Genomic DNA, 56,891 nt, shown 5'->3' on the forward strand with positions numbered 1-56,891 from the left:
AGACGCTTCTTCGGTGATCGTGCCGCTGTCTGACAACACACAAAACGCTTCCATCTGTAAACGGATGTAATCAAAGAATCCGAACGGTTTGAGAAACTGGATTCTCGCGTCCAACCCATCCATGCCCAGAGCCTCGAGACGCTGCCGAGTACGCGGGTGGGTGGAAACGATTACTGGTTTGTCATAGGCTTCAACCAGCGCCTGCAAGGTATTGAGCAGGTCCTGTAGGTTGGCAGGTGTATCAACGTTTTCTTCGCGGTGAGCGCTGACGATGAAGAACTCTTTAGGCTTCAATTCGAGTTTTTGCAAAATCTCGGACTTGGCAATCTTGGGCTTAAAGTACTCAAGCACTTCCTGCATATGGGAACCGGATTTAATAATACGGTCCGGCGGGATTCCCTCGTCCAGCAAGTAACGACGCGCGTGCTCCGTCAGAACAAGGTTGATATCGCTCAGGTGATCCAGGACTTTACGGTTCAGCTCTTCCGGTACACGTTGGTCGAAGCAGCGATTACCGGCTTCCATATGAAATACCGGAATCTTACGACGTTTGGCTGCAATGACCGACAGGCACGAATTAGTGTCACCGTACAACAGTAATGCGTCAGGCTTCTCGGCCTCCATCACTTCATCGGCTTTTTCAATGACGCGGGCAATGGTTTGTGCGGCGTTACTGCCAACCGCACCGAGGAAATAATCAGGCTTGCGAATATCCAGGTCATCAAAAAAAACCTGGTTCAACTCATAGTCAAAATTTTGCCCGGTGTGCACCAGGATGTGTTGAGTATGCTCATCAAACTCCGCAATCACCCGGGACATTTTGATCAACTCAGGACGCGTCCCGACAATGGTCATCACTTTAAGCATTGAGTTGCCCCTGAATGTACGGCAGTTTTAGAAGCAATTGTTTGACACCATCAACATTGAGCTGAACAGTGTTGTGAGACGTGTAGTCTTCGGAACCGGCAATACCCAGTTCACCCTCCACGACGAATTTAGCGTAGTTGAGATCCCGGTTATCGGCCGGAACGCGATAGTACTGGCCCATGTCTTCTGCTTTTGCCAGTTCCTCACGAGACACGAGCGACTCGTAAAGCTTCTCGCCATGACGTGTGCCGATGACGCGAATTTCGTTGGTTTTTTCGAACAGTTCCTTCAACGCTTGGGCAAGCACTTCAATTGTCGATGCCGGCGCCTTTTGAACAAAAATATCACCTTGGCGACCGTGCTCAAATGCGTGTAATACCAGGTCCACGGAATCCTCAAGAGACATCAGGAAACGGGTCATGGTCGGGTCAGTGATGGTAATCGACTTACCTTCTTTCAACTGCTCGATGAAAAGCGGTATCACAGAGCCTCGCGAGGCCATGACGTTGCCGTAGCGAGTGGCGCAGAACACCGTTTCGCCATTGCCCTGCATCCGCGCCTTGGCGACCATGAGTTTTTCCATCATGGCCTTGGAGATACCCATTGCATTGATTGGGTAAACCGCCTTGTCCGTACTCAGTACAATAACTCGGTCGACATTGTTATCAATGGCGGCCTTCATGACGTTTTCCGCACCCAAAACATTGGTGCGTATCGCTTCCATCGGGTAGAACTCGCAAGACGGCACTTGCTTGAGTGCTGCGGCGTGAAAGACATAATCGACGCCTTTCATCGCATCTCGAATGCTGTCGTAATTGCGCACGTCGCCGATATAAAACTTCAGCTTCGGATTATTCAACGCAATTCGCATATCTTCTTGTTTCTTTTCGTCACGACTGAAGATGCGAATTTCCTTCACATCCGTCTTGAGAAAACGATTCAAGACAGCATTACCGAACGAGCCTGTACCACCAGTGATCATCAAAACTTTGTTATCGAACATCGCCAGACACCTGAAATTTAATTGAAATCATGCATATACTTGACCAGCGCCGGCCACTCCGGGGCCACATAGCCTGTCGCCATTCGAAACCTACTCGAGTCCAGCGAGCGATCAATAGACAGCTCATCGGACGGTAGTATTTCGATATCTTTCCCATACACATCAGCAATTAATCCCAACAAGTCATACTTGTTGATCGGCTGAGCAGACACGTGATAGAGGCCGTGCAGCTCAGGATGAGGCAGCACATAGTCATTTATTAGCCTGGCGAGTTCCATCGTGGGCAAGCCGGAAAATATCGCCCGCGTAAAGCCCTTCACTTGACCCTCTTGAGCGAGGAACCACCCAACAAGGCTGCGGTTCCCGGACAACTCTTTACCGATGATCGAGGTGCGCAATGTAATCGCGTGGGGATAATCAACTTCGCCCAACAATTTGGAGCGACCGTACAGGTCATAGGCATCTGGAAAATCTGATTCGAGGTAGCCGCCCTTCGTGCCGGAAAAAACACAGTCAGTGCTCACATGTACCAGACGTGCATCAGTGGCTTTGCACAGGGCGGCCAATCGATGAGGTAGCAGTGTATTGATGGGAACGGCCAAGAGGGGGTCATTGGCATCGGCGAGCTGCTTTACCAAGCCTACACAGTTAACGACAACATCCGGCTGAATACTGCCGAATGCTTTTATAAGTGAATCGTGGCTTTCAACATCAACACCGAATACTAACTTCTCGGCCAACGCGGGCGAAAAGTGATTACGAGCACTTTCGCTACGCGCGGTACCAAAAACATTCAAACCAGGATTATCGGACAGCACGCGGTACACCGCGTTACCCAGCATCCCGGAAACGCCCAAAACCATAACTTTCATTGCTTCAACCTCCACTTCCCTGCTACTACAAAGCCGCTCACTCTCTAACGTGAACAGACACGTCTGTTGAAGCCTTCAAAGGTGTAACAAAAAACATCACTCCTAACGGACAACGCGCGATACACATTGTTCGCGTGACCGCCTGATGTTTTCTGCTCACCCCAAACCGCAAGCTTCGCGAGAGCCGATCCTCAGGCAAGGAGACTCCGAAATCGTCGCTACGACCGCAATCCATAAGGTTTTTTGGCGCTAGGCACCAACCCGCCTATGCTAAAGAAAATCTTACAATAATAAAACTAGAAACAAAAAAGACGAGCACGCCAGCGGCGGCGGAATAGCCTTTAGCCATCACCGCATGCGCCTGACGACTAGATCGGCGGTGCGGTGGGCCTACCTGCTAACTATTACAAAAATAGGCTAAATAAAGCCTCGCCACGGCCGATAACCCCTGAAAGCCTTGCGGATTGAACAACCATGCGTAATAACCAACCCGTTACCCAGCGCGAACGTACCTTCCCCGCTCAGCAACGGTTGATCTCCACCACAGACGCCAAAGGTGTGATCACCTACTGCAACGACGCTTTCGTCGAAATCAGTGGGTTCACCCGCGACGAACTGGTCCGAGCGCCGCACAACCTGGTGCGTCACCCGGATGTTCCGTCGGCTGTGTTCGCGCACATGTGGTCCACGCTCAAACAAGGCTTGCCATGGATGGGCATCGTCAAGAACCGCTGCAAGACCGGCGATCACTACTGGGTTAACGCCTATGTGACGCCAGTCTTCGACGGCAACCAGGTGATCGGCTACGAATCGGTGCGCATCAAGCCCACCGCCGAGCAGATCCGCCGGGCCGAAGCGCTCTATCAACGCATCAACCAGGGCAAGTCCGCCGTGCCGCAGCGCGACAAGTGGCTGCCGGTGTTGCAGGACTGGCTGCCGTTTATCCTGGTCAGCCAGCTGAGCTTTATGATTGGTGCATCGCTCAATTCCCACTGGGGTTTTGCCCTGGCGGCGGGCCTGTCGGTGCCACTGGGCCTGCTGGGCCTGAGCTGGCAGCAGCGCGGCCTCAAGCGTTTGCTGCGTTTGGCCGAGCAGACCACGTCTGACCCGTTGATCGCGCAGATGTACACCGACAGCCGAGGCGCGCAGGCGCGGCTGGAGATGTCGATTCTCAGCCAGGAAGCGCGGCTGAAGACCTGTCTGACACGCTTGCAAGACACGGCTGAACACCTGAACGACCAAGCGGCGCAGTCCAATACCTTGGCGCATAACAGTTCCAGCGGCCTGGAACGCCAGCGTGTAGAGACCGAACAAGTAGCCACGGCGGTCAACCAGATGGCAGCGACCACTCAGGAAGTCGCCAGCCATGTACAGCGCACGGCGGACGCCACTCAGGAAGCCAATCGCCTGACCGGTCGCGGCCGCGACATCGCCGGGGAAACCCGCGAGGCGATCCAGCGTCTGTCGGTGGCCGTGGGCGAGACGGGTGTGACCGTCACCCAACTGGCCAAGGACAGCGATGAAATCGGCGGTGTGGTCGATGTGATCAAAGGCATTGCCGACCAGACCAACCTGCTGGCACTGAACGCAGCCATCGAAGCGGCCCGCGCCGGTGAGATGGGCCGAGGTTTTGCGGTGGTGGCTGACGAAGTTCGCCAACTGGCGCAGCGCACTGCCGAGTCCACCGGACAAATTCATACGCTGATCGCCAAGCTGCAACACACCGCAGCGGCGGCCGTGCAAACCATGGACGCCGGGCATCGCCAGGCCGAAGAAGGTGTGGCGCGGGTGATGGAGGCGGATCAGGCGCTGGTGGGCATCAGTGAGGCGGTGGCCAATATCACTGACATGACCACGCAGATTGCCGCAGCTACCGAAGAGCAAAGCGCAGTAGCCGAAGAGATCAGCCGTAACATCAGCACGATTGCGCTGTTGGCGGATCAGACCTCGGAGCAGGCGATGAACTCGGCGCAATTGAGTGAGGAGCTGACGCATACGGCCAATACCCAGTATTCGCTGGTAGAGCGTTTTAACCGGTAAATCGCTATCGCAGGCAAGCCAGCTCCCACATTTGAAGGTATTCACAATTCAAAATGTGGGAGCTGGCTTGCCTGCGATGGGGCCCTAACAGGCGCCCAAAAACCCAGCAACCTTCACCGCAGCCGCCTCCAAATGCTGCTCATGACCAAACCCCGAAGCCTTCAACGGCTTCAAATCATGATCCCCCGCCACCAGCCACATCACTTCGATGCTCGGCGATAACGCATACCCTTCCACCGCCGCCCGGTTACCCAGCGCATCGCGCTCGCCCTGCACAATCAACGTCGGCGTCTTCAACCCGGCCAGATGTTCGACTCGAGGTTTTTCCGGCTTGCCCACCGCATAAAACGGATAACCCAAACACACCAGCGCGTCAGCCCCCAGCTCATCGGCCAACAAACTGGCCATACGCCCACCCATGGACTTGCCGCCAACCGCCAGCGTCCCAGCGACATGACGTCGCACCTCGGCATACACCTCGCGCCAGCATTCGAGCAGTTTCGGCGCCGGGTTCGGCGGGCGTTTACCGCCGTCCACGCGGCGTTGAGCCATGTACGGGAACTCGAAGCGCAACACGTTCACGCCATGTCCGGCAAGGCGTGCAGCCATGTCGTTCATAAAGGCTGAGTCCATCGGTGCACCGGCGCCGTGGGCCAGGATCAGTGTCGCCGGCGCACGCGCGATAGACCCCGTCGCGGCATTCCACAACCAGCCATGTTCCCGTACACACTGCGCCCATTGATCCCCGTCAATACTGGCCTTGTGCTCTTTGCCCATGCTTGCCTCGCTTTTTAGTCTGCCTATAACTCCAGCCCAAGTGCCGCATTTGCTTGGGTTGAACCGTGGATGGGGAACCATGAACACTACTTTAAGTACCGCCTATAACTACAAGGTGGTCCGCCAATTCGCCATTATGACGGTGGTGTGGGGCATCGTCGGCATGGGGCTCGGGGTTTTTCTCGCCGCCCAATTGGTATGGCCTGCGCTCAACTTCGATTTACCCTGGACCAGCTTCGGCCGTTTGCGCCCGCTGCACACCAACGCGGTGATCTTTGCCTTTGGTGGCTGCGCACTGTTCGCCAGCTCGTTTTACTCGGTGCAACGCACCTGCCAAACCCAGCTGTTCGCGCCGAAAATCGCCGCGTTCTGCTTCTGGGGCTGGCAGCTTGTGATTGTGCTGGCCGCTATCAGCCTGCCACTGGGCTACACCACATCCAAGGAGTACGCCGAGCTGGAATGGCCGATCGCCATTCTTATCGCCGTGGTCTGGGTCGCCTACGGTGTGGTGTTCTTCGGCACGGTGATGAAGCGCAAGACCAAGCACATCTATGTCGGCAACTGGTTCTTCGGTGCGTTTATCATCACCGTGGCCATTCTGCACATCGTCAACCACGCGTCCCTGCCAGTGAGTTGGACCAAGTCCTACTCGGCCTATGGTGGTGCGACGGATGCGATGGTGCAGTGGTGGTACGGGCATAACGCGGTAGGCTTTTTCCTCACCGCAGGCTTCCTGGGGATGATGTACTACTTCGTACCCAAACAGGCCGAGCGTCCGGTGTATTCCTATCGCTTGTCCATCGTGCACTTCTGGGCGCTGATTACCCTGTACATCTGGGCCGGCCCCCACCACTTGCACTACACCGCGCTGCCGGACTGGGCACAGTCGCTGGGCATGGTGATGTCACTGGTACTGCTGGCACCCAGCTGGGGCGGCATGATCAACGGCATGATGACCCTCTCGGGCGCCTGGCATAAGTTGCGCAGCGACCCGATTCTGCGCTTCCTCGTGGTCTCCCTGGCCTTCTACGGCATGTCGACCTTCGAAGGGCCGATGATGGCCATCAAGACGGTCAACGCCCTCTCCCACTACACCGACTGGACCATCGGCCACGTACACGCCGGGGCGCTGGGTTGGGTAGCGATGATTTCCATCGGCGCGCTGTACCACATGATCCCGAAAGTCTTTGGCCGCGAGCAGATGTACAGCCTCGGCCTGATCAACGCGCACTTCTGGCTGGCCACCATCGGCACCGTGCTCTACATCGCTTCGATGTGGGTCAACGGCATCGCCCAGGGCCTGATGTGGCGTGCGGTCAACGAAGACGGCACCTTGACCTACTCCTTCGTCGAAACCCTGGTGGCCAGCCACCCTGGCTTCATCGTGCGGCTGGTGGGCGGTGCGATCTTCCTCAGCGGCATGTTGCTGATGGCCTACAACACCTGGCGCACCGTGCGTTCGGCGCAACCTGTCGAAGCCACTACCACTGCGCAGCTGGCCTGAGGAGTCGATGATGAAACACGAAACGATTGAAAAGAACGTCGGCCTGTTGATGCTGCTCATGGTGCTTGCCGTGAGCATCGGCGGCCTGACCCAGATCGTCCCGCTGTTCTTCCAGGACGTCACCAACAAACCGGTGGAAGGCATGAAGCCCTACACCGCGCTGCAGCTTGAAGGCCGCGACATCTACATCCGCGAAGGCTGTGTGCAGTGCCACTCGCAGATGATCCGCCCGTTCCGCGCCGAAACCGAGCGCTACGGCCACTACTCGGTAGCCGGTGAAAGCGTGTGGGACCACCCGTTCCTGTGGGGTTCCAAGCGCACCGGGCCGGACCTGGCACGCGTCGGCGCACGTTACTCGGACGACTGGCACCGCGCGCACTTGTACAACCCGCGCAACGTGGTGCCGGAGTCGAAAATGCCAGCCTACCCATGGCTGGTCACGGCCCCGGTCGACAGCAGCCACACCGAGACCAAGTTGAAGGTGATGCGCACCCTCGGCGTGCCGTACACCGACGACGACATCAGTGGCGCCGTCGCCAGCCTCAAGGGCAAGACCGAGATGGACGCGCTGGTTTCGTACCTGCAAGTGCTCGGCACTGCCATCAAGAGCAAGAGGTGAGCCATGGGATTTGAATTCGATGCGGGCACCATCCGCGGCCTTGGCACGCTGGTGGTCGCCATCGCCTTTATCGGCCTGTCGCTGTGGGTGTTCAACAACCGGCGCAATGCGGACTTCGAGCAGGCCCGCCTGCTCCCGTTTGCCGATGAACCTTCTCCATCCGACGCTCAAGAAGAGCCTGCAACAAGGAGCACCCGCCCATGACTACCTTCTGGAGTACATGGATCTGCGTACTGACCCTCGGCAGCCTGATCGGCCTGACCTGGCTACTGATCGGCACCCGCAAGGGCGAGACCAAGGGCAGCGTGGACCAGACCATGGGCCACGCCTTCGACGGTATCGAGGAATACGACAACCCGCTGCCCCAGTGGTGGTTCATGCTGTTCGCCGGCACCCTGGTGTTTGCCGTCGGCTACCTGATCCTCTACCCGGGCCTTGGCAACTGGAAAGGCGTGTTGCCGGGCTATGAAGACGGCTGGACCCAGACCAAGGAATGGGACAAGGAAATGGCCAAGGCTGATGCCAAGTTCGGGCCGATCTTCGCCAAATTCTCGGCCATGCCGGTGGAAGAAGTGGCCAAAGACCCGCAGGCGCTGAAAATGGGTGGGCGCCTGTTCGCCTCCAACTGCGCGGTGTGCCACGGCTCGGATGCCAAGGGCGCGTATGGTTTCCCGAATCTGGCGGACAACCTCTGGCGCTGGGGCGGCTCGGCTGAGGCGATTAAGGCCACGATCATGAGCGGGCGCCATGCGGCAATGCCGGCCTGGGGTGAAATCCTCGGTGAGGACGGCGTTAAGAACGTCGCCGCTTATGTGCGGCATGACCTGGCCAAGCTGCCATTGCCGGCTGACAACACGGCCGACCTGGTAGCCGGCCAAGCCGCGTTCAACACCACCTGCGTGGCGTGCCACGGCCCACAAGGCCACGGCATGGAGCCCATGGGCGCGCCGAACCTGACCGAGCCCGCCGGTTTCATCTACGGCACCAGCCTGGCCCAGTTGCAGCAGACCATCCGCCATGGTCGCCAAGGGCAGATGCCGGCGCAGGATGTATTGCAAGGCAATGACAAGGTGCACCTGCTGGCGGCCTATGTGTACAGCTTGTCCCACACCGCTGATGGCGCAACGCCAGAAAGCCAACCTGAGTAACTGCTGAATGCCTCCCCCTGATCAGGGGAGGCCCGCTTAACTGTGGCGAGGGAGCTTGCTCCCGCTGGGCTGCGAAGCGGCCCCAAAATCCTGGGAGCGCTACGCACTCCAGCGCGAGCAAGCTCCCTCGCCACAGGTTCACCTCGCGGCCAAGTGTCGCACCCTTCCCAAGTCCAACTTTCCCCTCCTCACTTTCGGGTCTACGCTTGTTCCCACAGTGGACCAATCCTGGCCTACGCGACGGTATTCGTTGCGCCCCTGAAAATTCCTGTCCACTTGATCAGCTTTCCATTTCCGATTTTGTCCCTACGTAAAACATGGAAAGGGCGCAGAATCTGGCTCGGAACGCATTGATACAGGTCAGTCATTGCGTTGCAATGGCCCCTCGCTTTCTACATACTTGCGGCCGATTTTACCTATAAAAAAACCTAAACCGTGGAACCTTAGAATGAGCACAGCAATCAGTCCGACTGCTTATAACTATAAGGTCGTCCGCCAGTTCGCCATCATGACGGTGGTCTGGGGGATCCTTGGCATGGGGCTCGGGGTGTTTATCGCCTCGCAACTGGTGTGGCCGGAATTGAATTTCGGTTTGCCCTGGACGACCTTCGGCCGCCTGCGCCCGCTGCACACCAACCTGGTGATTTTCGCCTTCGGTGGTTGTGCGTTATTTGCCACTTCCTACTATGTCGTGCAGCGAACCTGCCAGACGCGACTGATCTCCGATGGCCTCGCCGCCTTCACCTTCTGGGGCTGGCAAGCCGTAATCCTCGGCGCCATCATCACCCTGCCGCTGGGCTACACCACCACCAAGGAATACGCCGAGCTGGAATGGCCGATCGCGATTTTGCTCGCCATCGTCTGGGTGACCTACGCCCTGGTGTTCTTCGGCACCATCGTCAAGCGCAAGACCAAGCACATCTATGTCGGTAACTGGTTCTACGGTGCCTTCATCCTGGTGACGGCGATGCTGCACATCGTCAACCACGCTTCCCTGCCCGTGAGCTGGTTCAAGTCCTACTCGGCCTATGCCGGGGCGACCGATGCGATGATTCAGTGGTGGTACGGCCACAACGCCGTGGGGTTCTTCCTCACCACCGGTTTCCTGGGGATGATGTACTACTTCGTGCCCAAGCAGGCCGAACGCCCGATCTACTCGTATCGCCTGTCCATCGTGCACTTCTGGGCGTTGATCACCCTGTACATCTGGGCCGGTCCTCACCACCTGCACTACACCGCGCTGCCGGATTGGGCGCAGTCGCTGGGCATGGCGATGTCGATCATCCTGCTGGCGCCAAGCTGGGGCGGCATGATCAACGGCATGATGACCCTGTCGGGCGCCTGGCATAAGCTGCGCACCGACCCGATCCTGCGTTTTCTGGTGGTGTCGCTGGCGTTCTACGGCATGTCGACCTTCGAAGGGCCGATGATGGCGATCAAGACCGTCAACTCCCTGTCCCACTACACCGACTGGACCATTGGCCATGTACACGCCGGCGCCCTCGGCTGGGTGGCGATGATCTCCATCGGCGCGCTGTACCACATGATCCCCAAACTGTTCGGCCGTGCGCAGATGCACAGTGTCGGGCTGATCAACACCCACTTCTGGCTGGCCACCATCGGCACCGTGCTCTACATCGCCTCGATGTGGGTCAACGGCATCACCCAGGGCCTGATGTGGCGTGCGATCAACGATGACGGCACCCTCACCTACTCCTTCGTCGAAGCGCTGCAAGCCAGCCACCCGGGCTACATCGTCCGCGCCATCGGTGGTGCGTTCTTTGCCAGCGGCATGCTGTTCATGGCCTACAACGTCTGGCGCACCGTGCGTGCTTCCGACCCGGTAGAAGCCGAAGCCGCCACCAAGATCGCCGTTGTGGGAGCTCACTGATGAAGCATGAAGTAGTCGAGAAGAACATCGGCCTGCTGGCCTTCTTCATGGTCATCGCCGTGAGCATCGGCGGCCTGACCCAGATCGTTCCGCTGTTTTTCCAGGACGTGACCAACAAACCCGTAGAAGGCATGAAGCCGCGCCCAGCGCTTGAAGTTGAAGGCCGTGACGTGTTCATCGCCAACGGCTGTGTGGGTTGCCATTCGCAAATGATCCGTCCGTTCCGTGCCGAAACCGAACGCTACGGCCACTACTCGGTTGCCGGGGAAAGCGTCTGGGACCACCCGTTCCTGTGGGGCTCCAAACGGACCGGCCCGGACCTGGCCCGTGTCGGTGGTCGTTACTCCGATGACTGGCAGCGTGCGCACTTGTACAACCCGCGCAACGTGGTGCCTGAGTCGAAAATGCCGGCGTACCCGTTCCTGGTGGAAAACAAGCTCGACGGCAAGGACACCGCCAAGAAACTCGAAGTCTTGCGCACCCTGGGCGTGCCCTACACCGATGAAGACATCGCCGGTGCAGCCGCTGCCGTGAAGGGCAAGACCGAAATGGACGCACTGGTGGCCTACCTGCAAGGCCTTGGCACCATCATCAAAAGCAAACGGTGATCTTCATGGATATCGGGATGATTCGTGGCCTGGGCACCGTTGTGGTGATGGTGGCCTTTGTCGGCCTGGCGCTGTGGGTGTTCAGCCCGCGCCGCAAGTCGGAGTTTGACGACGCGACCATGCTGCCCTTTGCAGATGATCCCGAGGCCATCAAGCACGTCGAGCAAGCTTCTAGGAGTAACAAAGAATGACTACGTTCTGGAGTCTGTACGTCACAGTCCTCAGTCTGGGTACCATTTTCGCCCTGACCTGGCTGCTGCTGTCGACCCGCAAGGGCCAGCGCACCGAGCAGACGGACGAGACCGTCGGCCACTCGTTCGACGGCATCGAGGAGTACGACAACCCGCTGCCCAAATGGTGGTTCATGCTGTTTGTCGGCACCATCATCTTCGCCCTCGGCTACCTGGCGCTGTACCCCGGCCTTGGCAACTGGAAAGGCCTGCTGCCGGGCTATAACTACCTCGACAACGACAAGCAAACCCCTTTCGCCAACGGCCAGACCGGCTGGACCGGCGTGCACGAATGGGAAAAGGAAATGGCCAAATCGGACGCCAAGTTCGGCCCGATCTTCGCCAAATTCGCTGCAATGCCGATTGAAGACGTCGCCAAAGACCCGCAAGCCTTGAAGATGGGTGGCCGCCTGTTCGCCTCCAACTGCTCGGTGTGCCACGGCTCCGACGCCAAGGGCGCCTACGGCTTCCCTAACCTGACCGACGCCGACTGGCGCTGGGGCGGCGAACCAGCCACCATCAAGGAAACCATCATGAAAGGCCGCCATGCGGTGATGCCGGCCTGGGCCGATGTCATTGGCGAACAAGGCGTGGCCGACGTGGCGGGCTTTGTGGTGACTAACCTCGATGGCCGCAAACTGCCGGAAGGCGCCAAGGCCGACGTGGCCAACGGCGCGAAACTGTTCGCCGCCAACTGCGTGGCCTGCCACGGCCCGGCCGGTAAAGGCACGCCAGCAATGGGCGCGCCGGACCTGACCCACCCGGGTGCATTCATCTACGGCTCAAGCTTCGCGCAATTGCAGCAGACCATTCGTTATGGCCGTCAGGGCCAGATGCCGGCGCAGGAGTTGCTGCAAGGCAATGACAAGGTGCACTTGCTGGCAGCGTATGTTTACAGCCTGTCCCATGGGGATAAGCAGGCTGAGGAGCAGTAAGCTCTCGGCAAACGACAAAGCCCCGCAGTGCGGGGCTTTTTTATGCGGGGCTGGTTTTCTGCCGGGCTGGGGCGATTGCAGCGCATGACCATTCGGAACCTTGCACTTGCTGCGCGCCGACGAAAAGTAGTAACGTTACTACATTAAATTTGCCGAAGGGGAATACCCCATGACCATCACTACCATTTCCAGCCGTGAATTCAATCAAGACACAAGTGGTGCCAAAAAAGCCGCCAGTAAAGGTCCGGTTTTTATCACCGATCGCGGCAAGCCTGCCCATGTACTGCTAAGCATTGAGGACTACCAGAAACTGACAGGTTTGAACGTCGACATCGTTGACCTCTTGGTGATGCCGGAAGCGGCCGAAATCGACTTCGAAACCGAACGCGCCGTGATCACCCACCGACCTGTGGACCTCTCTTGATGTATCTACTCGACACCAACGTAATCTCCGAACTTCGCAAACCCCAGGCCGACGCTAGAGTAGTAGCCTGGGCAAAAAGTGTTATCGCTCCGCGCATGTTCATCTCGGCAATTACGCTGAAGGAATTGGAAACCAGTGTACTGCGCATGGAACGCCGAGACCCGGTTCAGGGGAAAGTGTTACGAACATGGCTCAAACTCCACGTGATGCCAGCGTTCGATGCCAGGATACTGCCGGTTGATGCCGCCGTTGCGCTGCGTTGTGCCCATCTGCATGTGCCGGACCAGTCCAACGAGAGTGACGCGTTGATTGCCGCAACGGCTTTGGTGCACGGGCTCACCGTGGTGACGCGCAACGTCAGTGACTTCATGTCCAGCGGTGTGCCTCTGATCAATCCATGGGACGAATGACCTGCCTAGCGGCAAAAACCGGCCATACTTCACAAGTCAATTGATCCAGATCACGTACACCATCAATTGATTTCCCCCAACGCGACCAAAGGTCGCACCTGTTCAGCTGTACTAGAGGCGTATCATTACGCCACTGCAACACCCCCAATTTGACCACGGTTGGCACGTACTGGCCGAGGCAAATCTCCACCGCCGTGGGATGCAATGATGAGCAACCAGATACCGGTACATGACGTTACCCCGCCTGCCAAAAACGCCAGCAGCACTGTCGACCTCTACGCCTCGCGCGAGAAAATCTACACCCGCGCCTTTACCGGCCTGTTCCGCAACTTGCGCATGGTCGGTGGCGCCGCTCTGTTCTTGTTGTACTTCGGCACCGTGTGGCTGAACTGGGGTGGCCACCAGGCCGTCTGGTGGAACCTGCCGGAACGCAAATTCTTCATTTTTGGCGCCACTTTCTGGCCTCAGGATTTCATCCTGCTCTCGGGCATTCTTATTGTGGCGGCCTTTGGCCTGTTCTTTATCACCGTGTACGCCGGGCGCGTGTGGTGCGGTTATACCTGCCCGCAAAGCGTGTGGACATGGATCTTCATGTGGTGCGAGAAGGTCACCGAAGGCGACCGCAACCAGCGCATCAAGCTCGACAAGGCGCCGATGGGCGCGAACAAATTCCTGCGCAAGTTCAGCAAGCACACGCTGTGGCTGCTGATCGGCTTTGTCACCGGCATGACCTTCGTCGGCTACTTCTCGCCCATCCGCGAGCTGGTGTTTGACTTCTTCACCGGCCAGGCCGATGGCTGGTCGTATTTCTGGGTCGGGTTCTTCACCCTGGCCACCTACGGTAACGCCGGCTGGCTGCGTGAGCAGGTGTGCATCTACATGTGCCCCTATGCGCGTTTCCAGAGCGTGATGTTCGACAAAGACACCCTGATTGTTTCCTACGACCCGCGCCGTGGCGAAGTGCGTGGCCCGCGCAAAAAAGGCATCGACTACAAGGCCCAGGGGTTGGGCGATTGCATTGACTGCACGATGTGCGTGCAGGTGTGCCCCACCGGCATCGACATCCGTGACGGCCTGCAAATCGAGTGCATCGGTTGCGCCGCGTGTATCGACGCCTGCGACAACATCATGGACAAAATGGACTACCCGCGCGGCCTGATCAGCTACACCACCGAGCACAACCTGTCCGGGCAGAAAACCCATAAGTTGCGCCCGCGCCTGATCGGTTATGCCTTGGTGCTGCTGGCGATGATCGGCCTGTTGGCCGGCGCATTTTTCATGCGCTCGCTGGTGGGCTTCGACGTCAGCAAAGACCGCGTGCTCTACCGCGAAAACGCCGAAGGCCGCATCGAAAACGTCTACAGCCTGAAAATCATGAACAAGGACCAGCGCGACCACACTTACGTGCTCGATGCCTCGGGCCTGCCGGATCTCAAGCTGCAAGGCCGACGCGAGATCAAGGTCGCCGCCGGGGAGATCTTCACGATGCCGGTAGAGCTGTCCAGCGCCCCTGAGCAACTGCCATCGAGCACCAACGAGGTGAAATTCATCCTCAAGGATGCCGACGACGACAGCGTCCACATTGAAGCCAAGAGCCGATTCATCGGCCCACAAGTCCGCTAATAACAGAGAGCACAACAATGCCCGCAGCTACCGCCGCAAGCCCTTGGTACAAGCACCTCTGGCCCTGGATCATCATTGGGATCCTGGCCTGCTCGGTGACCTTGACCTTGTCCATGGTGACCATTGCGGTGAAGAACCCGGACAACCTGGTCAACGACAACTACTACGAGGCCGGCAAAGGCATCAACCGCTCCCTGGACCGTGAGCGGCTGGCCCAGACCCTGCAACTGCGCGGCAAATTGCACTTGGACGAGTTGACCGGTGAAGTCGAGTTGCAACTGACGGGCTACAGCAACCCGAACACTCTGGAACTGAACCTGATTTCCCCGACCCAGCCGCAGAAGGATCGCAAGATCAACCTGACCCGCAGTGACAGCGAACCCGGCCGCTACATCGGCCAGGTCACCGACAAGGTAGAGGGTCGGCGCTTCGTGGAATTGCTCGGCGTGGAGGGCGACAAGACCTGGCGCCTGTTCGAAGAAGAAGAGGTCAGCCACGACAAGGACTTGCTGCTGGGTGATGAACCGTTGCAGGGTGCCGAAGACCTGAAAAAGTAAAACCCTTGCGCTTCGCGCATCGCGGGCAAGCCCGCTCCCACAGTGGATCGCGGTCTCCTGTGGGAGCCGGGCTTGCCCGCGATGAGGCCCTCCCAGCCGATATAGATTTCACACCATGACCAGCCCAACCCCCTGCTACCACTGCGCCCTGCCCGTCCCACCCGGCAGCCGGTTCACCGCCGAAATCCTCGGCGAGCGCCGCGAACTCTGCTGCCCGGGCTGTCAGGCAGTGGCCGAGGCGATTGTGGCCGGCGGGTTGCAAAGCTATTACCAGCACCGCAGCGAAGCCTCGGCCAACCCCGAGGCGCTGCCGGTGCAACTGGTCGACGAATTGGCGCTGTACGACCGCGCCGACGTGCAAAAACCCTTTGTGCGCCACGAAGACGATCTGGCCGAAACCACCCTGTTGATGGAAGGCATCAGCTGCGCGGCCTGTGGCTGGCTGATCGAAAAACACTTGCGCAGCCTGCCCGCCGTGGCCGAGGCGCGGCTGAACCTGTCCAACCATCGCCTGCACGTGCGCTGGGCCGATGGGCAATTGCCGCTGAGCCAGGTGCTCAGCGAACTGCGCCATATCGGCTACGCCGCCCACCCTTACCAGGCCGATCGCGCCGCCGAGCAATTGGCCAGCGAAAACCGCCGGGCCTTGCGCCAGCTGGGTGTGGCGGGGCTGCTGTGGTTCCAGGCGATGATGGCGACCATGGCGACCTGGCCGGAATTCAATATTGACCTGAGCCCGGAGTTGCACGTGATCCTGCGCTGGGTGGCGATGTTTCTGACTACGCCCATCGTGTTCTACAGCTGTGCGCCGTTCTTCAAAGGCGCCCTGCGCGACCTGCGCACGCGCCACCTGACCATGGATGTGTCGGTGTCCCTGGCGATTGGCGGCGCGTACCTGGCGGGCATCTGGACCGCCATAACTGGCACTGGCGAGTTGTACTTCGACGCGGTGGGCATGTTCGCGCTGTTCCTGCTCGCCGGGCGCTACCTGGAGCGCCGGGCACGTGAGCGTACGGCCGCCGCCACCGCGCAGTTGGTCAACCTGCTGCCGGCGTCATGCTTACGCCTCAAAAGTGATGGTCAGAGCGAGCGCATCCTGCTCAGCGAACTGGCCGTAGGCGATCGCGTACTGGTGCATCCAGGCGCCGTGCTGCCGGCCGACGGCGTGATTCTCGACGGCCAGTCGAGCATTGACGAGTCCCTGCTCACCGGCGAATACCTGCCGCAGCCGCGCAACGTCGGCGACGCGGTTACCGCCGGCACGCTCAACGTCGAAGGCGCGCTGACCGTCGAGGTGCGCGCCTTGGGGCATGACACCCGCCTGTCTGCCATCGTGCGCCTGCTGGAACGTGCCCAGGCCGAGAAACCGCGCCTGGCGCAAATCGCCGACCGTGCTGCTCAATGGTTTCTGCTGTGCTCGCTGATCGCGGCCGCGCTGATCGGCCTGCTGTGGTGGGAACTGGACGCGTCACGCGCATTCTGGATTGTGCTGGCGATGCTGGTGGCAACCTGCCCTTGCGCGTTGTCGCTGGCGACACCGACCGCCCTCACCGCCGCCACCGGCACATTGCACAAACTCGGGCTGTTACTCACTCGTGGGCACGTGCTGGAAGGCTTGAACCAGATCGACACGGTGATTTTCGACAAGACCGGCACCCTGACCGAAGGCCGCCTGGCCCTGCGTGCCATCCGCCCGTTGGGCACGTTGAACAGCGACGACTGCCTGGGCCTCGCCGCCGCGCTGGAAAACCGCTCCGAGCACCCGATTGCCCGCGCCTTCGGGCGTGCGCCGCTGGCCGCTGAGGAAGTCCTGAGTTTCCCAGGCTTAGGCCTGGAAGGTCGTGTGGGCGAGCATCAATTGCGCATCGGCCAGCCGGGCTTTGTGTGCCAATTAAGCGGCTGCGCGATTCCCGCCTCGCCGGACGAAGCAGGCCAATGGTTGCTGCTGGGCGATCGTGAAGGCGCCCTCGCCTGGTTCGTGCTCGATGACCGCCTGCGCAGCGATGCGCCCGCCCTGCTGGCCGCGTGCAAAGCGCGAGGTTGGCGTACGCTGTTGCTGTCGGGTGACAGCTCGCCGATGGTCGCCAGTGTCGCGCTTGAGTTGGGGATTGACGAGGCCAAGGGCGGCTTGCGCCCCGACGACAAACTGCAGGTGCTGCACCAGTTGCACCAGCAAGGCCGCAAGGTGCTGATGCTTGGCGACGGCGTCAACGATGTGCCTGTGCTCGCCGCCGCCGATATCAGCGTGGCGATGGGCTCAGCCACCGACTTGGCAAAAACCAGTGCCGATGCCGTGCTGCTGTCCAACCGTCTCGACGCGCTGGTGCAGGCGTTTACCCTGGCGCGGCGCACGCGGCGGGTAATCATTGAAAACCTGCTGTGGGCCGGGCTGTACAATGGCCTTATGCTGCCGTTTGCCGCCCTCGGTTGGATCACCCCGATCTGGGCCGCGATCGGCATGTCCCTCAGCTCGTTGACCGTGGTGCTCAACGCCTTGCGCCTGACTCGCCTGCCGAGCACGCAGGCAAACAGTGCCACCTTAGTAACCCGCCCGCTGCCGGCTTGAGCCGCGTGGGCATGGAGTACCGATGCCAGCTCTCTACGTGATGATTCCGGCGGCGCTGCTGTTAGTCGGCGTGGCCATTTACATTTTCTTCTGGGCGGTGGACAGCGGCCAGTACGACGACCTCGACGGCCCGGCCCACAGCGTGCTGTTCGACGACCAGGACCCGAACCACCTGGCGGGCGTCGACGAAGCCAACCGGGCCGAGCAACCGCCCAAAGACCCACCCCATGCTTGAGTTGGCGCCATTGCTGGTCTCGGCCTTGATCCTCGGGCTACTGGGCGGCGGCCATTGCCTGGGCATGTGCGGCGGGCTGATGGGCGCGCTGACGCTGGCAATCCCCAAAGAACAACGCAGCCGCCGTTTTCGCCTGCTGCTCGCCTATAACCTGGGGCGCATCCTCAGCTACGCCGCTGCCGGGTTATTGATCGGCCTGGCCGGCTGGGCGGTGGCCAACAGCCCGGCGGCGATGTTCATGCGCGTGCTCGCCGGGTTGTTGCTGATCAGCATGGGTTTGTACTTGGCCGGTTGGTGGAGCGGCCTCACCCGTATCGAAAGCCTGGGGCGCGGCCTGTGGCGCTACGTACAGCCGGTCGCCAACCGTTTGCTGCCGGTATCCAGCCTGCCACGCGCATTGCTGCTGGGCGCGCTGTGGGGCTGGTTGCCGTGCGGGTTGGTCTACAGCACGCTGTTATGGGCGGCGAGCCAGGGTAATGCGCTGGACAGCGCAATGCTGATGCTCGCCTTTGGGCTTGGAACCTGGCCAGTACTGCTGGCGACTGGCTTGGCGGCGGAACGTGTCACGGCGGTGCTGCGCAAACGCAGCGTGCGTGTGGCCGGTGGCGTGCTGGTTATGCTCTTCGGCGTTTGGACGTTGCCAGGCCCGCATCAACACTGGCTAATGGGCCATTAAATCGCCATGTGGCATAGCGCCGCTCCCCGTTGATGCAAATCAAGATGGTACCTGCGGTGCGCCCCTAGACTCGGCTCACTAGCCAATCCCGGGGACCGCCCGCATGCTCGACGCCATTCGTTGGGACACAGATCTGATTCACCGCTACGACTTGGCGGGGCCGCGCTACACGTCCTACCCCACCGCCGTACAATTCGACAGCCAGGTCGGCACCTTCGACCTGCTCCACGCCCTGCGCGACAGCCGCAAGGCCGTACGGCCCTTGTCGCTGTATGTGCATGTGCCGTTCTGCGCAAACATTTGCTACTACTGCGCGTGCAACAAGGTCATCACCAAAGACCGTGGCCGAGCCCAGGCCTACCTGCAACGCCTGGAGCAGGAAATCCAGCTGGTGGCCTGCCACCTGGACCCGAAACAGCCCGTGGAGCAACTGCATTTCGGCGGCGGCACGCCGACTTTTCTCAGCCACGACGAACTGCGCCAGGTGATGACCCGCCTGCGCCAGCACTTCAACTTGCTCGATGATGATTCCGGCGACTACGGCATCGAGATCGACCCGCGTGAAGCCGACTGGGCGACCATGGGGCTGCTGCGTGAACTGGGCTTTAACCGCGTGAGCATCGGCCTGCAAGACCTTGACCCCGAGGTGCAGCGTGCGGTCAACCGCCTGCAAAGCCTGGAAGAAACCCGTGCGGTGATCGATGCGGCGCGCACCCTGCAATTTCGCTCGATCAATATTGATTTGATCTACGGCCTGCCCAAGCAGACGCCGCTGAATTTTGCGCGCACCGTCGAAGAGGTGATCAACCTGCAACCGGATCGCCTGTCGGTCTTCAACTACGCGCACCTGCCCGAGCGCTTTATGCCGCAGCGGCGCATTAATGCCGACGATTTGCCCTCGCCGGAAGAAAAACTGCTGATGCTGCAAACCACCATCGAGCAGTTGACCCGTGCCGGCTACCGCTACATCGGCATGGACCACTTTGCCCTGCCGGATGACGAACTGGCCGTGGCCCAGGAAGAAGGCACGCTGCAGCGTAACTTCCAGGGCTACACCACCCACGGGCATTGCGATTTGATTGGGCTGGGCGTGTCGGCGATCAGCCAGATCGGCGACCTGTATTGCCAGAACAGCAGTGACCTCAATCACTACCAGAACGCACTGGCCGGCGCGCAACTGGCCACCAGCCGTGGCCTGGTCTGCACCACGGATGATCGTTTGCGCCGGGAAGTAATTCAGCAGTTGATCTGCAATTTCAGCCTGGCATTCGAGCGGATCGAACAGGCCTATAACATCGATTTTCGCGGCTATTTCGACGAACTCTGGCCACAGCTGGAGACAATGGCCGCCGACGGCCTGATCGAACTGGATGCCCACGGCATTCGCGTTTTACCGGCCGGGCGCTTGCTGGTGCGCTCGGTGTGCATGGTGTTCGATGCCTACCTGGAGCACCAGAACAGGCAGCGATTCTCGCGGGTGATCTAAGGGCAGCTACTTCATTGCCAGGGCAGCGGTCTTAGCTGCGTCGCTCGCGCTCATGTCTTTCATCGCCTTAGTCAAAGACGCCTGCATGCCAACCAAGCTGGCTTGTAAGGCGCTCAACGCACTTTGCAGACCGGAGAGGCGGGCTCGCATCTGATCAGGGCTGAGGTTTTTATCTGCCATCAGCGCAGCCATCTCAGCCTGCTTCTCGGCAATCTGCTTTTTGATCTCACGAATCATCTTCAGCAGATTCTTGACGTTATCCGCCAGGCCGCTGTCGTCGATATCGCTGTTGGAGGTTTTCTCATCCGCCGCAGCTTTCATCGCCGCGCCGGAAATTGTAACCGCCACACCTTCGACCGCCGCGGAATCGGCCTGCGGTGTCGAAGCGCTGTTGGTGTTGTCTGCCACCGCGTCCTTTTGGGGTTGTGGCGCAGCAGGAATACGAATACTTGAAGGATTGACACCCATGATGGAAGACATGGCTCTGGTCCACGGTTATTGAGTTGTGATCTTGTATCGACCCCGATACAAAAAGCTTTATATCTTTGCTGCTTTTTTGTACACGCTGGCCTCACAGTCCCCCGGTGCGTTACCCTTACGTCTTATGTGTGTTTTCCCACAAGGATTTAAGAAATGTCCGAGCCAGTTAAACTGCGCGCTCACAGCCAGGCTCACTGCAAGGATTGCAGCCTGGCCCCCCTCTGCCTGCCACTTTCGTTGAATTTGGAAGACATGGAAGCGCTGGACGAAATCGTTAAACGCGGCCGACCGCTGAAAAAAGGCGAGTTTCTGTTTCGCCAGGGCGACAAGTTCGATTCCGTTTATGCAGTACGTTCAGGCGCGTTGAAGACCTTCAGCCTTAGCGACGGCGGCGAAGAGCAGATCACCGGCTTCCACCTGCCCAGCGAACTGGTCGGGCTGTCTGGCATGGACACCGAGATTCACCCGGTGTCGGCCCAGGCCCTGGAGACGACCTCGGTGTGCGAAATCCCCTTCGAACGCCTGGATGAATTGGCCCTGCAGCTGCCGCAACTGCGCCGCCAATTGATGCGCGTGATGAGCCGCGAAATCCGCGACGACCAACAGATGATGTTGCTGCTGTCGAAAAAAACCGCCGACGAGCGCATCGCCACGTTTTTGGTCAACCTGTCGGCACGCTTCCGTGCCCGTGGGTTCTCGGCCAACCAGTTCCGCCTGAGCATGTCGCGCAACGAAATCGGCAATTACCTGGGCCTGGCGGTGGAAACCGTGTCCCGCGTGTTTACCCGTTTCCAGCAAAACGAACTGATTGCCGCCGAAGGCAAGGAAGTGCATATCCTCGACCCGATCCAGCTCTGCGCGCTGGCCGGGGGCTCGCTGGAAGTCTGAAGCGCACGCTTGCGGCCGCGCCAATCGGCAAGGCCGCAGGTATACTTCGAGTCCGTTTTCCGCTCCCAGGACTCTTCGACGATGACCTTCGATTCGTTCGACATCAAATCCCTGATCCGCCCCGTCATCGACTTCCCCAAGCCTGGGGTGATCTTTCGTGACATTACCCCGCTGTTCCAATCGCCCCGCGCCCTGCGCCTGGTGGCCGACAGCTTTGCCCAGCGTTATGTCGAGGCCGACTTTACCCACATCGGCGCGATGGATGCCCGTGGCTTCCTGATCGGTTCGATCATCGCCTACCAATTGAACAAACCGCTGATCCTGTTCCGCAAACAGGGCAAGCTGCCGGCTGATGTGCTGGCCGAGGGTTACCAGACCGAATACGGCGAGGCCTTCCTCGAAGTGCACGCCGACAGTCTGTGTGACGGCGACTCGGTGCTGATGTTCGATGACCTGATCGCCACTGGCGGCACCTTGATTGCCGCGGCAAACCTGGTGCGACGTATGGGCGCGAAGATCTTCGAAGCGGCGGCGATCATTGATCTGCCGGAGCTGGGTGGTTCGCAACGCCTGCAGGATATGGGCATTCCGACGTTTTGCCTGACGCAGTTTGGGTTGACCGACGTTTAAAAGTTGCCTGGGCCGGCGCTATCGCAGGCAAGCCAGCTCCCACATTTTGATTTGCATTCCAAGTGTGGGAGCGGGCTTGCTCGCGAAGAGGCCCTCAAGGACACCCCGCATCACAACCCCATCTGCTTGCTGATGATCTCGTTCATCACCTCACGCGTGCCCCCGCCGATAGACAGAATGCGGTTATCCCGATACAGCCGTTCCACCAGGCTGCCACGCATATAGCCCTGCCCACCCAGTATCTGCACCGCGTCATAGGTCACCCGATCAGCCGTATCAGTGGCCAGGTTCTTGGCCATGGAAATCTCCTTGATCACACTCTTGCCGGCCGCCATCTTCGCCGCCTGGCGGTAGGTGAACTCGCGGGAGACTTCCACTGCGGTGGCCATTTCCGCCAGCCGATGCTTGAGCACCTGGAATTTGCCGATGGGTTTGCCGAAGGCTTCGCGCTGGCTCGCCCACTTGAGGCTTTCTTCCAGGGCGAGCTGCGCAGTCATGTTCGCCATCAGCGCCAGCGCCAGGCGCTCGCTCTGGAAATTGCCCATGATGCAGGCAAAGCCCATGTTCTCGACGCCGATCAAGTTGCCTGCGGGCACGCGGCAATCGTCGAAGAACAACTCAGCCGTGTCCGACGCCCACCAGCCCATTTTCTTCAACGGTTGGCCGACGGTGAAACCTGGCGTCTGTTTTTCAATCAGCAACAGGCTGATACCGCCAAAGCCCGGCCCGCCGGTGCGTACGGCTACCGTATAGAAGTCGGCGCGGATGCCGCTGGTGATAAAGGTTTTGCTGCCGCTGACGCGATAAAAGTCGCCATCGCGAAGGGCGCGGGTTTGCAGGTTGGCTACATCGGAGCCGCCACCGGGCTCGGTGACGGCCAGGGCGATGATCTTCTCACCGGTCAGCACTTGAGGCGCAACGCGCTCACGCACCTCGGGGCGCGCCCATTTGACTACCGGCGGCAAGCCGATATCCAGCGAACCCAGGCCCGCGACCACGCCACCCGAACCGCAACGCATCAACTCTTCGCTGGCGGCGACCTTGGCGAACAGGTCGCCTTCATGGCTGCCGCCCAGGCTTTCGGGATAGCCGATGCCCAGGATCCCCGCCGCGCCCGCCTTGAGGTACAGCTCACGGGGAAAGCTCTCGCCCTCCTCCCATTGCTCGATGCCCGGCAACATCTCGCGCTCGACGAAACGGCGCACGCTGTCACGGACCAATTGGTGGCTGGGGTCGAAGTAGTCCTGATAGGCAGACATCGGCAAGCTCCACGGTGAGGTGGAGAGAACTTACCAAGCGCTTGCTTGGTTATCAAGATATCCCTGACAACACAAAACCACTGTGGGAGCTGGCTTGCCTGCGATAGCGGAGTGTCAGGCGACATCAATGCCACTGATCCACCGTTATCGCAGGCAAGCCAGCTCCCACATTTTAGAGCGTGATCGGCTTGCGACCGGCAAAAGAGTGCGCCAACGTGCCGCCATCCACCAATTCCAGCTCGCCACCCAACGGCACGCCATGGGCGATACGCGAGGTGATCAAGCCTTTGTTGGTCAGCAATTGGGCGATGTAATGCGCCGTCGCCTCGCCTTCCACCGTCGGGTTGGTTGCCAGGATCACCTCGGTAAACGTGCCCTGCTCTTCAATGCGCGTCACCAGTTGCGGAATGCCAATGGCTTCCGGCCCCAGGCCGTCCAGCGGCGAAAGATGCCCCTTGAGCACAAAGTAGCGCCCGCGATAGCCGGTCTGCTCGACGGCGTACACGTCCATCGGCCCTTCAACGACGCACAGTAAAGTGTCGTCGCGACGTGGGTCGGCGCATTGCGGGCACAGGTCTTCTTCGGTCAGGGTGCGGCACTGGCGGCAGTGGCCCACGCCGGTCATGGCCTGGCTCAAGGCCTGGGCCAACCGCGTGCCGCCGCTGCGATCACGCTCCAGCAGTTGCAGCGCCATACGCTGGGCGGTTTTCTGGCCCACACCCGGCAAAGTGCGCAGGGCGTCGATCAGTTGGCGAATCAGGGGGCTGAAGCTCATGGGCGAAGGGTCCGACAAAACAACGAGACGCGGTTTATACCCGCGCCTCGGATTAGCGTCAAATGCTCAATCCTGTGCGACGCGCACCACCAACTTGCCGAAGTTGCGCCCCTCGAGCAAACCGATAAAGGCTTCGGGTGCCTGTTCCAGGCCATCGACCACGTCTTCGCGGAACTTGATCTTGCCGTCGCGCACCCACGGCGCCATGGCGCTGAGGAATTCGGGCTGGCGATCGCCATAATCGTCGAACACGATAAAACCCTGGATGCGCACGCGCTTGGTCAACAAGGTACGTTGCAGTGCCGGCAGCCGATCAGGACCGCTGGGGGCTTCATGGGCGTTGTAACCGGCGATCAGGCCGCACAGCGGAATGCGTGCCTTGGGGTTGAGCAGCGGCAGCACGGCGTCGAAGACTTTGCCGCCGACGTTTTCAAAGTAGATATCCACGCCTTTGAAACAGGCCAACGCCAGCTCATGGGCAAAATCGGCGCTCTTGTGGTCGATACAGGCGTCAAAGCCCAGCTCATCGACCACGTAGCGGCACTTGTCCGCGCCGCCGGCAATACCCACCACGCGCAAACCCTTGAGCTTGGCCACCTGCCCGACCACCGAACCCACCGCGCCGGAGGCAGCCGCCACCACCAGGGTTTCGCCGGCCTTGGGCTGGCCGATATCCATCAGGCCCATGTACGCGGTCATGCCAGGCATACCCAATACACCCAGCGCCATCGAGGGGCTGGCCAGGCCTTTGGGCAGCGGGATCAGGTTGTTTCCGTCTGAGATGCTATGGCTCTGCCAGCCGGTGGAACCCACCACAAGATCACCCGCCGCGAATTTCGGGTTACGCGATTGCTCGATACGGCTGACAGCACCACCGGTCATCACTTCGTCGATTTCCACCGGAGCTGCGTAGGACGGCGCGTCACTCATGCGCCCACGCATGTAGGGATCGAGGGACAGGTACAGGGTTTTGAGCAGCACCTGGCCATCTGCCAATTCCGGCAGGTTCACGCGTTCCAGGCGAAAGTTTTCAGGTGTCGGCGCGCCTTGCGGGCGCGAGACCAGGACAATGCGCTGGTTAAGAATGGGTTCTTGAGGCATGAGGGGCTCCTTTAACGAATCTTTCGGTATAGGGTGCAGACCCTGCTTGCCATGCCAGGGTTCGATCGGATTAGCACAAACAAAAATGCCAGGCGCGATGCCTGGCATTTGAGTCTAGCTAACGCTGCACGATCAAAACGGCAGTTTCATGCCCGGCGGCAGTTGCATGCCAGCGGTCACGCCACCCATTTTTTCCTGGCTGTTGGCTTCGATCTTGCGCACGGCGTCGTTGACGGCCGCGGCGAACAGCGCTTCGAGCATTTCCAGGTCATCTTCGCCGACGCCAGGCAATACGCTTGGGTCGATGCTCACGCGCTTGATGTCGTGACGACCGGTCATCACCACGCTGACCATATCGCCACCGGCTTTACCGGTGACTTCGGCGTTGGCCAGTTCTTCCTGCATCTTGGCCATCTTTTCCTGCATCTGCTGCGCCTGCTTCATCAGGCCGGCCATGCCACCTTTCATCATGGGAATCACCTCAAAGTACGTGGATCAATCAATTAGTAGCCCGGTTTTATCACGCTTGGGGCACCGGGGCTTCGACAGGTTCAATAGTATCGTGACGCACCACCGCACCGAACTGTTGCATCAACTGTTGGATGAGCGGATCGCCATGGATCGAGTCTTCGGCCTCACGCTGACGGTTGATGCGCTTACGGGTCGCCGCCTGGGCCGGGGTTTCCTGCTCAGGCTTGATCAGTTCGATGGCGATGGTCAACGTGCGTTCATGGTACTGGTTGAGCGCATCGTTGAGTCGGCGTTGCTGAGTGGCGTTGAACAAGGCGCTGTGGGCCGGGTCCAGGTGCAACAGCCAGTGGTCGCCCTCGATGGAGATCAAGGTGCAGTTGGCGGCGATGCTGCCGGTCATGCCGGAGATCGGCAATTTCGGAAACAACTCCAACCATTGCAACGCCAGGCCAGTGGCCGGGGCCGCAGCGGGTTCCGCTTCGGGCTCGGGGGCCGGTTCGGCGGTGTGCTCGCTGGCCAGGTCGTCCAGGTAGCTGTAGGCCGAATCCATGTCCGGCTCGATGTAATCTTCGTCCAGCGGCGGCTCGTCATCGAGGTCGATACCCGGCGTAGCGGCGTCCACCTGCGCAACGGTCGGCTCGGGGACCGGCGCCGACACCCATTCCGGCGCGTCCGGCACCGCACTGTCCGGAGTCGGCGTGGGCATCGGCGTCAGCTCGGGCTGCTCGCCGGTGGTTTCCAGCACGGGCTCCACGGCGGGCACTTGCTCGACTTCAGGTTCAGGCTCAGGTTCAGCTTCTGCGTCGACCGGATCGTTCCAAGGCAGGTCAACCACCGGCGCGGGAGCAGGTTCAGGCTCAACCACGGGCGCAGGTTCGACCACCGGCGCGGCAACCGCAGGCTCGGGTGCTGGCGCAGGTGCAGGCGGCGCAGGTTCAGGTGCAGCAACTACTGGCGCGACTACCGCCGCGCCAGCCACTGGTTTGGCGGAATCAACTGTGGCCTGGCTGATCCCCACTGGCTTTAGCGGCTGTCTCGGTGCGTCCGCCGAGTCGGCGGGCCGGAAGGCCAGCATCCGCAGCAAGACCATTTCAAAGCCGCCACGCGGGTCTGGCGCCAAGGGCAAATCCCGGCGGCCGATCAGGCCCATCTGGTAGTAGAACTGCACATCTTCGGCTGGCAACGCCTGGGCCAGCGCCAATACGCGGTCGCGGTCGCCATGGCCGTTGTCGACACCTTCAGGCAACGCCTGGGCGATGGCCACGCGGTGCAGCACATTGAGGATTTCCGAGAGCACGCCGTTCCAGTCCGGGCCTTGCTCCGACAAGTGGCGCACGGCTTCGAGCAACGCCTTGGCGTCACCTTCGATCAGCGCGTGCAACACGTCGAACACCTGGCCGTGGTCCAGCGTGCCGAGCATGGCGCGCACATCCGCGGCCATGACCTTGCCTTCACCGAAGGCGATGGCCTGGTCGGTGAGGCTCATGGCGTCACGCATCGAACCATCGGCGGCGCGGCCGAGCAGCCACAACGCATCGTCTTCGAACGGCACGTTCTCGACGCCGAGCACATGGGTCAAATGCTCGACCACGCGCTCGGGCGTCATGTTTTTCAGGGAGAACTGCAGGCACCGCGACAAAATCGTTGCAGGAAGTTTCTGCGGGTCGGTGGTGGCCAGGATGAACTTAACGTAGGGCGGCGGCTCTTCCAGGGTTTTCAACAGGGCGTTGAAGGAATGGCTGGAGAGCATGTGCACTTCGTCGATCAGGTAGACCTTGAAGCGCCCACGGCTCGGCGCGTACTGCACGTTGTCGAGCAGCTCGCGGGTGTCTTCGACCTTGGTGCGGCTCGCGGCATCGATCTCGATCAGGTCGACAAAACGCCCTTCGTCGATCTCGCGGCATACCGAACAGGTGCCACAAGGCGTCGACGTGATGCCGGTTTCACAGTTCAGGCACTTGGCAATAATGCGCGCGATAGTGGTCTTGCCGACCCCGCGAGTACCGGTGAACAGGTAGGCGTGGTGCAGCCGTTGGCTGTCCAAGGCATTGATCAGAGCCTTGAGCACATGGGTCTGGCCGACCATTTCGCGGAACGAGCGCGGGCGCCATTTACGTGCAAGAACCTGATAACTCATCGAAAACCGTCGCAACTGGGAAGCGGAAGCCGGTAATGCTAGCGGAGCAAGGGGGAAATTGCATCCGGCACGCTCGTCTAATCTGACTAAGCTTGCCTGACTGGCCCCACAAAGGCCTGAACCCGGAGAGTGTATGCGTGTAGTCCTGGGCGCTTTATGGATGATTTCCGTTGCTTGCCTGGCGGCGCCCGCACCGTTGCGTTTTTCGGTTTCCGACAGCTGGGCAATGCCCATGGCACAGATAGAGGGTGACCAGCCCACACAGGGCATTTTGTATGACTTGATGTTGAGCCTGGCCACCCAGGTCGGGCGGCCAGCCGAGTTCCACGTGCTGGCCCGGGCGCGACTCGCCGGTGCCATGGCACGCGCAGAGGTCGATGTGCGCTGCTATGTCGCCCAGGATTGGCTCGGCGAATTGTCCGGCGACTACAGCTGGAGCGTACCCTTGATGGTGCAGCGCAATGTGTTGGCCAGTGTCCACGCACCGCCCGTTCAGGTGGCCAGGTTGGCACCGCAGGCCATTGGCACGGTGCTCAACTACCGCTATGTCGTCCTCGAACCGCTGTTTGCCAGTGGCCAATTGACCCGCGACGATTCGCGCAGCGAGGAGTTGGTGCTGCACAAGCTGGTGGCCGCGCGTTTCGAATACGCCGTGATCAACGAATGGACCCTGGACCGTTTCAACCTGAAAGTGCCCCCAAGCCTGCGGCTGCACAACGTCGCGGTGATCGACGAACAAAACCTGGGCTGCATCGTGCGCAATGACCCGAGCGTGCCGGTGCAACGGATCTTGCGCACGCTGCTGCGGATGAAAATGTCGGGCGAGATCGATGACCTGATCAAACTGTACACCGGGGAGAATGCGCGACCGCTGCGCACTCCTGACAAGAACGCTCCTGACAAGAACTGACAGGGCCGTCCCCTAGACTGGGCTCACTTAACCGCCCGTAATCAAGGAGCCTGCATGCACACCGTCGCCCATTACTTCCTGCTCTACGTCGACAGCCCGGCCACCAGCGCCAACTTCTATAGCCGCCTGCTGGGCAAGCCGCCGGTGGAACTGAACCCGACGTTCGCCCTGTTCATTCTCGACAACGGCGTCAAGCTGGGGCTGTGGTCGCGTCACACCGTAGAGCCTGCGGCTCAGTTTACCGGCGGAGGCGGTGAGGTAGGTTTTTCGCTGGGGGACCCAGCCGCCGTAGACGCCCTTTACGCTCAATGGGTAGAGCGCGGCGCGACCATCATTCAGTCACCGACCCACCTTGACTTCGGCTACACCTTCGTCGCCGAGGACCTCGACGGCCACCGGCTGCGCGCGTTCAGCCTGAGCGATTGAGCGCCAGCGCCCTTCAAGGCTGATGGCGGCGACACTGGCCAGCACGATCACCGCGCCCAATATCACTTGCAGGGCAATGTGCTCGCCCAGCAGCGTCGCCGCCATCAGCATGGCCACCGGCGGAATCAGGTACATCGCCACCGAGGCGCGGCTGACGTCCACGTGCTTGAGCACATAGCCCCAAGCCAGGTAGGCCAGGGCGCTGGGGAAAATCCCCAATACCAGCACCGACAGATTCTCCGGCATTGGCGCCTGGGCCACCGCAGCCGGCAAGCCCGGCAGGTTCACGCACAGCATCAAGGTGCCCGCCCACACCATGTAACACGCCATGGTCAGCGGGCTGTAGCGATGGGCGTAGTGTTTCTGGATGACGAAATACACGCTCCACGACACGGCTGCCAGCAAGATCAGCAAGCCGCGCGGGTCGATATCACCGACGCCATGATCACCCCAGATCACCACCAGCACACCCAGCAAGCCGAGCAAGACGCAGCCCCAACGCCAGAGGCTGACCCGTTCCTTCAAACAGAAAAACGCGATCACCACACTGAACAGCGGCACCGACTGCGCCAGTACACTCGATGCCGCCGCCGTCACCCACTGTTGCCCGTAGTTGAGGCTGGTGTGGTGCAGGAACACGCCGAAAAAACCCAACACCAGCAACCACGGCAGATCCCGCACACGCGGGCAGCCGATGCCTACCGCCAAGGCGATGCCGCCCATGAACACCGAGGCGATCAGAAACCTCAGCAACGCCAACTGGCCAGGGCTGTAGCTGTGCAGCCCCATGTGCACGCCAATCGGCGAATAGGCCCAACAGAGAATCACGCCAGCGATGACTAGCGTAAGCTTTACGGGTGACGGGGCATTCATCGACGGCATCCAGATACTGAGAAGGAATACCGTCAGTCTTGAGCCGCGCAAGGCGCAGGACAATTAAGCGTTTCTGACTTCTGAAATCATTGGAACTGAGCAATGGAACTGGCCCAACTGAAAATGGTGCGCGCCGTGGCACAAACCGGCAGCGTGGCCCAGGCCGCGCTGCAACTGCACTGCGTGCCGTCCAACATCACCACGCGCATCAAGCAGCTGGAAAGCGAGTTGGGCACGCCGCTGTTTATTCGCGCAGGCCGTGGGCTGGCCATCAGTGCCGCCGGGGAAATCTTCCTCGATTACTGCGAGCGCATCCTGGCCCTGGTGGATGAGTCCAAACGCGCAGTGGATGCCAACGCCATCCCGCGCGGCACGCTGCGCATCGGTGCGGTGGAATCCAGCGCCAGCGGCCGCCTGCCGCCGCTGCTGGCCGAATACCACCGGCGCTACCCGGACGTCAGCCTGGAACTGGTCACCGGCGCCTGGGCGCAACTGCTCGACGACCTGCAACACCATCGCCTCGATGTGGCGCTGGTGGCCTCGGGCGGCAAGCGCGCCAAGCTCGAACACAGTGTGGTCTACAGCGAACGCCTGGTGCTGATCGCCAGCGCCTCCAGCGCGCCGATCAACAGTGCCGAAGACTTGGCAGGCCGCACCTTGCTGGTGTGGCCGCCCGGTTGTCCGTATCGCGCGGCGCTGGAGAACTGGATCAAACCGCACGCCTTCAAACCAAGCATCGCCAGCTATGCCAGTTGGGGCACCATCATTGGTTGCGTCAGTGCAGGGATTGGCGTGGCGTTGGCGCCGGAAGGCATCCTGGCCCGCTACGAGCAGGCCAATCAACTGGCCTCCTACCGGTTCGAGGAGTTGCAGGCCGTGGACAACCTGCTGTTCTGGCACACGGACACCCAGCGCCACCTGGCGCGGGATGCGTTTGCCGGGCTGCTGCGGGAGACGTTTGGCTAGTTGGCTTGCGGCGCCGCCAAGCGTGCGTACTGGTCCTGGCTGATCCAACCGGTGTAGGTATGGTCTTTGGCATTGGTGAACTCGACCTTGGCCCAGCCGTCCTTGAACGCCAGCACGCCGACCACATCGTCCTTGACGATATACGCGCGTTTGGCCGCTTCAGCGCCTGGTTTTTTCAGCAGGTAAGCCTTGTCGGCCGTCACGGTCACCAGGCCGATCCATTGCTTGCTGGCCGTTTGGGCCAGGTCCAGGCCGGTGGCGATTTCCGGCATCAGCACGCTGATGCAACCGGGATGCTCGCGCCCCTGCTCCACCGTCAAGGTCACGCCGTCGGAGGACGCTGCGACGCTGCCGGGGTAGGCCTTGTCTAGCCAGGTGGTGAGCGCTTCAGGCTGGCCTTGCAGGTAAAACGTGCAGCTGCGGGTCACACCCTCGCCCAGTTCTTCTGCGTAGTAGCCTTCGACCTGATGCTCAGGGGTGACCGCCAGCATCAATCCCTCGTATTTGCCAGAATGCAGCTCAGCGGCACCTGCCAACGCGGGCACCAAGGCGCACAACGACAACACACTCATCGCTAGAAAACGGCTCATCTTATTTCTTCCCTTCCAATGCTTCGTAGGCCTTTTTGATACGGCTGTCGTAGTCGCCGTAATCCTTGCCGTTATAGTTACGCGCCATGGCCACGTAGTCTTTATCTTTCATGGCCTTGATCAGGGCCGGGCTCTGGCTGCAAAAACCGATAAACGCTTTTAATTGGTTACCGGCATTGATCTTCAGGGCGGCAGCAAACTCAAACACCGTCTTGTAACCGCAGGAGGTGTAGTTGAACCCCATTATTTGAAACATGCCCCAGGACGCCGACATCAATGCCGCCTCCTGGTCCAGCGCAAACGCTGTGGCCATGGTCTCCCAGGCTTTGGTCTGGTCCTTGTTATTGACCTGCCACTGCGGCCCGGCCTTTCTCACGTAGATATAAGACAGCAGCGGGTGCGCCTGATCGTAGATGTGCTTGGTGTACTTGCGAAACAAGTGGCCTTCAAAGGCAATCACCGGCAACTTGGCCAGCCCGAACCCGGAACGCCCGCCGGATTCGACCGTGGCGAAAGCCTTGATGATATTCACCGAAATGCCGCTGCCCAACTGGGTGGCAGCGCTTTGAAAGTCGGTATCGGTCAGCGTCATGCCACCATCGCACGTGGCCTGGAGCATCAACTGGCGGTTACGCCGCTCGGCCTCGATGGTCGCGCGCATGCGCTCCAGGTACACATTGACCGTGGCCTGTACCGCATCGCCGCCGTTATTGCCAAACGCGTTGAGAAAGCTCGGAATGCGCATCGTCGGAAACGCCTTCACCGGCACTTTGACCGCCTCTTCTATCAGGCTATTGAAGGTTCGACCGGTCGGGTCGATCACGCCATCAGGATGCGCATACTTGAGGTGCCGGAACTGATACTGGCTGATGCACTGCACCAATTGCCCATCGCACTTACCGTTTTCGGCCAGCGCAAAACCCATCTTGGGAATGATCAGATTAAATAGATACTGGATGCACTGAACATCGGCGGGCAAGTTGCGCGCTTTACCCGGCGCGCCCACTGAAGCACTGATAAGACGGGGCAACCCTTGCAGGCTTTTCATCATGGACATCCTTGTTAGTTCAAGAAGTGATAGCACTTCAATATCAGCACCGCACACCTGTCATAACTTGAAACAAGTGGCTGGCGGAAACTAACAAGATGATTTTGGGTTGTCCAGTGGGCCACCTCAACGATGTGAGACAGCCAGCAGGTGCGGCTATTTTTTCCGTTCCAGCGCCTCGAAGGCTTTTTGGATACGCCTGTCGTAGTCGCCATAGCTTGAGCCATTGTAATTGCGCGCCATGCCGGCAAAGTCCTTGCTTTTCATCGCTCTGAGCAAGGCTGGATTCTTGCGGCAAAAGCCGCAGAACGCCATCAATTGCTGGCCGGCGTTAAGCTTCAGTGCAGCCACAAACTCGAACACGTTCTTGTAACCACAGGCAGCAAAATTAAAGCCCATGACCTGGAACATACCGTAGGACGCCGACATCAGCGCTGCTGCCTGGTCCAACGTATAAGCATCGACCAGAGTCCGCCACGCAATCGCCTGGGTTTTATTGTTGGCTTTCCATTGCGGGCCAGCATTGACCAAAAAGGGGTAGGACAAAAAGGGGTAGGTCCTGTCGTACTTATGTTGAGTGTACTTGCGAAAGATATGGCCCTCGAAGGCGATAACCGGCATGTTGGCCGGCCCGAACCCGGATCGCCCACCAGACTCAACGGCGGCGAACGCCTTGATCAGGTTCACCGAAATACCGTTGCCCAGCGCTGCAGCCGCGCTCTGAAAATCAGCCTCGGTCAGGGCGATTTGACCGTCACAGGTGGGCCTGGTGACTAACGACTGGTCGGGAAGAACAACGGCATTGGCTTTGCCTGCATCGTCGACCAGGCTATTGAACGTCCGACCGCCCGGGTCAATCACCCCATCAGGTTTGCTGACCTTGAGACGATTCGCCTGATAGTCGCTGATGCGCCGCAACAACAGCGGGCCGCACTTTCCGTCCTCCACAAGGCGCGAAGCGGATTCTGGCGTGATCAGATTAAACAGATGCTGGATAAAGCGAACATCAGCAAGCACATTCTGCGCCTTGCCTGGGGCGCCGACTGAAGCACTGAGCGTTCTGGGTAAAACGGGAAGGCTGGGCATGGCAATCATCCTTGTTGATCAAAGGAGTGCCATCACTTCTTTACTACTCCAGCACAGGGTCGCTTACAAGAATGACGCTAGCAGGCCGCTGAAAGTTTTCCAGCACAACGCCGTCATCGCTGCGCAAAAAATGGCAGATGGGCGATTAAAACAATGTTTGATTTGAAACAGGAAGGGTAGAAACAAAGGAGAGCGTTATGGAGGCAACCCCACCAGCCACACCCCGGCACACAATGTTCCCGCTGTGGCTGCTGCCTTCCGGCTCTGACCAGGTTCACGGGTAATCGTTGCGGGGGGACCGATGGGGTCACCATAACGACGCTGGCCTCTCGGCAAGCCGCGCCATTGTACCGATCTCATCGGAACTTACAACCGTTGTTCCGGATTAAAAATATGAAGGGGCTCAAGCACTTGTCCACAACCTCGATAACCTGCCAGAACCTTGTGGGAGCCGGGCTTGCCCGCGATTACGGTGTATCAGTTGGGGCATTCACTGGATGATGCACCGCAATCGCAGGCAAGCCAGCTCCCACATAGGGGTGGATTACTGTGCTTGTACGACTTCGTCGGCCCTGCCGCCCTCCTCCTGAATCACCAAGTGAATGAAGTGCAGCTTGGCGATCACCGCCGGCGGCAACACAAAGGGGTAGAAATCCGGCTGGCCCATGCTGCGCGACAGTTCGTTGAGCATGCCGGCCAGTTCGATCCAGGCGTTGACGAACGACAGGAAGGCCGGGCCGCCAGGGTGTTCGGGGTCGTAGAGCGTGGTCAACGGGAAGGGCTGGTAATCCAGGTCCATCTCGCGGGCACTCATGCCAAAGCCCAGTGCGGTGTCGACGGCGTCCATCATGTGCAGGTAGTGAGCCCAGGTTTCGGCCCAGTCTTCCCAGGGGTGCATGGTCGCGTAGGCGCTGACACAGGTTTGCTGCCAGTCGGCGCGCGGGCCGTTCTGGTAGTGCTGCTCGAGTGCCTCGGCGTAACTGGCGCGTTCGTCGCCGAACAGGCTACGAAACGATTCAAGCCAATGGCTGTTGGCAATCAGCCGATCCCAATAGTAATGGCCGACCTCATGGCGAAAGTGGCCGAGCAACGTGCGATACGGCTCGCGCATTTGCACACGGACTTTCTCGCGATGGGCGTCGTCCGCTTCCTTGATATCGAGGGTGATCAGGCCGTTGGCGTGGCCGGTGGTGGGTGCGTTGCCTTCAAGGTCAATGCCGACGAAATCGAAGGCCAGGCCGCTGTTTTCGTCAACACTTTTGGGCACCACTTGCAGGCCCAGGCTGATCAGTTGCGCCACCAACCGGCGCTTGGCGGTTTCGACTTTGCGCCAGCGTTCGGGGTTTTCCGGCACCGATAAGTCGGGAATAGTGCGGTTCAGGCTGCACGCCACGCACAGCGTTGCGGTGCTGTGGGCAGGAATCAGCCAGTTGCAGGCGGCCGGGGTGTCGAGGTTGGCGCAGCGGCGGAAGGTGCCGGCGTCAAGGTTATCGTCCTGTAGCCATGTGCCATCGACCGGGCCGGGCTGTAGCGACGACAGCCGGCTTTGCTGGGGCTGATAGCCCAACAGCGCAGAACAGACCAGGCACTGGCTGTTGCGAAAGAACAGCGACTGGCCGCACCGGCACTGCCACACCTTGCTGCTGCGCGAGGATCCGGCCATGAACGGTGCGGCGATGCGCGTGCTGAGTTGCTCGAAGTAGCGGAACATGGCGATCTCTCCCTGGGTGACCAAGACTAGATCATTTACCGTGAAAGATCGTTCCCACGCTCTGCGTGGGAATGCCTGCGGTGACGCTCTGCGTCACGAGGTTCAAGAGCCGACGCAGAGCGTCCAGGGCTGCATTCCCACGCGGAGCGTGGGAACGATCGTCAGACGCTGATGTTGTGTCTGGCCAGGAAGGCGACGAAGGCCTCTTCGTCCAGCACCTTGAGGCCCAGCTCGGTGGCCTTGGCCAGCTTGGAACCCGCGCCCGGCCCGGCAACCACGCAGTGAGTCTTGGCCGAGACGGAACCTGCCACCTTGGCGCCCAGGCTTTCGAGCTTGTCCTTGGCCACATCACGGCTCATCAGCTCAAGAGAGCCGGTCAGCACCCAGGTATGCCCCGCTTCCGGCAAGCCTTCGACGACCTTCTTCTCGCTCTGCCAGTGCATACCGAAGTCCTTGAGCTGCTGCTCGATGGCCAGGGCATGGTGGGCATTGTCCGGGATATCAAAAAACTCGCGCACCGCCTTGGCCTGCTTCTCGGGCAACGCCTGGCGCATATCCAGCCAGTCGGCCTTGATCACGCCTTCGAGGCTTACGAACTTGTCGGCCAGTTTTTGCGCGGCGCCAGGCCCTACGCTGGGCACGTGCAGCTTGTCGAGCAGGCCGCCGAGGGTGGTGCTGGCGGCAAACTCGGCGCTCAGGTCGCCCTGATCCTGCAATTGCAGGCCGCATTCATCCGGCGACAGCAGCGCGCCAATCACCTCCTGGTTATGGCTGTCTTCAAAGAAGCTGTGAATCTCGTGGGCGACTTCAAGGCCCACGTCCGGCAAGTACGTCAGCACTTCCGGCAAGGCCTGCTGCACGCGCTCCAGGGACGCCAGCGAGCGCGCGAGCACCTTGGCCGTCTCTTCGCCCACGTCCGGAATGCCCAAGGCGTAGATAAACCGCGCCAGGGTCGGCGTCTTGCTGTTTTCGATGGCGGCAATCAGCTTCTTGCTGGAAATATCGGCAAAGCCTTCCAGGTCGATGATCTGCTCGTATTTGAGCTTGTAGAGGTCAGCCGGCGAGCCGATAAGCTTTTCATCCACCAGTTGCTCGATGGTCTTGTCGCCCAGGCCGTCAATGTCCATGGCGCGGCGCGACACAAAATGGATGATCGCCTGCTTGAGCTGCGCGCCACAGGCCAGGCGCCCGACGCAGCGGTAAACCGCGCCTTCGCTGACGGTTTCCTTGCCCTTGCTGCGCTTGACCAGTTGCGTGCGCTCCACATGGGAGCCGCACACCGGGCAGCTTTGCGGAATGTGCACGGCGCGGGCGTTTTCCGGGCGGCGTTCGGTGACCACCGAGACGACTTGCGGGATCACATCACCGGCACGGCGAATGATCACAGTGTCGCCGATCATCAAGCCCAGGCGCGCCACTTCATCCATATTGTGCAAGGTTGCGTTGGACACCGTCACACCCGCGACCTTGACCGGCTTCAAGCGCGCCACCGGCGTTACAGCACCGGTGCGGCCGACCTGGAATTCCACATCGAGCAGCTCGGTCAGCTCTTCCATCGCCGGGAATTTATGCGCGATGGCCCAGCGTGGTTCGCGGGCGCGGAAGCCCAGCTCACGTTGCGAAGCAATGCTGTTGACCTTGAACACCACGCCGTCAATCTCGTACGGCAGGCTGTTACGCCGCTCGCCGATATCGCGGTAGTACGCCAGGCAATCCTGAATGCCCTTGGCCAGCTTCAGCTCATGGCTGATGGGCATGCCCCACTTCTGCAGTTGCTGCAGGTTACCGATATGGGTGTCGCTGATGTCGGTAGTCACGCCGTAGCAGCAAAACTCCAGCGGGCGGCTGGCGGTGATCTTCGAGTCCAGCTGGCGCAAGCTGCCTGCGGCGGCATTACGCGGGTTGGCGAAGGTCTTGCCGCCCACTTCCAGTTGCGAGGCATTAAGGCGCTCGAAGCCAGCCTTGGACATGAACACTTCGCCGCGCACTTCCAGGGTCGCCGGCCAGGCGCTGCCGTGCAGTTTCAACGGGATATTGCGCACCGTGCGCACGTTGACGCTGATGTCTTCACCGGTGGTGCCATCGCCGCGCGTGGCACCGCGCACCAGCTCGCCGTCCTGATACAACAGGCTGACCGCCAGGCCATCGAGCTTGGGCTCGCAGCTGTATTCCACCGCTGCGCCGCCGCCAAACAGATCGCCCACCGGCAGGTCGAGACCTTCGGTAACCCGGCGATCAAATTCGAGCATGGTGGTTTCATCAAAGGCGTTGCCCAGGCTGAGCATCGGAATCTCGTGCTTGACCTGGGTGAACGCCGACAGCGCCGCACTGCCAACCCGCTGCGTCGGCGAATCACGCGTCACCAAATCCGGGTGCTCGGCTTCCAGAGCCTTTAGCTCATGGAATAACCGGTCGTACTCGGCGTCCGGAATGCTCGGCTCGTCGAGGACGTGGTAGCGGTAATTGTGCTGATCCAGTTCAGCGCGCAGTTCGAGAATGCGGGTGTGGGCGGCGGTCATGGGTGTTCTCTCATAAAGCAAAAGAGCAGCCGAAGCTGCTCAATATGTTAGTGCACGGATTCTACAGGCAACGCTTAAGATCGAACCTCAGCGTTTCTGTGTCAGGGCGCGACGCTCGAACTCGACGATGCGCTGACGGTAATGCTCGATGGTCTGGGCAGTGAGCACGCTGCGTTGGTCGTCCTTGAGCTCGCCGTTGAGCTCTTGGGACAGTTTGCGCGCAGCAGCCACCATCACGTCGAACGCTTGTTTCGGGTGACGCGGGCCTGGCAAACCGAGGAAGAAGCTCACCGCCGGGGTGCTGAACAAGTCGATATCGTCCAGATCGAAAGTGCCCGGCTTGACCGCGTTGGCCATGGAGAACAGCACTTCGCCGTTACCGGCCATGCTTTCGTGGCGGTGGAAAATATCCATCTCGCCAAAACGCAGGCCGCTTTCGAGGATATTCTGCAAGAGTGCCGGGCCTTTGAAGCCGGCGGCGTCGCGGCAGATCACGCTGATCACCAAGACTTCTTCGGCAGCCGGCTGGTCGTTGACCGATTGGCGCGGCGCACTGGATGCCTTGCCGATATTTTCATCCGGGAAATCGTCGTCGCGGCTGCTGAAGCTCGGGCCTTCATCGACGTCGAGGTTCAGGTCGCCCTGATGCGGCTCGGCGACGGCGGCACTGGCGCGCTTGCCACGCTTGGACGACGGTTCGCGGGCTTCACGCACCGGCGCACTCATCGACGGCAAGTCATGCTCGTCCAGTTGTGGTTCTTTATGGTTATCCAGCACACGAGGCGGCCCCAGCAGCTCGGCGCTGCCGTCGTCGTCGGGCAAGTTGGACAGGTTACGGTCCAAACGGAATTTGAGCTTGCCCTTGCCACCGCGCATGCGGCGCCAGCCATCAAAAAGAATACCGGCAATGACAATAATGCCGATGACGATCAGCCACTCGCGCAGACCGATTTCCATGTAATCCCGTGCCTCTAATAAAAAATGCTGAAAAATAAGGGGTTTAGCAACGTCCAAACCGCTTTAAAACGTGGCGCCAACTCTATGTTCTGACTGACGTTTTGCCCACGCATACGAGGAATTGACAATAAACTAGCACGACCTTCGATAACTTTACACAGTTGGCGCGAAATGTATCGGTTTGCCATCTTTCGGCGACATGGGAGATCTCTTACGCAAGCCGCCAACTGTGAGCTACACACAGCAAGCTATAGCCTCACACACTTGCAGCTTGCAACTCGCCGCTAGGCGTCCACCATCGCCATCGCTTCTTCGACATCCACCGCCACCAACCGCGAACAACCCGGCTCATGCATCGTCACGCCCATCAACTGGTCGGCCATTTCCATGGCGATCTTGTTGTGGGTGATATAGATGAACTGCACGGTCTGGGACATCTCTTTAACCAACCGAGCGTAGCGTCCAACGTTAGCGTCATCCAGCGGCGCGTCAACTTCGTCGAGCATGCAAAACGGCGCCGGGTTCAACTTGAAGATCGCAAATACCAGGGCCAATGCCGTGAGTGCCTTTTCGCCACCGGACAACAAATGGATGGTGCTGTTCTTCTTGCCCGGGGGCCGCGCCATAATCGTCACCCCTGTATCGAGTAGATCTTCGCCCGTCAGTTCCAAGTAGGCGCTGCCGCCACCGAAAACTTTCGGGAATAACGCCTGTAAACCGCCATTAATCTGATCAAAGGTATCTTTGAAGCGATTACGGGTTTCCTTGTCGATCTTGCGGATCACGTTCTCCAGAGTGTCCAGCGCTTCGACCAGGTCGGCGTCTTGAGCATCCAGATAACGTTTACGCTCGGACTGTTGCTGGTATTCGTCGATGGCCGCCAAGTTGATCGCGCCCAGGCGCTGGATACGCGCGGCGATGCGCTCAAGTTCTTCTTCAGCGTCTTTTTCATTGGCCTGGGCGGTCAATGTATTGAGCACGCCGTGCAAGTCATAGCCGTCTTCAAGCAACTGGTCTTGCAGGGTTTTGCGGCGCACGGTCAGGGCTTGCCATTCCATGCGTTGCTGTTCGAGTTGGCCGCGAATCAGCTGGGATTGCTGCTCGGCCTGGGTCCGGCGTTTCTCGGCGTCGCGCAGTTCGCGGTCGGCGTCTTCCAGGGCGATTTGCGCGGTCTTGAGTTCTTCATCAACGGTCATGCGCTTGTCGAGCAACTCTTCGAGCTTAAGGCGCAACTCTTCCAGCGGCGCCTCGCCCTCCTCCAGGTTGAGGCTCAGTTGCTCGCGCTTTTCGGTGAGGCGTTCGGACTGCATCTCCAAACGCTCAAGCGCCTGGCGCGTGGAGGTGTGCTGGGCCTGTAACGAGCCCAGGCGCACGGCCAATTGGTGGGCGTGATCCTTGTGCTGACGGGCTTCCTGGCGCACGCGATCGAGGCGCTCACGCAGGCTGTCGCGCTGGGCCAGCAGCAGTTCGCGCTGCTCGGTATCCAGCGCCATGCTGTCGAGGGCTTCCTGCAAGTGCAGGCGCGCTTCGCCGATCTGCTCGTGTTCGAGGGCGCGCTGCTCGCCCATCTCGGCCACTTCTTCGTCAAGGCGGGTGCGGCGCAGGGTCAGTTGCTCGGCCTTGGCCTTGCTCGCCGACAGTTGGGCTTTCAATTCGCCTTGCTGGCGCGCTTCGTCCTGCAAGAGGCGGCGCAGGTGTTCGCGGCCAGTCTCTTGTTGGCGCTGAGTGGCACGCAGGGTTTGCAGTTCGGTTTCCAGGCTTTCGAGGGTGGCCTCGCGTTCTTCGCGTTCGGCGCTCAGGTTGACGATTTCCTGGCCACGGGCCAATACGCCGCTCTCGGCCTCACTGGCGCGACGCACGCGCAGGAAGTGCCGGCCAACCCAGTAACCGTCTCGGCTGATCAGGCTTTCACCGGCGCCCAATTGGCCACGCTGGGACAAGGCTTGCTCCAATGATTCAACCGGTTTGACCTGGCCCAGCCACGGCGCCAGATCGATCGCGGCCTCAACCTTGTCGAGCAAACTGCCCGGCACTCGCGTGCCATCGACTGCGGGGCTGAGCAAACGCAAATCGCCCTGGGCAAAACCGGCCAGGTCGAAACCGCCAAAATCATCCACCAATACGGCTTGCAGGTCGGCGCCCAACACGGTCTCGACCGCCAATTCCCAACCCGCTTCAACTTTCAAGCCTTCGGCCAGGCGCGGACGCTCGGCCAGGTGCTGGTCACGCAGCCATTCGGCGGTGCCGGTGCCTGGGTCCAGCGCGGCCTGCTGCAAGGCTTCAAGCGACGCCAAGCGCCCGTTCAGCCGCTGCAAATCGCCCTGGGCCTGCTGCTGGGCCTGGGTCGCCTGTTGCAGTTGCTGACGCAATTGCTCCAGGCGCTCCACTTGCTGTTCTTCGCTGGCCTCGAGTTCTTCCAGGGTCATTTCGCTTTCGGCCAGCTGTTCGCTCAACGCCATGATCGCCGCGTCTTCCGGGTCGGCGGCGAGCAACGCGCGCTCCTCCTGCATACGGCGCTGGCGCTCGGCCAGGCGCTCCATGCTGGTTTCCAGTTGCTGGATGCGCGATTGCTGCACCTCAGCCTGGCGGCGCGGCTCGGCGGATTGCAGGTTGAAAGCGTCCCACTGTTCCTGCCAGCCGTGCATGGTGGTTTCGGCTTCTTCCAGGGCGGCCGCGGCCTCTTCGGCGGCGGCGCTGGTGATTTCCTGCTCGGGCGTGAGCATGTCCAGCTCTTCGCCCAACGTCAGCAGCAGGGTGCGGTCGTGGCCCAGGTGCGACTCGGTTTCCAGCCGCGCGCGTTCGGCTTCTTTCAAATCGTCCTGCAACTGGCGCAGGCGCTGCTGGCCGTGCTGGATGCTCTGTTCGACCCGAGCAATATCGCCGCCTACCGAGTAGAACCGCCCCTGCACCAGATTGAAGCGCTCGGACAGGTCATGGTGACCGTCACGCAAGCGCTCGATGCTCGCGTCGGCATTACGCTGCTCGGCCACCAGCGCTTCGAAGCTGATTTCCTGGGTGCCAATGATCGCTTCGCGCTGGCCGACCTGATCATTCAGCGCCTGCCAGCGCAGGGCCGAGAGCTGCGCCTTGAGCTGGCGCTCCTCGCCCTTGTATTCCTGGTACTTCTCGGCCGCCTGGGCCTGGCGGTGCAGGCGTTCGAGTTGACGCTCCAGCTCTTCGCGCAGGTCGGTGAGGCGGGCAAGGTTTTCGTGGGTGCGGCGGATACGGTTTTCGGTCTCGCGGCGGCGCTCCTTGTACTTGGAGATGCCGGCCGCTTCTTCGATAAAGTTGCGCAGGTCTTCGGGCTTGGCTTCGATCAGCTTGGAGATCATGCCCTGCTCGATGATCGAATAGCTGCGCGGGCCTAAGCCGGTGCCAAGGAAAATATCGGTGATATCGCGTCGACGGCATTTGGTGCCGTTGAGGAAGTAACTGTTCTGGCTGTCGCGCGTCACTTTGCGTCGAATCGAGATTTCCGCGTAGGCCGCGTATTCGCCGATCAAGGTGCCATCGGAGTTATCGAACACCAGTTCGATGCTGGCCTGGCTCACCGGCTTGCGGCTGGTGGAGCCATTGAAGATGACGTCGGTCATCGACTCGCCACGCAGGTTTTTTGCCGAGCTCTCGCCCATCACCCAACGTACGGCGTCGATGATGTTCGACTTGCCGCAGCCATTGGGCCCGACCACCGCCGCCATGTTACTGGGGAAGTTCACCGTGGTCGGGTCGACGAAGGATTTGAACCCCGCCAGTTTGATGCACTTGAGCCGCACGTTTAGGCGCCCGCCAACGCAGCGATGACCAACGAGCTGCTGCGCTCGCAGTAGGCCGACAGTACCTGGCGGATCTGCGGCAGATCACGGGCGAGCACCGCCGCGAGCAGCTGCTCGAACAGTGCCAGGTACTCACTCATCTCCGCCTTGCGCTGGTCCAGGGCCAGGTAATAGGCACGGTTCATCGCCGGCTGCAGGTTTTCGACGGTTTCCTGCAAGTACGGGTTGTTGGCGAAGGGGTACGCGGCGCGCATCACACTGAAGCTTTCTTCGACGAAGGCACGCACGTCCTCACGTTCGAAACTGGTCATCAGGCGTTGCTGGATCTGCAGGAACGGCGCCATGTCAGCCTGGACCTTCCAGCCCTCAGCCACCGAATTGCCGAGCAGGATGTACAACTCGCCCATCAGCGTGCACAGGCTCTGCACCTTGTGCGCGGTGAGTTCGGTGACGTGGGCGCCACGGCGCGGCAGGATCGCGATCAGGTGGCGGCGCTCGAGGATCAACAAAGCTTCACGCACGGAACCACGGCTGACATTGAGTGCCAGCGTGACTTTCTGTTCCTGGATCCGCTCCCCAGGCTTGAGATCGCCGCGAATGATACGTTCGGCGAGGTGGTGAGCAATTTGCTCGGCGAGACTGTCCGGCGCCTTGAACGTCATGTTTTCCCTTCAAAATCTTCTATCGGTACAAGCGCGGCAGTGTAGCGCATTGGCTGGCTGATGGCGCTACGCCCACAGGCGCGAATTTGGCATGAAATAAGCAGCGATGAAAAGCCAAAAGCCAGCAAAAACACCGGTTCCAGAAGACTGGACCATAATTAAAAGTGTTGCGATCGCAATTTCTTGACCTTCTGGTCAGAAAATCGTTGACCGAAAAGTCAGACATGACTAGATTCGGCGCAAAGCGGTTAACAACAATAATGAGTCTGCGAGGCCTTCCGTGATCCAGTTTTTACTTAACCAGGAACTCCGTAGCGAGCACGCCCTGGACCCCAACCTGACCGTGCTCAACTATTTGCGCGAGCATTTGGGCAAATCCGGCACCAAGGAAGGCTGCGCCAGCGGCGATTGCGGTGCATGCACCGTGGTGGTCGGCGAATTGCACACCGACACTCAAGGCGCGGAGCAGATCCGCTATCGCAGCCTCAATTCCTGCCTGACGTTTGTGTCGTCATTGCACGGCAAACAGCTGATCAGCGTCGAAGACCTCAAGCATCAAGGCCAACTGCACAGCGTGCAACAGGCCATGGTCGAGTGCCACGGCTCGCAATGCGGCTTTTGCACCCCAGGCTTTGTGATGTCGCTGTTTGCCCTGCAAAAGAACAGCGACGCCCCCAATAGCCAGAAAGCTCATGAAGCCCTGGCCGGTAACCTGTGCCGTTGCACCGGTTATCGACCGATCCTCGCCGCCGCCGAACAGGCCTGCTGCAACAAGCCGGCTGATCAGTTCGACAGCCGCCAGGCCGAGACCATCGCCCGTCTCAAAGCCATCGCGCCCACGCAAACCGGTGAACTCAACAGCGGCGACAAACGCTGTCTGGTGCCGCTCACCGTTGCCGATCTGGCCGATCTCTACGACGCCTATCCGCAGGCGCGCTTGCTGGCGGGCGGCACTGACCTGGCACTGGAAGTCACGCAGTTCCACCGTGTGCTGCCGGTGATGATCTACGTGGGCAACATTGAAGAGATGAAGCGCATCGAGTCGTTCGACGACCGCCTGGAAATCGGCGCGGCTACACCGCTGTCCGACTGCTACAGCGCGCTGCACCACGAATACCCGGACTTCGGCGATTTGCTGCACCGCTTCGCTTCGCTGCAAATCCGCAACCAGGGCACGCTGGGCGGCAATATCGGCAATGCGTCGCCCATCGGCGATTCGCCACCACTGCTGATCGCGCTCGGCGCGCAGATCGTGCTGTGCAAGGGCAACACCCGTCGCACCCTGGCGCTGGAAGATTACTTCATCGATTACCGTGTCACTGCGCGTCAGGACAGTGAGTTTATCGAGAAGATCATCGTGCCCAAGGGCCACGCGCTGTTCCGCGCCTACAAGGTTTCCAAGCGCCTGGACGATGATATTTCCGCCGTGTCCGCCGCCTTCAACCTGAAGCTCGACAACGGTGTGATCAGCGACGCCCGCGTGGCGTTTGGCGGCATGGCCGCCACGCCCAAGCGCGCGAAAAGCTGCGAAACCGTATTGGTGGGCGCCACCTGGAACGCCGCCACGGTGGAGAAAGCCTGCGCCGCCCTCGCCCAGGATTTCACCCCGCTGTCAGACTTCCGCGCCAGCAAGGAATACCGCCTGCTCAGCGCGCAGAACCTGCTGCGCAAATACTTCATCGAACTGCAAACACCGCACATCGAGACTCGGGTGACCGCTTATGTCTAACCATCACGCCGTCGTTAAAACCCAGGCCGAACTCGCCGAGCTGTTTGCCCAGGACCTGACCACCGGGGTCGGCCGCAGCGTCAAGCATGACAGCGCCGCCAAGCATGTCAGCGGTGAAGCGCAGTACATCGATGATCGCCTGGAATTTCCTAACCAGTTGCACCTGTACGCGCGTATGTCCGACCGCGCCCATGCGCGCATCATCAGCATCGACACCGCACCCTGCTACGCCTTTGACGGCGTGCGTATCGTCATCACCCATGAAGATGTGCCGGGCCTCAAAGACATTGGTCCATTGATGCCCGGCGACCCGTTACTGGCCATCGACACCGTGCAGTTTGTCGGCCAAGTGGTGCTGGCCGTGGCCGCCCGCGACCTGGAAACCGCGCGCAAAGCGGCCCTGGCGGCGGTGATCGAATACGAAGACCTGGAGCCGGTGCTGGACGTGGTCGAGGCCTTTCGCAAGAAGCACTTTGTGCTCGACAGCCACACCCACCAACGCGGTGATTCGGCGGGCGCACTGGCCACCGCGAAAAACCGTATCCAGGGCACCCTGCATATCGGCGGCCAGGAACACTTCTACCTGGAAACCCAGATTTCCTCGGTAATGCCCACCGAAGACGGCGGCATGATCGTCTACTGCTCCACGCAAAACCCCACCGAAGTGCAAAAGCTGGTGGCCGAAGTGCTCGACGTGTCGATGAATAAAATCGTCGTGGATATGCGCCGCATGGGCGGGGGTTTTGGCGGCAAGGAAACCCAGGCCGCCAGCCCCGCGTGCCTGTGCGCGGTGGTCGCGCACCTGACCGGCCAGCCGACCAAGATGCGCCTGCCGCGTGTCGAAGACATGCTGATGACCGGCAAGCGCCACCCGTTCTATATCGAATACGACGTGGGCTTTGACGACAACGGCCGCCTGCACGGCATCAATCTGGACCTGGCAGGTAACTGCGGCTGTTCGCCGGACCTGTCCAACTCGATTGTCGACCGCGCCATGTTCCACTCCGACAACTCGTATTACCTGGGCGACGCCACCGTCAACGGCCACCGCTGCAAGACCAACACCGCGTCCAACACAGCGTATCGCGGCTTTGGCGGCCCGCAAGGCATGGTGGCCATCGAAGAAGTCATGGACGCCATTGCGCGTCATCTGGCGCTGGACCCGTTGGCGGTGCGCAAGGCCAATTACTATGGCAAGACCGAGCGCAACGTCACCCACTACTACCAGACCGTCGAGCACAACATGCTCGAAGAAATGACCGCCGAGCTTGAAGCCAGCAGCCAGTACGCCGAGCGTCGCGAGGCGATCCGCCTGTACAACGCCCACAGCCCGATTCTGAAAAAAGGCCTGGCGCTGACGCCGGTGAAATTCGGTATTTCGTTTACCGCCAGTTTCCTCAACCAGGCTGGCGCGTTAATCCACATTTACACCGACGGCAGCATCCACCTGAACCACGGCGGCACCGAGATGGGCCAGGGCTTGAACATCAAGGTCGCGCAGGTGGTGGCTGAAATATTCCAGGTCGAGATCGACCGCGTGCAGATCACCGCCACCAACACCGACAAGGTGCCCAACACCTCGCCGACCGCCGCCTCCAGCGGTGCCGACTTGAACGGCAAGGCCGCGCAGAACGCTGCCGAAACCATCAAGCAGCGCCTGGTGGAATTTGCCGCGCGCAAGTACGACGTGAGTGAAGCGGACGTGGAGTTCCACAATGGCCACGTGCGCGTGCGCGATCAGATCCTGACTTTTGAGGCGTTGATCCAGCAGGCGTATTTCGCTCAGGTTTCGCTGTCGAGCACCGGCTTTTACAAAACCCCAAAAATCTTTTACGACCGCAGCCAGGCACGTGGCCGGCCGTTCTATTACTTCGCGTTCGGCGCGGCCTGCTGCGAAGTGATCGTCGACACCCTGACCGGCGAATACAAGATGTTGCGCACCGACATCCTCCACGATGTGGGCGCCTCGCTGAACCCGGCCATCGACATCGGCCAGGTCGAAGGCGGTTTTATCCAGGGCATGGGCTGGCTGACCATGGAAGAGCTGGTGTGGAACAACAAGGGCAAGCTGATGACCAACGGCCCGGCCAGCTACAAGATCCCGGCCGTGGCGGACATGCCACTGGATTTGCGTGTGAAGCTGGTGGAAAACCGCAAAAACCCGGAAGACACGGTGTTCCATTCCAAGGCCGTGGGCGAGCCGCCGTTCATGCTCGGGATTGCTTCGTGGTGTGCGATCAAGGATGCCGTGGCAAGTTTGGGTGACTATCGCCATCAGCCGAAGATTGATGCGCCGGCGACGCCGGAGCGGGTGTTGTGGGGCTGTGAGCAGATGCGGCAGTTGAGCACTGCAAAAGCCGTTGAGACTGAACTGGCTTGATCGTTCCCACGCTCTGCGTGGGAATGCCGCCTTGGACGCTCTGCGTCCGCTGTTGTGACGCAGAGCGTCACGGTATGCATTCCCACGCGGAGCGTGGGAACGATCTGATTCCCACGCGGAGCGTGGGAACGATCTGACTGGAGGTGACTATGAACAACTGGATCAGCGCCCTCGCCGACCTGCAGAACCAGGGTGAACCCTGCGTGCTGGTGACCATCATCGAAGAGCTCGGCTCCACGCCGCGCAACGCCGGCTCAAAAATGGTCATCAGCGCCGCGCACACCTTCGACACCATCGGCGGCGGACACCTGGAATACAAGGCGATGCAGATCGCCCGTGACATGCTGGTGCGTGGCCAGCAGAACACCCATCTGGAGCGCTTCAGCCTCGGCGCCAGCCTGGGCCAGTGCTGCGGCGGCGTGACGGTGTTGCTGTTTGAACCCATGGGCCAGGTGCAGGCGCAGATCGCGGTATTTGGCGCCGGCCATGTCGGCCGCGCGCTGGTGCCGTTGTTGGCAAGCCTGCCGTGTCGGGTGCGCTGGATTGATTCGCGTGATCAGGAGTTTCCAGAACACATCCCTCAGGGCGTGCGTAAAATCATCAGCGAAGAGCCGGTCGACGAAATTGCCGACCTGCCGGTGGGCAGTTACTGCATCGTGATGACCCACAACCACGCGCTGGACCTGGAACTGACCGCCGCCCTGCTCAAGCGCAATGACTTTGCCTATTTCGGCCTGATCGGTTCAAAGACCAAGCGGGTCAAGTTCGAACACCGCCTGCGTGATCGCGGCTTCGAGACCGCGCAACTGCAACGCATGCGCTGCCCCATGGGCCTCACCGAGGTGAAGGGCAAACTGCCGGTGGAGATCGCCATCTCCATCGCCGGCGAAATCATCGCCACCTATAACGCGAATTTCGGCCAGCACAGTGCAAGCGCCGAACCTATTGCCAAACTGCTGCCGGCCTCGCGTCGCAGCCAAGCTATCTAACACATTGAGATCACCATGCCTTTGACTCGCAAAGCCTACCGCGCCGCCATTTTGCACAGCATCGCCGACCCAGCCGAAGTGGGGATCGAAGCCTCTTATGAGTATTTCGAAGACGGCCTGCTGGTGATCGATAACGGCCAGATCAGCGCCCTGGGCCACGCCAGCGATTTGCTGCCAACCCTGCCCGCCGACATCGACGTGACCCATTATCAGGATGCGCTGATCACGCCCGGCCTGATCGACACCCATATCCACCTGCCGCAAACCGGCATGGTCGGTGCCTATGGCGAGCAGTTGCTGGATTGGCTCAACACCTACACCTTCCCGTGTGAAAGCCAGTTCGCCGACAAGGCCCACGCCGAGGAAGTCGCGGGTATCTTTATCAAGGAACTGCTGCGCAATGGCACCACCACGGCGTTGGTGTTCGGCAGTGTGCACCCGCAGTCGGTGAACGCGTTCTTTGAAGCCGCCGAGAAACTCGACCTGCGCATGATCGCCGGCAAGGTGATGATGGACCGCAACGCGCCGGACTACCTCACCGACACTGCCGAATCCGGCTATCAGGAAAGCAAGGCGCTGATCGAACGCTGGCACGGCAAGGGCCGTTTGCACTATGCCGTCACGCCACGTTTTGCGCCGACCAGCACCCCGGAGCAACTGGCGCTGGCCGGGCAACTGCTGGGCGAATACCCGGACCTGTACATGCAGACGCACATCAGCGAGAACAAGCAGGAAGTCGAGTGGGTAAAAGAGCTGTTCCCGGAGCGCAACGGCTACCTGGACGTGTACGACCATTACAAGCTGCTGGGCGAGCGCTCGGTATTTGCCCACGGCGTGCACCTGTGTGATGACGAGTGCGCACGGCTGGCGGAGACGGGTTCAGCCGTGGCGTTCTGCCCGACCTCGAACCTCTTCCTCGGCAGTGGCTTGTTCAACTTGCCGATGGCCGAGAAGCACAAGCTGAATGTCGGCCTGGGCACTGACGTGGGCGGTGGCACCAGCTTCTCGCTGCTGCAAACCCTGAACGAAGCCTACAAGGTCATGCAACTGCAGGGCGCGCGTTTGAGCCCGTTCAAGTCGCTGTACCTGGCCACCTTGGGCGGTGCGCGGGCACTTCGCCTGGAAGACAAGATCGGCACGTTGCAGCCGGGCACGGATGCGGACTTTTTGGTGCTGGACTACAACGCTACGCCGCTGCTCAGCTATCGCTTGAAGCAGGCCAATAACATTGCCGAGACGTTGTTTGTGTTGATGACGCTGGGGGATGACCGGACGGTGTTGCAGACGTATGCAGCGGGTCAGTTGGTGCACCAGCGCTAATTTCAGCAACACCACAAAACAAATGTGGGAGCTGGGCTTGTGTGGGAGCTGGCTTGCCTGCGATAGCATCACCGCGGTGTACCTGATACACCTCGGTGCCTGCATCGCAGGCAAGCCAGCTCCCACACAAGCCCGGCTCCCACATTTTTAGTCCCAGGCGAACCTGGAACATTACAGTTTGACTGAAGAACGCCCTGGCTTCTTGGTCTGCAACAAATGCGAGAACACCGCGTGCAAATCATCCGACGCGCTTTCCTCGTCGAGGTTGAGCTTGCTGTCGATGTGATCCATGTGGTGCATCATCAAATTCACTGCCAGCGTCGCGTCGCGTGCTTCGATCGCATCGATCAGTTGGGTGTGCTCATCGTAGGAACAGTGCGAGCGGTTGCCGCTTTCGTACTGGGCGATGATCAACGAGGTCTGCGACACCAGGCTGCGCTGGAAGCTGATCAGCGGTGCATTCTTCGCCGCTTCGGCGAGCTTCAAGTGGAATTCGCCGGAGAGGCGGATACCGGCACCGCGATCACCCCGTGAGAAGCTGTCGCGCTCGTCGTTGACCATCTGGCGCAACTCGGCCAGTTGCTCAGCCGTGGCGTGTTGCACCGCCAATTCAGTGATCGCCCGCTCGACCAGACGCCGGGCCAGGAACACCTGGCGCGCTTCTTCTACACTTGGGCTCGCCACTACCGCGCCACGATTGGGCCGCAGCAGCACCACGCCTTCATGGGCCAGGCGCGAGAGCGCGCGGCGGATGATGGTGCGGCTGACGCCGAAGATTTCGCCCAGTGCTTCTTCACTCAATTTGGTACCGGGCGCCAGGCGTTGTTCGAGGATCGCCTCGAAGATATGCGCGTAGACGATATCGTCCTGGGTTCCGCTGCGACCAGCCTTGCCGGCTCGCGGTTGTTTCTTGAGAGGTTGCAACTGTTCGTTCATGGGCACTCGGGGTTTGGAGAACGGCGGCGAATTAACGGTAATACGTCAACAGCGTGTTGCTGGCAAGTATCACCTAAAAACAGGGCACATTGTACACAACCCAGTGCGCCAACACACTGTACGGCTATTTGCGGCGGCGGCTGTATTGCAATGAGTGGTTACGTTTGAGTTTAGGCTTGAATTCGCTTTTTCCCAGGTAAAAGGAACACCTCTCCATGACCGACGCCACTCAAGCGCCCTTGCGCCCATTGGCCGACACTTCTGCGTCGGCCGTCGTCGCCGGCTTCATTGCCATGATGACCGGCTACACCAGTTCCCTGGTGCTGATGTTCCAGGCCGGCCAGGCAGCCGGTTTGACCACGGCGCAGATTTCTTCGTGGATCTGGGCGATCTCTATCGGCATGGCGGTGTGCAGCATCGGCCTGTCGTTGCGCTATCGCACGCCGATCACCATTGCCTGGTCCACGCCCGGCGCCGCGCTGCTGATCACAAGCCTGGGTGGTGTAAGTTACGGCGAGGCCATCGGCGCCTATATCACCTGCGCGGTGCTGGTCACGCTCTGCGGGCTGACCGGCAGCTTTGAAAAACTGGTCAAGCGCATCCCCGCCTCATTGGCGGCCGCCTTGCTGGCGGGGATTCTGTTCAAGATCGGCAGCGAGATTTTTGTCGCCGCGCAACATCGCACCGGCCTGGTGCTGGGGATGTTTTTCACCTATCTGATCATCAAGCGCCTGTCGCCGCGTTATGCAGTACTGGCCGCGCTGGTAATCGGCACCCTGTTGTCAGGGCTGATGGGTTTGCTGGACTTCAGCGGTTTCCACCTGGAAGTGGCCACACCGGTGTGGACCACGCCGCACTTCTCGCTGGCGGCGACCATCAGCATCGGTATCCCGTTGTTTGTGGTGGCAATGACCTCCCAGAACATGCCTGGCGTCGCCGTGCTGCGCGCCGACGGCTATACTGTGCCCGCTTCGCCATTGATCACCGCCACTGGCCTCGCCTCGCTGGTGCTGGCGCCCTTTGGCTCCCACGGAATCAACCTGGCGGCCATCAGCGCGGCGATCTGCACCGGGCCACATGCCCATGAAGACCGCAACAAGCGCTACACCGCGGCCGTCTGGTGCGGGGTGTTCTACGGGATCGCCGGGGTGTTCGGCGCCACCTTGGCGGCGTTATTCGCAGCGTTGCCCAAGGAACTGGTGCTGTCGATTGCGGCCCTGGCGTTGTTTGGCTCGATCATCAATGGTTTGAGTATCGCCATGAATGAGCCCAAGGAGCGGGAAGCGGCGCTGATCACCTTTATGGTCACCGCGTCTGGCTTGACGCTGTTTTCCATCGGCTCGGCGTTCTGGGGGATTGTGGCGGGGGTGTTGACGCTGTTGATTCTGAATTGGCGCAAGGCATAAAAAAACGGCGACCCGAGGGTCGCCGTTTTTTTAGTATCACTTAGCCGCGTTGATCGGCTTTTCCGGATACCACACGTCCAGCAGTGGGCTGACTTCAGCGCTTTTCAGCTCGCTGCGGCCTTTGAGCCAGCTTTCAACAGCTGCGCGTTGCTCTTCGTTGACCGAGCCACGCTTCTGCAGGCAAACCAGACCGAAGTCATCGCCGCCGACATAGCCCAGACCATTGGCTTCCATGGCTTCTTTGATGAATGCTTCGAGGAAAGCATCGGTAGCTTCTTCACTCAGGTCTTCTTTGAAGTCCAGGTTCAGTTCGAAACCCAGCTCTTGAAATTCATCAACGCACAGTTTTTTGCGCAGACGCTGGGAACGGTTAGTCGCCATTGGAACAATCCTCTTAAGTAATAACGGCCGGCACTTTAGCAGTTTAAGCCGACCTTTGCCCGACTCTATGGGACGGGCGGCCATTGGTCTGCAAAAAAACCCGAAATACCCGCTATCGTTCAGCTACAACTGGATCCACCTTGGGGCATAATGCCGACACTTTCGTGACCAATGAGGGATTTTCTTCCATACCCCTCACCTTTTTCACCCTTCTCAGCAGTAGGGTTTTATTCCTTATGATCAACTCTTTTCGTTCAGTACTCTTTGCCGGTTTTCTTGTACCTCTGGCTTTTTCCGTCACCGCCGCGCCGATCAACAACAGCCTGCCGCCAAATGTTCAGCAGGCACTGCAGAAAGCCAAAATACCCAATACTTCGCTGTCGTTGGTGATGCTGCCCCTCACCGGGCCCGGCACGCCGACCGTGTTCAACGCTGATGTTTCGGTTAACCCGGCCTCCACCATGAAGCTGGTCACCACCTACGCAGCCCTGGAAATGCTCGGCCCCAACCACCAGTGGAAGACCGAGTTCTACACCGACGGCACCCTCAGCGGTGGCGTGTTGCGCGGCAACCTCTACCTCAAGGGCGGCGGCGACCCCAAGCTGAATATGGAAAAACTCTGGCTGTTGATGCGCGACCTGCGCGCCAATGGCGTACAGCAAGTCACTGGCGACCTGGTGCTGGACCGCAGTTTCTTCAATCAGCCGCAATTGCCTGAATTCAATGACGACGGCAACGACGAGAACAAGCCGTTCCTGGTCAAGCCGGACGCCCTGCTGGTCAACCTCAAGGCCCTGCGCTTTGTCACCCGCAATGACTCGGGCCGGGTGATCGTCTCGGTCGAGCCGCCGATTGCGAGCATCCGCATCGACAACCAGGTCAAAGTCTCCAACGCCAAGCAATGCACCGGCGATGTGCGCTACAGCCCGGTGACCGCCGCCGATGGCAGCGTGACCGTGACGGTCAGCGGCCAGTTGGGCGATGGGTGCAGCTCGCAGACCTACCTGTCGCTGCTCGACCACGCCACCTACACCGCCGGCGCCGTGCGTGCGATCTGGCAGGAGTTGGGCGGTACCATCCAGGGCCGTGATATCCAGGCACCAGTGCCCAAGGACGCTAAAGTGCTGGCTCGTGCGTTCTCGCCGGACCTGGCGGAAATCATCCGTGACATCAACAAATACAGTAACAACACCATGGCCCAGCAGTTGTTCCTGAGCCTGGGCGCGCAGTTCCGCAACGACGCCGATGGCGACGACGCCAAGGCCGCGCAACGCGTGGTGCGTCAGTGGCTGGCGAAAAAAGGCATCACCGCGCCGCACCTGGTGATGGAGAACGGCTCCGGCCTGTCCCGCGCCGAACGCGTCAGCGCCCGCGAAATGGCGGCCATGCTGCAAGCGGCGTGGAAAGGCCCGTACTCGGCGGAATACATCAGTTCGCTGCCGATTGCCGGCACCGATGGCACCATGCGCAAACGCCTGAAAACCACGGCTCTGCGCGGTGAGGCTCACGTCAAGACCGGCACCTTGAACACCGTGCGCGCCATTGCCGGGTTCAGCCGCGACAACAATGGCAACACCTGGGTGGTGGTGGCGATACTCAACGATTCGAAGCCATGGGGGGCTTCTTCGGTGCTCGATCAGGTGCTGCTGGACCTGTATCGCCAGCCGAAGCTGACAGCCGCAGCGCCCGTTTTGTAATTGATCGTTCCCATACTCCGCGTGGGAACGCAGCCTGGGACGCTCTGCGTCCCAAAGCGTGACGCAGAGCGTCACAAGAGGCATTCCCACGCAGAGCGTGGGAACGATCAGGCGCGCAAGCGCTCGGCCTCCACCCGGTCACGGCCCGCCTGCTTGGCCACATACACCGCCGAGTCCGCGCGCAGCAGCAGCCCGTCAATCCCTTCATCGATCCGCCAACTGGCCACACCGAAGCTGGCGGTCACCACGCCCACCACCTCCATCGGTTCGGTGCGCAGCGACTGCCACAACTCCATCGCCAGGCTATAAGCCTGCTCGGCATCGGTATGCGGGCACAGCACCACAAACTCTTCGCCGCCCAAACGACAAAACACATCCGTGCGGCGCAAGCGCCGGCCGATGCGTTTGCACACTTCCTGCAACACCCCATCGCCCACCGCATGCCCGTGCTGGTCATTGATGCGCTTGAAGTGATCAATATCGAGCATGATCAACGACAATGTGCCCTTGGTTCGGTTGAGCCGCAGCATCTCGGCCTTGAGGCGATCCTGAAAATAACGGCGGTTATGAATGCCCGTCAGCGAGTCGGTAATCGACAGCGCACGCAGCTCCTCTTCGACCCGCTTCAGATCGGAGATATCCGACACGTAGCCATGCCACAACGTGCCACCGCCGGTTAACTCCTCCGGCGTGGCTTCGCCGCGAATCCAGCGCAGGCCGCGTTGCGGCAACACCACCCGGTACTCTTCGCGCCAATGGCTCAACTGCAGCGCCGACAGCCGAATCGACAGGCGCACACGCTCCACGTCTTGCGGATGAATGCGTTCGAACACCTTGTCCGCGTCTTGCTGCAGTACGCCCGTGTCGATTTCATAGATATCGCGCATACCATCGCTGGCATAGATGAAACGCCCCTTCCCCTTGGGTTCGAGGGTGAACTGAAAAATCCCGCCAGGCACGTGGGCACTGAGCTTTTTGAGTAGTCGGTCGCGCGCGGCCAACGCCTCGTAGGCGCGTTTTTGTTCGGTCACATCCATGTAGATCGCCAGGTGCCCGATCCACAGGCCGTAGTCGTCCAGCAATACGGTTGTGAGCATATTCACCGTCAGGTAGCGGCCATCCTCGCGCAATAATGTCCACTCGCGCGCCTCGTGCAGATTGTCCGGGCTTTCCACCAGCATCGCCTGGCTCGCCGGAATACGCTTGCCCAAGGCCACGCTCAAACTGGCCGCGCGCGCTTCGAGTTCCAGGGCCAGATGCAGGCTTTCCAAGGTCAGTCGCCCCACCACCGCCTCGGATTTGAACCCGAGCATTTTCTCGGCACCGGCATTGAAGGTGTTGATCACACCCCGCAGGTCAGTGGCAATGATCGCAACATGGGTGGCGGCGTTCAGCACACTGCGCAATTGCCCGTGGGCTGCGCGAAGCTCCTGCTCACGCAGGTGCAACTGCTGCGTGCGTTGTTCCACCAGCTTGAGCGCGCGCTGGCGCTGGCTGACCAACACATACAGCAACGCACTGAGCAGCAGGCTGAGGAGCACGCCCATTGCCAGTATGGTGTGCATCGACGAGTGATTGGCCTGGTCGAACACCTGGCTGGCGCGAACGCTCAAGGCATACACATGGTCGCCGAGGGTGAGACGACGCGTGGCAACAAGGCCGCTGTCGCCCACCGCGTTGCTGGACGCGTACAGCACGCGCTGCTGCGTGTCGGAAGTGTCGACGATCTGCATCACCAGGTTGTCGCGGCTGGGCTTGGGCAAACCATCGGCGACCAGTTGGCGCATGCTGATCACTGCCATCACATAACCATGGGGCTCGGTGTCGACGGGTTTGCTCACGGGCGCCACCAACAAGACGCCGGCGGCATAAGCCGGTTCTACGCCCACCAACTGCATGGGCTGGGACACCGCAGGCCGGCCGCTTTTCTGCACCCGCTCAAGCACCGAACGACGCAGTGGCTGGGCCAACAGATCGAACCCCAAGGGCGAACCCAGCAAGCTTTGGGTCTGGCTGTACAGCACCGGCACATACTCGTCGCGCTCGGGCGCCGGCGCCAGTTCACCCGAAGTGTTCAATTCTCTAATGGCGAAAGGTGTACCACGCTGACGCGAGATGTCCTGTTCAAAAGCGTTGCGCTGTTCGCGAAATATACGCGGCGCCCAGGCATAGGCGCGGGCGCGCAGAAGCAAAGGCTTGGCGAAACCATCGAACTCGGCGCGGGACACGTCACTGGAATTGACGAAGAAACGCTGCAGGCTGGCCAGGCGTTGCTCCTGGTCTTCGAACCGCTCCTGAAGGCGGGTGTAGCGCTCGTTGA

At 60.3% G+C, this 56,891-nt stretch carries 51 protein-coding genes and 1 other RNA gene (2 of these 52 cut by a window edge); 29 read left to right on the forward strand and 23 right to left on the reverse strand.

The features are described 5' to 3' along the window. The 3 genes in view from wecB to HBO23_RS19480 are tightly spaced (at most 17 nt apart) and all read right to left on the reverse strand, a layout consistent with a single transcriptional unit that may run on beyond the window. Positions 1–867 carry the 5' portion of a UDP-N-acetylglucosamine 2-epimerase (non-hydrolyzing) gene (gene wecB / locus HBO23_RS19470; RefSeq protein WP_170039228.1) on the reverse strand. 255 nt of this gene lie to the left of the window's left edge, so 867 of the gene's 1,122 nt are visible here — the first part of the coding sequence; the start codon lies at positions 865–867; the stop codon falls past the left edge of the window. Continuing rightward, positions 860–1,870: a polysaccharide biosynthesis protein gene (locus HBO23_RS19475; RefSeq protein WP_170039230.1), complete on the reverse strand. Its 1,011-nt coding sequence runs from the start codon at positions 1,868–1,870 to the stop codon at positions 860–862. The genes wecB and HBO23_RS19475 overlap by 8 nt, the downstream gene beginning before the upstream one ends. 17 nt (positions 1,871–1,887) lie before the next feature. After that, positions 1,888–2,742, reverse strand: a complete 855-nt coding sequence (locus HBO23_RS19480; RefSeq protein ID WP_170039232.1) for an SDR family oxidoreductase — start codon at positions 2,740–2,742, stop codon at positions 1,888–1,890. A gap of 474 nt (positions 2,743–3,216) precedes the next feature. Here HBO23_RS19480 and HBO23_RS19485 point away from each other — a divergent pair, with 474 nt between their 5' ends. Next, positions 3,217–4,782, forward strand: coding sequence for a PAS domain-containing methyl-accepting chemotaxis protein (locus HBO23_RS19485; RefSeq protein WP_056861515.1), 1,566 nt, complete (start codon positions 3,217–3,219; stop codon positions 4,780–4,782). Between the two features lie 84 nt (positions 4,783–4,866). Here HBO23_RS19485 and HBO23_RS19490 read toward each other — a convergent pair whose 3' ends face one another. Continuing rightward, the gene (locus HBO23_RS19490) at positions 4,867–5,559 is read right to left on the reverse strand and encodes an alpha/beta family hydrolase (protein ID WP_236460284.1); all 693 of its coding nucleotides are present in this window, start codon (positions 5,557–5,559) and stop codon (positions 4,867–4,869) included. A 79-nt stretch (positions 5,560–5,638) separates the two neighbouring features. Here HBO23_RS19490 and ccoN (HBO23_RS19495) point away from each other — a divergent pair, with 79 nt between their 5' ends. From ccoN (HBO23_RS19495) to hemN, 16 genes are all read left to right on the forward strand, one after another. Continuing rightward, positions 5,639–7,063 carry a cytochrome-c oxidase, cbb3-type subunit I gene (ccoN, locus tag HBO23_RS19495; protein WP_099548824.1) on the forward strand — a complete coding sequence of 475 codons (1,425 nt, stop codon included), beginning with the start codon at positions 5,639–5,641 and terminating at the stop codon, positions 7,061–7,063. 10 nt (positions 7,064–7,073) lie between these two features. Further along, a complete protein-coding gene (gene ccoO / locus HBO23_RS19500; protein ID WP_017134815.1) occupies positions 7,074–7,682 on the forward strand; it encodes a cytochrome-c oxidase, cbb3-type subunit II in 609 nt (202 codons plus the stop codon). A 3-nt stretch (positions 7,683–7,685) separates the two neighbouring features. Then, positions 7,686–7,886 carry a cbb3-type cytochrome c oxidase subunit 3 gene (locus HBO23_RS19505; RefSeq protein ID WP_017134814.1) on the forward strand — a complete coding sequence of 67 codons (201 nt, stop codon included), beginning with the start codon at positions 7,686–7,688 and terminating at the stop codon, positions 7,884–7,886. Beyond that, complete coding sequence (gene ccoP, locus HBO23_RS19510) at positions 7,883–8,830, forward strand: cytochrome-c oxidase, cbb3-type subunit III (protein ID WP_170039234.1); 948 nt, start codon at positions 7,883–7,885, stop codon at positions 8,828–8,830. Before HBO23_RS19505 ends, ccoP (HBO23_RS19510) begins: the two co-directional genes overlap by 4 nt. Before the next feature lie 448 nt (positions 8,831–9,278). Beyond that, positions 9,279–10,721 (forward strand): cytochrome-c oxidase, cbb3-type subunit I, encoded by a 1,443-nt coding sequence (ccoN, locus tag HBO23_RS19515; protein WP_170039236.1) that lies wholly within the window; start codon positions 9,279–9,281, stop codon positions 10,719–10,721. Then, positions 10,721–11,329 carry a cytochrome-c oxidase, cbb3-type subunit II gene (gene ccoO / locus HBO23_RS19520; protein ID WP_053257425.1) on the forward strand — a complete coding sequence of 203 codons (609 nt, stop codon included), beginning with the start codon at positions 10,721–10,723 and terminating at the stop codon, positions 11,327–11,329. Before ccoN (HBO23_RS19515) ends, ccoO (HBO23_RS19520) begins: the two co-directional genes overlap by 1 nt. 5 nt (positions 11,330–11,334) lie before the next feature. Next, complete coding sequence (locus tag HBO23_RS19525; RefSeq protein ID WP_005790274.1) at positions 11,335–11,520, forward strand: CcoQ/FixQ family Cbb3-type cytochrome c oxidase assembly chaperone; 186 nt, start codon at positions 11,335–11,337, stop codon at positions 11,518–11,520. Next, positions 11,517–12,494 (forward strand): cytochrome-c oxidase, cbb3-type subunit III, encoded by a 978-nt coding sequence (ccoP, locus tag HBO23_RS19530; protein ID WP_017134812.1) that lies wholly within the window; start codon positions 11,517–11,519, stop codon positions 12,492–12,494. The genes HBO23_RS19525 and ccoP (HBO23_RS19530) overlap by 4 nt, the downstream gene beginning before the upstream one ends. A gap of 169 nt (positions 12,495–12,663) precedes the next feature. Further along, complete coding sequence (locus HBO23_RS19535; protein WP_017134811.1) at positions 12,664–12,918, forward strand: type II toxin-antitoxin system Phd/YefM family antitoxin; 255 nt, start codon at positions 12,664–12,666, stop codon at positions 12,916–12,918. Beyond that, entirely contained in the window at positions 12,918–13,328 is a 411-nt protein-coding gene (locus HBO23_RS19540; RefSeq protein ID WP_170039238.1) for a type II toxin-antitoxin system VapC family toxin, read from the forward strand. Before HBO23_RS19535 ends, HBO23_RS19540 begins: the two co-directional genes overlap by 1 nt. A 207-nt stretch (positions 13,329–13,535) precedes the next feature. After that, positions 13,536–14,951, forward strand: coding sequence for a cytochrome c oxidase accessory protein CcoG (gene ccoG / locus HBO23_RS19545; RefSeq protein ID WP_017134809.1), 1,416 nt, complete (start codon positions 13,536–13,538; stop codon positions 14,949–14,951). Positions 14,952–14,968: 17 nt separating this feature from the next. After that, positions 14,969–15,508, forward strand: a complete 540-nt coding sequence (locus HBO23_RS19550; protein WP_017134808.1) for a FixH family protein — start codon at positions 14,969–14,971, stop codon at positions 15,506–15,508. A gap of 115 nt (positions 15,509–15,623) precedes the next feature. Beyond that, on the forward strand, positions 15,624–18,074 hold the full coding sequence (locus HBO23_RS19555; RefSeq protein ID WP_170039240.1) for a heavy metal translocating P-type ATPase: 2,451 nt from the start codon (positions 15,624–15,626) through the stop codon (positions 18,072–18,074). A 22-nt stretch (positions 18,075–18,096) separates the two neighbouring features. Further along, entirely contained in the window at positions 18,097–18,309 is a 213-nt protein-coding gene (gene ccoS, locus HBO23_RS19560; protein WP_017134806.1) for a cbb3-type cytochrome oxidase assembly protein CcoS, read from the forward strand. Next, a complete protein-coding gene (locus HBO23_RS19565; RefSeq protein WP_017134805.1) occupies positions 18,302–18,985 on the forward strand; it encodes a sulfite exporter TauE/SafE family protein in 684 nt (227 codons plus the stop codon). Before ccoS ends, HBO23_RS19565 begins: the two co-directional genes overlap by 8 nt. A gap of 103 nt (positions 18,986–19,088) precedes the next feature. Then, entirely contained in the window at positions 19,089–20,471 is a 1,383-nt protein-coding gene (gene hemN / locus HBO23_RS19570; RefSeq protein WP_170039242.1) for an oxygen-independent coproporphyrinogen III oxidase, read from the forward strand. Positions 20,472–20,477: 6 nt separating this feature from the next. Here hemN and HBO23_RS19575 read toward each other — a convergent pair whose 3' ends face one another. Further along, positions 20,478–20,951: a hypothetical protein gene (locus tag HBO23_RS19575; protein ID WP_170039244.1), complete on the reverse strand. Its 474-nt coding sequence runs from the start codon at positions 20,949–20,951 to the stop codon at positions 20,478–20,480. A 153-nt stretch (positions 20,952–21,104) separates the two neighbouring features. Between HBO23_RS19575 and fnr the strand changes: the two genes are divergently transcribed. Further along, positions 21,105–21,839: a fumarate/nitrate reduction transcriptional regulator Fnr gene (gene fnr / locus HBO23_RS19580; RefSeq protein ID WP_056861531.1), complete on the forward strand. Its 735-nt coding sequence runs from the start codon at positions 21,105–21,107 to the stop codon at positions 21,837–21,839. Positions 21,840–21,920: 81 nt separating this feature from the next. Beyond that, positions 21,921–22,469 carry an adenine phosphoribosyltransferase gene (locus HBO23_RS19585; protein WP_099548818.1) on the forward strand — a complete coding sequence of 183 codons (549 nt, stop codon included), beginning with the start codon at positions 21,921–21,923 and terminating at the stop codon, positions 22,467–22,469. A gap of 110 nt (positions 22,470–22,579) precedes the next feature. Here HBO23_RS19585 and HBO23_RS19590 read toward each other — a convergent pair whose 3' ends face one another. From HBO23_RS19590 to dnaX, 5 genes are all read right to left on the reverse strand, one after another. Beyond that, positions 22,580–23,728, reverse strand: a complete 1,149-nt coding sequence (locus HBO23_RS19590; protein ID WP_170039246.1) for an acyl-CoA dehydrogenase family protein — start codon at positions 23,726–23,728, stop codon at positions 22,580–22,582. A gap of 172 nt (positions 23,729–23,900) precedes the next feature. Next, positions 23,901–24,503 carry a recombination mediator RecR gene (gene recR, locus HBO23_RS19595; RefSeq protein ID WP_170039248.1) on the reverse strand — a complete coding sequence of 201 codons (603 nt, stop codon included), beginning with the start codon at positions 24,501–24,503 and terminating at the stop codon, positions 23,901–23,903. Positions 24,504–24,569: 66 nt separating this feature from the next. Next, positions 24,570–25,604 carry an NADP-dependent oxidoreductase gene (locus HBO23_RS19600; RefSeq protein WP_017134797.1) on the reverse strand — a complete coding sequence of 345 codons (1,035 nt, stop codon included), beginning with the start codon at positions 25,602–25,604 and terminating at the stop codon, positions 24,570–24,572. A gap of 132 nt (positions 25,605–25,736) precedes the next feature. Next, positions 25,737–26,075 carry a YbaB/EbfC family nucleoid-associated protein gene (locus HBO23_RS19605; protein ID WP_003175481.1) on the reverse strand — a complete coding sequence of 113 codons (339 nt, stop codon included), beginning with the start codon at positions 26,073–26,075 and terminating at the stop codon, positions 25,737–25,739. A 49-nt stretch (positions 26,076–26,124) separates the two neighbouring features. Beyond that, positions 26,125–28,212 carry a DNA polymerase III subunit gamma/tau gene (gene dnaX / locus HBO23_RS19610; RefSeq protein ID WP_170039250.1) on the reverse strand — a complete coding sequence of 696 codons (2,088 nt, stop codon included), beginning with the start codon at positions 28,210–28,212 and terminating at the stop codon, positions 26,125–26,127. Positions 28,213–28,345: 133 nt separating this feature from the next. Here dnaX and HBO23_RS19615 point away from each other — a divergent pair, with 133 nt between their 5' ends. Together HBO23_RS19615 and HBO23_RS19620 are read left to right on the forward strand one after the other, a co-directional pair. After that, positions 28,346–29,122, forward strand: coding sequence for an amino acid ABC transporter substrate-binding protein (locus HBO23_RS19615; RefSeq protein WP_099548816.1), 777 nt, complete (start codon positions 28,346–28,348; stop codon positions 29,120–29,122). 54 nt (positions 29,123–29,176) lie between these two features. Continuing rightward, positions 29,177–29,548 carry a VOC family protein gene (locus HBO23_RS19620; RefSeq protein ID WP_017134794.1) on the forward strand — a complete coding sequence of 124 codons (372 nt, stop codon included), beginning with the start codon at positions 29,177–29,179 and terminating at the stop codon, positions 29,546–29,548. On the opposite strand, the gene HBO23_RS19625 is transcribed toward HBO23_RS19620, so the two are convergent. After that, positions 29,462–30,421: a DMT family transporter gene (locus HBO23_RS19625; RefSeq protein WP_170039252.1), complete on the reverse strand. Its 960-nt coding sequence runs from the start codon at positions 30,419–30,421 to the stop codon at positions 29,462–29,464. The two genes, HBO23_RS19620 and HBO23_RS19625, sit on opposite strands and share 87 nt — an antisense overlap. A gap of 102 nt (positions 30,422–30,523) precedes the next feature. On the opposite strand from HBO23_RS19625, the gene HBO23_RS19630 reads away from it, so the two are divergent. Next, positions 30,524–31,387 (forward strand): LysR substrate-binding domain-containing protein, encoded by an 864-nt coding sequence (locus tag HBO23_RS19630; protein WP_017134792.1) that lies wholly within the window; start codon positions 30,524–30,526, stop codon positions 31,385–31,387. On the opposite strand, the gene HBO23_RS19635 is transcribed toward HBO23_RS19630, so the two are convergent. From HBO23_RS19635 to HBO23_RS19645, 3 genes are all read right to left on the reverse strand, one after another. Next, positions 31,384–31,977: a hypothetical protein gene (locus tag HBO23_RS19635; RefSeq protein WP_017134791.1), complete on the reverse strand. Its 594-nt coding sequence runs from the start codon at positions 31,975–31,977 to the stop codon at positions 31,384–31,386. The genes HBO23_RS19630 and HBO23_RS19635 overlap by 4 nt on opposite strands. Before the next feature lies 1 nt (position 31,978). Beyond that, complete coding sequence (locus HBO23_RS19640; RefSeq protein WP_170039254.1) at positions 31,979–33,025, reverse strand: N-acetylmuramidase family protein; 1,047 nt, start codon at positions 33,023–33,025, stop codon at positions 31,979–31,981. Between the two features lie 156 nt (positions 33,026–33,181). Then, positions 33,182–34,111 carry an N-acetylmuramidase family protein gene (locus tag HBO23_RS19645; RefSeq protein WP_170039256.1) on the reverse strand — a complete coding sequence of 310 codons (930 nt, stop codon included), beginning with the start codon at positions 34,109–34,111 and terminating at the stop codon, positions 33,182–33,184. Here HBO23_RS19645 and HBO23_RS19650 point away from each other — a divergent pair. After that, positions 34,110–34,277 carry a hypothetical protein gene (locus HBO23_RS19650; protein ID WP_017134788.1) on the forward strand — a complete coding sequence of 56 codons (168 nt, stop codon included), beginning with the start codon at positions 34,110–34,112 and terminating at the stop codon, positions 34,275–34,277. The genes HBO23_RS19645 and HBO23_RS19650 overlap by 2 nt on opposite strands. Before the next feature lie 41 nt (positions 34,278–34,318). On the opposite strand, the gene ffs is transcribed toward HBO23_RS19650, so the two are convergent. The 6 genes from ffs to HBO23_RS19680 all read right to left on the reverse strand — a co-directional run bounded on the left by ffs (position 34,319) and on the right by HBO23_RS19680 (position 43,733). Then, positions 34,319–34,415: signal recognition particle sRNA small type (gene ffs, locus HBO23_RS19655), an RNA gene on the reverse strand. A 240-nt stretch (positions 34,416–34,655) separates the two neighbouring features. After that, entirely contained in the window at positions 34,656–35,822 is a 1,167-nt protein-coding gene (locus HBO23_RS19660) for a putative zinc-binding metallopeptidase (RefSeq protein ID WP_017134787.1), read from the reverse strand. 161 nt (positions 35,823–35,983) lie between these two features. Further along, entirely contained in the window at positions 35,984–38,341 is a 2,358-nt protein-coding gene (gene ligA / locus HBO23_RS19665; protein ID WP_170039258.1) for an NAD-dependent DNA ligase LigA, read from the reverse strand. Between the two features lie 87 nt (positions 38,342–38,428). Beyond that, complete coding sequence (zipA, locus tag HBO23_RS19670; protein ID WP_017134785.1) at positions 38,429–39,298, reverse strand: cell division protein ZipA; 870 nt, start codon at positions 39,296–39,298, stop codon at positions 38,429–38,431. Positions 39,299–39,582: 284 nt separating this feature from the next. Continuing rightward, positions 39,583–43,071: a chromosome segregation protein SMC gene (gene smc / locus HBO23_RS19675; RefSeq protein WP_170039260.1), complete on the reverse strand. Its 3,489-nt coding sequence runs from the start codon at positions 43,069–43,071 to the stop codon at positions 39,583–39,585. A 2-nt stretch (positions 43,072–43,073) separates the two neighbouring features. After that, positions 43,074–43,733 (reverse strand): GntR family transcriptional regulator, encoded by a 660-nt coding sequence (locus HBO23_RS19680; RefSeq protein WP_017134783.1) that lies wholly within the window; start codon positions 43,731–43,733, stop codon positions 43,074–43,076. Positions 43,734–44,013: 280 nt separating this feature from the next. Here HBO23_RS19680 and xdhA point away from each other — a divergent pair, with 280 nt between their 5' ends. From xdhA to guaD, 4 genes are all read left to right on the forward strand, one after another. Next, positions 44,014–45,462: a xanthine dehydrogenase small subunit gene (gene xdhA, locus HBO23_RS19685; RefSeq protein ID WP_170039263.1), complete on the forward strand. Its 1,449-nt coding sequence runs from the start codon at positions 44,014–44,016 to the stop codon at positions 45,460–45,462. Then, complete coding sequence (gene xdhB / locus HBO23_RS19690) at positions 45,455–47,842, forward strand: xanthine dehydrogenase molybdopterin binding subunit (protein ID WP_170039265.1); 2,388 nt, start codon at positions 45,455–45,457, stop codon at positions 47,840–47,842. Before xdhA ends, xdhB begins: the two co-directional genes overlap by 8 nt. A gap of 149 nt (positions 47,843–47,991) precedes the next feature. Then, on the forward strand, positions 47,992–48,831 hold the full coding sequence (gene xdhC / locus HBO23_RS19695) for a xanthine dehydrogenase accessory protein XdhC (RefSeq protein ID WP_170039267.1): 840 nt from the start codon (positions 47,992–47,994) through the stop codon (positions 48,829–48,831). Positions 48,832–48,846: 15 nt separating this feature from the next. Next, a complete protein-coding gene (gene guaD, locus HBO23_RS19700) occupies positions 48,847–50,151 on the forward strand; it encodes a guanine deaminase (RefSeq protein ID WP_170039269.1) in 1,305 nt (434 codons plus the stop codon). Between the two features lie 171 nt (positions 50,152–50,322). Here the strand turns inward: guaD and HBO23_RS19705 are convergent, their stop codons facing one another. Then, positions 50,323–51,087: a GntR family transcriptional regulator gene (locus HBO23_RS19705; RefSeq protein ID WP_017134778.1), complete on the reverse strand. Its 765-nt coding sequence runs from the start codon at positions 51,085–51,087 to the stop codon at positions 50,323–50,325. A 215-nt stretch (positions 51,088–51,302) separates the two neighbouring features. Between HBO23_RS19705 and HBO23_RS19710 the strand changes: the two genes are divergently transcribed. Continuing rightward, the gene (locus tag HBO23_RS19710; protein ID WP_017134777.1) at positions 51,303–52,493 is read left to right on the forward strand and encodes a benzoate/H(+) symporter BenE family transporter; all 1,191 of its coding nucleotides are present in this window, start codon (positions 51,303–51,305) and stop codon (positions 52,491–52,493) included. Between the two features lie 36 nt (positions 52,494–52,529). On the opposite strand, the gene HBO23_RS19715 is transcribed toward HBO23_RS19710, so the two are convergent. Continuing rightward, positions 52,530–52,874: a YggL family protein gene (locus HBO23_RS19715; RefSeq protein WP_017134776.1), complete on the reverse strand. Its 345-nt coding sequence runs from the start codon at positions 52,872–52,874 to the stop codon at positions 52,530–52,532. Between the two features lie 236 nt (positions 52,875–53,110). On the opposite strand from HBO23_RS19715, the gene dacB reads away from it, so the two are divergent. Then, entirely contained in the window at positions 53,111–54,571 is a 1,461-nt protein-coding gene (dacB, locus tag HBO23_RS19720; protein ID WP_170039271.1) for a D-alanyl-D-alanine carboxypeptidase/D-alanyl-D-alanine-endopeptidase, read from the forward strand. Between the two features lie 107 nt (positions 54,572–54,678). On the opposite strand, the gene HBO23_RS19725 is transcribed toward dacB, so the two are convergent. Further along, a protein-coding gene (locus tag HBO23_RS19725) for a diguanylate cyclase (RefSeq protein WP_170039283.1) crosses the window boundary here: on the reverse strand, positions 54,679–56,891 show its 3' portion. 172 nt of this gene lie beyond the right edge of the window; the window shows 2,213 of its 2,385 coding nt (coding positions 173–2,385); its start codon lies beyond the right edge, outside the window; it ends in the stop codon at positions 54,679–54,681.

The organism is Pseudomonas sp. WS 5532, assembly GCF_012985445.1.
In the GTDB taxonomy this organism is placed as follows: domain Bacteria; phylum Pseudomonadota; class Gammaproteobacteria; order Pseudomonadales; family Pseudomonadaceae; genus Aquipseudomonas; species Aquipseudomonas edaphica.

What these genes read in the sequence shown, in the direction of transcription:
- HBO23_RS19475 (WP_170039230.1), bottom strand. Translation starts at nt 1,870, where the DNA reads ATGTTCGATAACAAAGTTTTGATGATCACTGGTGGTACAGGCTCGTTC.
- HBO23_RS19480 (WP_170039232.1), bottom strand. Translation starts at nt 2,742, where the DNA reads ATGAAAGTTATGGTTTTGGGCGTTTCCGGGATGCTGGGTAACGCGGTG.
- HBO23_RS19485 (WP_056861515.1), top strand. Translation starts at nt 3,217, where the DNA reads ATGCGTAATAACCAACCCGTTACCCAGCGCGAACGTACCTTCCCCGCT.
- HBO23_RS19490 (WP_236460284.1), bottom strand. Translation starts at nt 5,559, where the DNA reads ATGGGCAAAGAGCACAAGGCCAGTATTGACGGGGATCAATGGGCGCAG.
- ccoN (WP_099548824.1), top strand. Translation starts at nt 5,639, where the DNA reads ATGAACACTACTTTAAGTACCGCCTATAACTACAAGGTGGTCCGCCAA.
- ccoO (WP_017134815.1), top strand. Translation starts at nt 7,074, where the DNA reads ATGAAACACGAAACGATTGAAAAGAACGTCGGCCTGTTGATGCTGCTC.
- HBO23_RS19505 (WP_017134814.1), top strand. Translation starts at nt 7,686, where the DNA reads ATGGGATTTGAATTCGATGCGGGCACCATCCGCGGCCTTGGCACGCTG.
- ccoP (WP_170039234.1), top strand. Translation starts at nt 7,883, where the DNA reads ATGACTACCTTCTGGAGTACATGGATCTGCGTACTGACCCTCGGCAGC.
- ccoN (WP_170039236.1), top strand. Translation starts at nt 9,279, where the DNA reads ATGAGCACAGCAATCAGTCCGACTGCTTATAACTATAAGGTCGTCCGC.
- ccoO (WP_053257425.1), top strand. Translation starts at nt 10,721, where the DNA reads ATGAAGCATGAAGTAGTCGAGAAGAACATCGGCCTGCTGGCCTTCTTC.
- HBO23_RS19525 (WP_005790274.1), top strand. Translation starts at nt 11,335, where the DNA reads ATGGATATCGGGATGATTCGTGGCCTGGGCACCGTTGTGGTGATGGTG.
- ccoP (WP_017134812.1), top strand. Translation starts at nt 11,517, where the DNA reads ATGACTACGTTCTGGAGTCTGTACGTCACAGTCCTCAGTCTGGGTACC.
- HBO23_RS19535 (WP_017134811.1), top strand. Translation starts at nt 12,664, where the DNA reads ATGACCATCACTACCATTTCCAGCCGTGAATTCAATCAAGACACAAGT.
- HBO23_RS19540 (WP_170039238.1), top strand. Translation starts at nt 12,918, where the DNA reads ATGTATCTACTCGACACCAACGTAATCTCCGAACTTCGCAAACCCCAG.
- ccoG (WP_017134809.1), top strand. Translation starts at nt 13,536, where the DNA reads ATGAGCAACCAGATACCGGTACATGACGTTACCCCGCCTGCCAAAAAC.
- HBO23_RS19550 (WP_017134808.1), top strand. Translation starts at nt 14,969, where the DNA reads ATGCCCGCAGCTACCGCCGCAAGCCCTTGGTACAAGCACCTCTGGCCC.
- HBO23_RS19555 (WP_170039240.1), top strand. Translation starts at nt 15,624, where the DNA reads ATGACCAGCCCAACCCCCTGCTACCACTGCGCCCTGCCCGTCCCACCC.
- ccoS (WP_017134806.1), top strand. Translation starts at nt 18,097, where the DNA reads ATGCCAGCTCTCTACGTGATGATTCCGGCGGCGCTGCTGTTAGTCGGC.
- HBO23_RS19565 (WP_017134805.1), top strand. Translation starts at nt 18,302, where the DNA reads ATGCTTGAGTTGGCGCCATTGCTGGTCTCGGCCTTGATCCTCGGGCTA.
- hemN (WP_170039242.1), top strand. Translation starts at nt 19,089, where the DNA reads ATGCTCGACGCCATTCGTTGGGACACAGATCTGATTCACCGCTACGAC.
- HBO23_RS19575 (WP_170039244.1), bottom strand. Translation starts at nt 20,951, where the DNA reads ATGTCTTCCATCATGGGTGTCAATCCTTCAAGTATTCGTATTCCTGCT.
- fnr (WP_056861531.1), top strand. Translation starts at nt 21,105, where the DNA reads ATGTCCGAGCCAGTTAAACTGCGCGCTCACAGCCAGGCTCACTGCAAG.
- HBO23_RS19585 (WP_099548818.1), top strand. Translation starts at nt 21,921, where the DNA reads ATGACCTTCGATTCGTTCGACATCAAATCCCTGATCCGCCCCGTCATC.
- HBO23_RS19590 (WP_170039246.1), bottom strand. Translation starts at nt 23,728, where the DNA reads ATGTCTGCCTATCAGGACTACTTCGACCCCAGCCACCAATTGGTCCGT.
- recR (WP_170039248.1), bottom strand. Translation starts at nt 24,503, where the DNA reads ATGAGCTTCAGCCCCCTGATTCGCCAACTGATCGACGCCCTGCGCACT.
- HBO23_RS19600 (WP_017134797.1), bottom strand. Translation starts at nt 25,604, where the DNA reads ATGCCTCAAGAACCCATTCTTAACCAGCGCATTGTCCTGGTCTCGCGC.
- HBO23_RS19605 (WP_003175481.1), bottom strand. Translation starts at nt 26,075, where the DNA reads ATGATGAAAGGTGGCATGGCCGGCCTGATGAAGCAGGCGCAGCAGATG.
- dnaX (WP_170039250.1), bottom strand. Translation starts at nt 28,212, where the DNA reads ATGAGTTATCAGGTTCTTGCACGTAAATGGCGCCCGCGCTCGTTCCGC.
- HBO23_RS19615 (WP_099548816.1), top strand. Translation starts at nt 28,346, where the DNA reads ATGCGTGTAGTCCTGGGCGCTTTATGGATGATTTCCGTTGCTTGCCTG.
- HBO23_RS19620 (WP_017134794.1), top strand. Translation starts at nt 29,177, where the DNA reads ATGCACACCGTCGCCCATTACTTCCTGCTCTACGTCGACAGCCCGGCC.
- HBO23_RS19625 (WP_170039252.1), bottom strand. Translation starts at nt 30,421, where the DNA reads ATGAATGCCCCGTCACCCGTAAAGCTTACGCTAGTCATCGCTGGCGTG.
- HBO23_RS19630 (WP_017134792.1), top strand. Translation starts at nt 30,524, where the DNA reads ATGGAACTGGCCCAACTGAAAATGGTGCGCGCCGTGGCACAAACCGGC.
- HBO23_RS19635 (WP_017134791.1), bottom strand. Translation starts at nt 31,977, where the DNA reads ATGAGCCGTTTTCTAGCGATGAGTGTGTTGTCGTTGTGCGCCTTGGTG.
- HBO23_RS19640 (WP_170039254.1), bottom strand. Translation starts at nt 33,025, where the DNA reads ATGAAAAGCCTGCAAGGGTTGCCCCGTCTTATCAGTGCTTCAGTGGGC.
- HBO23_RS19650 (WP_017134788.1), top strand. Translation starts at nt 34,110, where the DNA reads ATGGCAATCATCCTTGTTGATCAAAGGAGTGCCATCACTTCTTTACTA.
- HBO23_RS19645 (WP_170039256.1), bottom strand. Translation starts at nt 34,111, where the DNA reads ATGCCCAGCCTTCCCGTTTTACCCAGAACGCTCAGTGCTTCAGTCGGC.
- HBO23_RS19660 (WP_017134787.1), bottom strand. Translation starts at nt 35,822, where the DNA reads ATGTTCCGCTACTTCGAGCAACTCAGCACGCGCATCGCCGCACCGTTC.
- ligA (WP_170039258.1), bottom strand. Translation starts at nt 38,341, where the DNA reads ATGACCGCCGCCCACACCCGCATTCTCGAACTGCGCGCTGAACTGGAT.
- zipA (WP_017134785.1), bottom strand. Translation starts at nt 39,298, where the DNA reads ATGGAAATCGGTCTGCGCGAGTGGCTGATCGTCATCGGCATTATTGTC.
- HBO23_RS19680 (WP_017134783.1), bottom strand. Translation starts at nt 43,733, where the DNA reads ATGACGTTCAAGGCGCCGGACAGTCTCGCCGAGCAAATTGCTCACCAC.
- xdhB (WP_170039265.1), top strand. Translation starts at nt 45,455, where the DNA reads ATGTCTAACCATCACGCCGTCGTTAAAACCCAGGCCGAACTCGCCGAG.
- xdhC (WP_170039267.1), top strand. Translation starts at nt 47,992, where the DNA reads ATGAACAACTGGATCAGCGCCCTCGCCGACCTGCAGAACCAGGGTGAA.
- guaD (WP_170039269.1), top strand. Translation starts at nt 48,847, where the DNA reads ATGCCTTTGACTCGCAAAGCCTACCGCGCCGCCATTTTGCACAGCATC.
- HBO23_RS19705 (WP_017134778.1), bottom strand. Translation starts at nt 51,087, where the DNA reads ATGAACGAACAGTTGCAACCTCTCAAGAAACAACCGCGAGCCGGCAAG.
- HBO23_RS19710 (WP_017134777.1), top strand. Translation starts at nt 51,303, where the DNA reads ATGACCGACGCCACTCAAGCGCCCTTGCGCCCATTGGCCGACACTTCT.
- HBO23_RS19715 (WP_017134776.1), bottom strand. Translation starts at nt 52,874, where the DNA reads ATGGCGACTAACCGTTCCCAGCGTCTGCGCAAAAAACTGTGCGTTGAT.
- dacB (WP_170039271.1), top strand. Translation starts at nt 53,111, where the DNA reads ATGATCAACTCTTTTCGTTCAGTACTCTTTGCCGGTTTTCTTGTACCT.